General features: G+C 71.2%; 52 protein-coding genes. 29 read left to right on the forward strand and 23 right to left on the reverse strand.

All coding sequences use genetic code 11. From position 1 onward, the window contains the following. Positions 1-157: 157 nt before the first annotated feature. Both AB0M08_RS39160 and AB0M08_RS39165 read right to left on the reverse strand, forming a co-directional pair. Positions 158-1,108, reverse strand: coding sequence for a pirin family protein (locus AB0M08_RS39160; RefSeq protein ID WP_364505033.1), 951 nt, complete (start codon positions 1,106-1,108; stop codon positions 158-160). Between the two features lie 601 nt (positions 1,109-1,709). Continuing rightward, entirely contained in the window at positions 1,710-2,147 is a 438-nt protein-coding gene (locus AB0M08_RS39165; RefSeq protein WP_364505035.1) for a MarR family transcriptional regulator, read from the reverse strand. A gap of 84 nt (positions 2,148-2,231) precedes the next feature. Here AB0M08_RS39165 and AB0M08_RS39170 point away from each other — a divergent pair, with 84 nt between their 5' ends. Continuing rightward, on the forward strand, positions 2,232-2,699 hold the full coding sequence (locus AB0M08_RS39170) for a GNAT family N-acetyltransferase (RefSeq protein WP_364505037.1): 468 nt from the start codon (positions 2,232-2,234) through the stop codon (positions 2,697-2,699). Positions 2,700-2,951: 252 nt separating this feature from the next. Here AB0M08_RS39170 and AB0M08_RS39175 read toward each other — a convergent pair whose 3' ends face one another. After that, positions 2,952-3,728: a VOC family protein gene (locus AB0M08_RS39175; RefSeq protein ID WP_364505124.1), complete on the reverse strand. Its 777-nt coding sequence runs from the start codon at positions 3,726-3,728 to the stop codon at positions 2,952-2,954. Between the two features lie 341 nt (positions 3,729-4,069). Beyond that, the gene (locus AB0M08_RS39180) at positions 4,070-6,202 is read right to left on the reverse strand and encodes a SpoIIE family protein phosphatase (RefSeq protein ID WP_364505039.1); all 2,133 of its coding nucleotides are present in this window, start codon (positions 6,200-6,202) and stop codon (positions 4,070-4,072) included. A gap of 166 nt (positions 6,203-6,368) precedes the next feature. Between AB0M08_RS39180 and AB0M08_RS39185 the strand changes: the two genes are divergently transcribed. Both AB0M08_RS39185 and AB0M08_RS39190 read left to right on the forward strand, forming a co-directional pair. Then, positions 6,369-7,448 carry a cellulose binding domain-containing protein gene (locus tag AB0M08_RS39185; protein WP_364505041.1) on the forward strand — a complete coding sequence of 360 codons (1,080 nt, stop codon included), beginning with the start codon at positions 6,369-6,371 and terminating at the stop codon, positions 7,446-7,448. 1,439 nt (positions 7,449-8,887) lie between these two features. Continuing rightward, positions 8,888-10,708 (forward strand): hypothetical protein, encoded by a 1,821-nt coding sequence (locus tag AB0M08_RS39190; protein ID WP_364505043.1) that lies wholly within the window; start codon positions 8,888-8,890, stop codon positions 10,706-10,708. A gap of 135 nt (positions 10,709-10,843) precedes the next feature. Here AB0M08_RS39190 and AB0M08_RS39195 read toward each other — a convergent pair whose 3' ends face one another. After that, positions 10,844-11,197 carry a DUF6401 family natural product biosynthesis protein gene (locus AB0M08_RS39195; protein WP_364505045.1) on the reverse strand — a complete coding sequence of 118 codons (354 nt, stop codon included), beginning with the start codon at positions 11,195-11,197 and terminating at the stop codon, positions 10,844-10,846. Positions 11,198-11,303: 106 nt separating this feature from the next. Between AB0M08_RS39195 and AB0M08_RS39200 the strand changes: the two genes are divergently transcribed. Beyond that, positions 11,304-11,729, forward strand: coding sequence for a hypothetical protein (locus tag AB0M08_RS39200; protein ID WP_364505047.1), 426 nt, complete (start codon positions 11,304-11,306; stop codon positions 11,727-11,729). On the opposite strand, the gene AB0M08_RS39205 is transcribed toward AB0M08_RS39200, so the two are convergent. Then, positions 11,717-11,926, reverse strand: coding sequence for a hypothetical protein (locus AB0M08_RS39205; RefSeq protein ID WP_364505049.1), 210 nt, complete (start codon positions 11,924-11,926; stop codon positions 11,717-11,719). The genes AB0M08_RS39200 and AB0M08_RS39205 overlap by 13 nt on opposite strands. Before the next feature lie 64 nt (positions 11,927-11,990). Here AB0M08_RS39205 and AB0M08_RS39210 point away from each other — a divergent pair, with 64 nt between their 5' ends. Further along, positions 11,991-12,743 carry a hypothetical protein gene (locus AB0M08_RS39210; RefSeq protein ID WP_364505051.1) on the forward strand — a complete coding sequence of 251 codons (753 nt, stop codon included), beginning with the start codon at positions 11,991-11,993 and terminating at the stop codon, positions 12,741-12,743. Positions 12,744-12,869: 126 nt separating this feature from the next. On the opposite strand, the gene AB0M08_RS39215 is transcribed toward AB0M08_RS39210, so the two are convergent. Further along, a complete protein-coding gene (locus AB0M08_RS39215) occupies positions 12,870-13,334 on the reverse strand; it encodes an SRPBCC family protein (protein ID WP_364505053.1) in 465 nt (154 codons plus the stop codon). A 92-nt stretch (positions 13,335-13,426) separates the two neighbouring features. Here AB0M08_RS39215 and AB0M08_RS39220 point away from each other — a divergent pair, with 92 nt between their 5' ends. The 6 genes from AB0M08_RS39220 (at position 13,427) to AB0M08_RS39245 (ending at position 20,007) form a co-directional block, all read left to right on the forward strand. Then, on the forward strand, positions 13,427-15,016 hold the full coding sequence (locus AB0M08_RS39220; protein ID WP_364505055.1) for an NAD(P)/FAD-dependent oxidoreductase: 1,590 nt from the start codon (positions 13,427-13,429) through the stop codon (positions 15,014-15,016). A 139-nt stretch (positions 15,017-15,155) separates the two neighbouring features. Next, positions 15,156-16,334, forward strand: coding sequence for a glycosyltransferase (locus tag AB0M08_RS39225; RefSeq protein WP_364505057.1), 1,179 nt, complete (start codon positions 15,156-15,158; stop codon positions 16,332-16,334). A gap of 105 nt (positions 16,335-16,439) precedes the next feature. Next, entirely contained in the window at positions 16,440-17,345 is a 906-nt protein-coding gene (locus tag AB0M08_RS39230) for an ABC transporter ATP-binding protein (protein WP_364505059.1), read from the forward strand. Positions 17,346-17,347: 2 nt separating this feature from the next. Further along, positions 17,348-18,088 carry an ABC transporter permease gene (locus tag AB0M08_RS39235; RefSeq protein ID WP_364505061.1) on the forward strand — a complete coding sequence of 247 codons (741 nt, stop codon included), beginning with the start codon at positions 17,348-17,350 and terminating at the stop codon, positions 18,086-18,088. 33 nt (positions 18,089-18,121) lie between these two features. Next, positions 18,122-19,384, forward strand: a complete 1,263-nt coding sequence (locus AB0M08_RS39240) for a sensor histidine kinase (protein WP_364505063.1) — start codon at positions 18,122-18,124, stop codon at positions 19,382-19,384. Then, complete coding sequence (locus AB0M08_RS39245; protein ID WP_364505065.1) at positions 19,381-20,007, forward strand: response regulator transcription factor; 627 nt, start codon at positions 19,381-19,383, stop codon at positions 20,005-20,007. The genes AB0M08_RS39240 and AB0M08_RS39245 overlap by 4 nt, the downstream gene beginning before the upstream one ends. Here the strand turns inward: AB0M08_RS39245 and AB0M08_RS39250 are convergent. Continuing rightward, positions 20,004-20,408: a VOC family protein gene (locus tag AB0M08_RS39250; RefSeq protein ID WP_364505067.1), complete on the reverse strand. Its 405-nt coding sequence runs from the start codon at positions 20,406-20,408 to the stop codon at positions 20,004-20,006. The genes AB0M08_RS39245 and AB0M08_RS39250 overlap by 4 nt on opposite strands. 81 nt (positions 20,409-20,489) lie before the next feature. After that, positions 20,490-20,993 carry a hypothetical protein gene (locus AB0M08_RS39255; protein WP_364505069.1) on the reverse strand — a complete coding sequence of 168 codons (504 nt, stop codon included), beginning with the start codon at positions 20,991-20,993 and terminating at the stop codon, positions 20,490-20,492. Positions 20,994-21,152: 159 nt separating this feature from the next. Between AB0M08_RS39255 and AB0M08_RS39260 the strand changes: the two genes are divergently transcribed. Beyond that, entirely contained in the window at positions 21,153-21,917 is a 765-nt protein-coding gene (locus AB0M08_RS39260) for a hypothetical protein (protein WP_364505071.1), read from the forward strand. 20 nt (positions 21,918-21,937) lie between these two features. Here AB0M08_RS39260 and AB0M08_RS39265 read toward each other — a convergent pair whose 3' ends face one another. Together AB0M08_RS39265 and AB0M08_RS39270 are read right to left on the reverse strand one after the other, a co-directional pair. Continuing rightward, the gene (locus tag AB0M08_RS39265; RefSeq protein ID WP_364505073.1) at positions 21,938-22,213 is read right to left on the reverse strand and encodes a hypothetical protein; all 276 of its coding nucleotides are present in this window, start codon (positions 22,211-22,213) and stop codon (positions 21,938-21,940) included. 5 nt (positions 22,214-22,218) lie between these two features. Next, on the reverse strand, positions 22,219-23,346 hold the full coding sequence (locus AB0M08_RS39270; RefSeq protein ID WP_364505075.1) for a hypothetical protein: 1,128 nt from the start codon (positions 23,344-23,346) through the stop codon (positions 22,219-22,221). An 86-nt stretch (positions 23,347-23,432) separates the two neighbouring features. Here AB0M08_RS39270 and AB0M08_RS39275 point away from each other — a divergent pair, with 86 nt between their 5' ends. From AB0M08_RS39275 to AB0M08_RS39285, 3 genes are all read left to right on the forward strand, one after another. Then, on the forward strand, positions 23,433-23,909 hold the full coding sequence (locus tag AB0M08_RS39275) for a hypothetical protein (protein WP_364505077.1): 477 nt from the start codon (positions 23,433-23,435) through the stop codon (positions 23,907-23,909). Positions 23,910-24,466: 557 nt separating this feature from the next. Beyond that, entirely contained in the window at positions 24,467-24,727 is a 261-nt protein-coding gene (locus tag AB0M08_RS39280; RefSeq protein WP_364505079.1) for a hypothetical protein, read from the forward strand. Next, the gene (locus tag AB0M08_RS39285) at positions 24,703-24,927 is read left to right on the forward strand and encodes a hypothetical protein (RefSeq protein ID WP_364505081.1); all 225 of its coding nucleotides are present in this window, start codon (positions 24,703-24,705) and stop codon (positions 24,925-24,927) included. The genes AB0M08_RS39280 and AB0M08_RS39285 overlap by 25 nt, the downstream gene beginning before the upstream one ends. 2 nt (positions 24,928-24,929) lie before the next feature. On the opposite strand, the gene AB0M08_RS39290 is transcribed toward AB0M08_RS39285, so the two are convergent. After that, complete coding sequence (locus AB0M08_RS39290; RefSeq protein ID WP_364505083.1) at positions 24,930-25,517, reverse strand: hypothetical protein; 588 nt, start codon at positions 25,515-25,517, stop codon at positions 24,930-24,932. A 150-nt stretch (positions 25,518-25,667) separates the two neighbouring features. Then, the gene (locus AB0M08_RS39295; protein WP_364505085.1) at positions 25,668-26,837 is read right to left on the reverse strand and encodes a hypothetical protein; all 1,170 of its coding nucleotides are present in this window, start codon (positions 26,835-26,837) and stop codon (positions 25,668-25,670) included. 131 nt (positions 26,838-26,968) lie between these two features. Between AB0M08_RS39295 and hxlB the strand changes: the two genes are divergently transcribed. Further along, positions 26,969-27,565 (forward strand): 6-phospho-3-hexuloisomerase, encoded by a 597-nt coding sequence (gene hxlB, locus AB0M08_RS39300; RefSeq protein ID WP_364505087.1) that lies wholly within the window; start codon positions 26,969-26,971, stop codon positions 27,563-27,565. Positions 27,566-27,592: 27 nt separating this feature from the next. On the opposite strand, the gene AB0M08_RS39305 is transcribed toward hxlB, so the two are convergent. The 4 genes from AB0M08_RS39305 to AB0M08_RS39320 all read right to left on the reverse strand — a co-directional run bounded on the left by AB0M08_RS39305 (position 27,593) and on the right by AB0M08_RS39320 (position 30,686). Further along, entirely contained in the window at positions 27,593-28,030 is a 438-nt protein-coding gene (locus AB0M08_RS39305; RefSeq protein ID WP_364505088.1) for a hypothetical protein, read from the reverse strand. Positions 28,031-28,041: 11 nt separating this feature from the next. Further along, the gene (locus AB0M08_RS39310; protein ID WP_364505089.1) at positions 28,042-28,224 is read right to left on the reverse strand and encodes a hypothetical protein; all 183 of its coding nucleotides are present in this window, start codon (positions 28,222-28,224) and stop codon (positions 28,042-28,044) included. Positions 28,225-28,807: 583 nt separating this feature from the next. After that, complete coding sequence (locus AB0M08_RS39315) at positions 28,808-30,445, reverse strand: ATP-dependent DNA helicase RecQ (protein WP_364505090.1); 1,638 nt, start codon at positions 30,443-30,445, stop codon at positions 28,808-28,810. 49 nt (positions 30,446-30,494) lie between these two features. Continuing rightward, a complete protein-coding gene (locus AB0M08_RS39320; RefSeq protein ID WP_364505091.1) occupies positions 30,495-30,686 on the reverse strand; it encodes a hypothetical protein in 192 nt (63 codons plus the stop codon). Positions 30,687-30,803: 117 nt separating this feature from the next. On the opposite strand from AB0M08_RS39320, the gene AB0M08_RS39325 reads away from it, so the two are divergent. The 8 genes from AB0M08_RS39325 (at position 30,804) to AB0M08_RS39360 (ending at position 36,401) form a co-directional block, all read left to right on the forward strand. Next, positions 30,804-32,309 carry a glycoside hydrolase family 3 N-terminal domain-containing protein gene (locus tag AB0M08_RS39325; RefSeq protein ID WP_364505126.1) on the forward strand — a complete coding sequence of 502 codons (1,506 nt, stop codon included), beginning with the start codon at positions 30,804-30,806 and terminating at the stop codon, positions 32,307-32,309. Between the two features lie 30 nt (positions 32,310-32,339). Then, positions 32,340-32,660 (forward strand): hypothetical protein, encoded by a 321-nt coding sequence (locus AB0M08_RS39330; RefSeq protein ID WP_364505093.1) that lies wholly within the window; start codon positions 32,340-32,342, stop codon positions 32,658-32,660. A gap of 40 nt (positions 32,661-32,700) precedes the next feature. Beyond that, the gene (locus AB0M08_RS39335; RefSeq protein ID WP_364505095.1) at positions 32,701-33,507 is read left to right on the forward strand and encodes a DUF1206 domain-containing protein; all 807 of its coding nucleotides are present in this window, start codon (positions 32,701-32,703) and stop codon (positions 33,505-33,507) included. A 71-nt stretch (positions 33,508-33,578) separates the two neighbouring features. Further along, positions 33,579-34,736, forward strand: coding sequence for a mechanosensitive ion channel family protein (locus tag AB0M08_RS39340; protein ID WP_364505097.1), 1,158 nt, complete (start codon positions 33,579-33,581; stop codon positions 34,734-34,736). A 57-nt stretch (positions 34,737-34,793) separates the two neighbouring features. Next, positions 34,794-35,228 (forward strand): phage holin family protein, encoded by a 435-nt coding sequence (locus AB0M08_RS39345; RefSeq protein WP_364505099.1) that lies wholly within the window; start codon positions 34,794-34,796, stop codon positions 35,226-35,228. After that, positions 35,225-35,554: a DUF3618 domain-containing protein gene (locus tag AB0M08_RS39350; RefSeq protein ID WP_364505101.1), complete on the forward strand. Its 330-nt coding sequence runs from the start codon at positions 35,225-35,227 to the stop codon at positions 35,552-35,554. The genes AB0M08_RS39345 and AB0M08_RS39350 overlap by 4 nt, the downstream gene beginning before the upstream one ends. After that, positions 35,554-35,826: a DUF4235 domain-containing protein gene (locus tag AB0M08_RS39355; RefSeq protein WP_364505103.1), complete on the forward strand. Its 273-nt coding sequence runs from the start codon at positions 35,554-35,556 to the stop codon at positions 35,824-35,826. The genes AB0M08_RS39350 and AB0M08_RS39355 overlap by 1 nt, the downstream gene beginning before the upstream one ends. A 371-nt stretch (positions 35,827-36,197) precedes the next feature. Continuing rightward, positions 36,198-36,401 (forward strand): cold-shock protein, encoded by a 204-nt coding sequence (locus tag AB0M08_RS39360; protein WP_011905669.1) that lies wholly within the window; start codon positions 36,198-36,200, stop codon positions 36,399-36,401. 136 nt (positions 36,402-36,537) lie between these two features. Here AB0M08_RS39360 and AB0M08_RS39365 read toward each other — a convergent pair whose 3' ends face one another. Beyond that, positions 36,538-36,783: a hypothetical protein gene (locus AB0M08_RS39365; protein WP_364505105.1), complete on the reverse strand. Its 246-nt coding sequence runs from the start codon at positions 36,781-36,783 to the stop codon at positions 36,538-36,540. Then, entirely contained in the window at positions 36,777-37,754 is a 978-nt protein-coding gene (locus AB0M08_RS39370; protein WP_364505107.1) for an aldo/keto reductase, read from the reverse strand. Before AB0M08_RS39370 ends, AB0M08_RS39365 begins: the two co-directional genes overlap by 7 nt. A gap of 73 nt (positions 37,755-37,827) precedes the next feature. Between AB0M08_RS39370 and AB0M08_RS39375 the strand changes: the two genes are divergently transcribed. Both AB0M08_RS39375 and AB0M08_RS39380 read left to right on the forward strand, forming a co-directional pair. Continuing rightward, on the forward strand, positions 37,828-38,580 hold the full coding sequence (locus AB0M08_RS39375; RefSeq protein WP_364505109.1) for a methyltransferase domain-containing protein: 753 nt from the start codon (positions 37,828-37,830) through the stop codon (positions 38,578-38,580). An 18-nt stretch (positions 38,581-38,598) separates the two neighbouring features. Beyond that, the gene (locus tag AB0M08_RS39380) at positions 38,599-39,621 is read left to right on the forward strand and encodes an adenosine deaminase (protein WP_364505111.1); all 1,023 of its coding nucleotides are present in this window, start codon (positions 38,599-38,601) and stop codon (positions 39,619-39,621) included. A gap of 4 nt (positions 39,622-39,625) precedes the next feature. Here AB0M08_RS39380 and AB0M08_RS39385 read toward each other — a convergent pair whose 3' ends face one another. From AB0M08_RS39385 to AB0M08_RS39400, 4 genes are all read right to left on the reverse strand, one after another. Continuing rightward, positions 39,626-39,772, reverse strand: coding sequence for a hypothetical protein (locus AB0M08_RS39385; protein ID WP_364505113.1), 147 nt, complete (start codon positions 39,770-39,772; stop codon positions 39,626-39,628). A gap of 45 nt (positions 39,773-39,817) precedes the next feature. Beyond that, complete coding sequence (locus tag AB0M08_RS39390; protein WP_364505115.1) at positions 39,818-41,944, reverse strand: RICIN domain-containing protein; 2,127 nt, start codon at positions 41,942-41,944, stop codon at positions 39,818-39,820. Positions 41,945-42,305: 361 nt separating this feature from the next. Next, positions 42,306-43,727, reverse strand: coding sequence for a HAMP domain-containing sensor histidine kinase (locus AB0M08_RS39395; protein WP_364505116.1), 1,422 nt, complete (start codon positions 43,725-43,727; stop codon positions 42,306-42,308). Positions 43,728-43,729: 2 nt separating this feature from the next. Further along, positions 43,730-44,419: a response regulator transcription factor gene (locus AB0M08_RS39400; protein ID WP_364505118.1), complete on the reverse strand. Its 690-nt coding sequence runs from the start codon at positions 44,417-44,419 to the stop codon at positions 43,730-43,732. Positions 44,420-44,636: 217 nt separating this feature from the next. Here AB0M08_RS39400 and thrS point away from each other — a divergent pair, with 217 nt between their 5' ends. The 3 genes from thrS to AB0M08_RS39415 all read left to right on the forward strand — a co-directional run bounded on the left by thrS (position 44,637) and on the right by AB0M08_RS39415 (position 49,286). Next, positions 44,637-46,634 carry a threonine--tRNA ligase gene (thrS, locus tag AB0M08_RS39405; protein WP_364505120.1) on the forward strand — a complete coding sequence of 666 codons (1,998 nt, stop codon included), beginning with the start codon at positions 44,637-44,639 and terminating at the stop codon, positions 46,632-46,634. Between the two features lie 95 nt (positions 46,635-46,729). Then, entirely contained in the window at positions 46,730-48,742 is a 2,013-nt protein-coding gene (locus AB0M08_RS39410) for a sensor domain-containing diguanylate cyclase (protein WP_364505122.1), read from the forward strand. A gap of 94 nt (positions 48,743-48,836) precedes the next feature. After that, positions 48,837-49,286 (forward strand): HIT domain-containing protein, encoded by a 450-nt coding sequence (locus AB0M08_RS39415; RefSeq protein ID WP_364505128.1) that lies wholly within the window; start codon positions 48,837-48,839, stop codon positions 49,284-49,286. Positions 49,287-49,339: the final 53 nt, after the last annotated feature.

A 49,339-nucleotide genomic window follows, 5' to 3' on the forward strand; every position in this document is an offset into this window, starting at 1 on the left:
CCGGGGCGGGCCTTCGCCCGGCTGGGCCATGCCTCGCTGGTGCCGTTCCAGACCAGCAGGGTGGGCGGTCGCCGGATCGGCGCGGGCCAGGCCCCGGAGCACCAGCCACCCGCGCGGCAGCCCCGCGCGGCAGCCGGTATTCGTCAGTCGGTATTCGTCAGTCGGTGTGCGGCAGGCGCGTCGCCGGGATGACCCCGAGCCGACCCTTCTGGAAGTCCTCGAAGGCCTGCTTCAGCTCCGCCTTGGTGTTCATCACGAACGGCCCGTAGTGCGCGATCGGCTCCCGTATCGGCTGCCCGCCCATGATGAACAGGTCCAGCTCGCTCTTCGCCTCCACCCGGATCGCCTCGCCGGGCCCGTGCGCCGCCAGCTGCCCGAGGGTGATCGGCCGCATGTCGGTGCCGACCCAGCCGTCACCGGAGAGCGCGTACACCAGGGCGTTGAACTCCGGCTGCCACGGCAGGTCGAGGCGCGACCCGGGCTGCATCGTCACGTGCGCCAGGTTGATCGGCGTGAACGTCGACCCCGGCCCGGCGTGCCCGGCGATCTCCCCGGCGATGACCCGGATGAGCGCCCCGCCGTCCGGGGTGGTCAGCAGCGCGGCCTCCTTCCCCCGGATGTCCTGGTACTTCGGGTCGAGCATCTTGGCCGCCCGCGGCAGGTTCACCCAGAGCTGCAGCCCGTGGAACAGCCCACCCGACATCACCAGATGCTCCGGCGGCGCCTCGATGTGCAGAATCCCGGACCCCGCCGTCATCCACTGCGTATCGCTGTTCGTGATCGACCCGCCACCCCCGAGCGAGTCCTGGTGATCCATGATCCCGTCGATCATGTACGTGACGGTCTCGAACCCCCGATGCGGATGCCACGGCGTCCCCTTGGGCTCCCCGGGCGCGTAGTCGACCTCCCCCATCTGATCGAGATGGATGAACGGATCGAGATCGGCGAGCGAGACCCCCGCAAAGGCCCGCCGGACCGGGAACCCTTCACCCTCATACCCCTGGGGTGCGGTGGTGAGGCTGCGAACCGCCCGATACTCCGTCCCCACGGAATCCAGCTGCGGCAACCGAGGCAGCACCAGCACGTCATCAACAGTGATCGCAGGCATCTCAAGCCCTCCCGACTTCAGTGAGGAGAGCGTATCTCTTTCAAATCTGAAACACCACCCTCCTGTTCAAATCTGAAACAAAAGTGAGCCGCGCCATCCCCGCAGATCCACACCAATCCGCGATCTCCCATCAGCCCGCCCGCTGCCCGTTGCTGCCTGCTGCCTGCTGCCCGTTGCTGCCTGCTGCCTGCTGCCTGCTGCCTGTTGCCGCCCGCAGCCCGCAGCCCGCAGCCCGCAGCCCGCAGCCCGCGGAGGGTGGCATGCGGAGGGTGGCGTGCGGGTGGCGCCGCGGGCGGTCCGGGTTCACGATCATGGCCTGGCCGGGGCGGCGAGAGTCCACGATCGTTGATCGAGTCGTCCGGGCGCCCCTCTGGCGGCTGCGCAAGCACACGATCGCGGATCGCGCGCACCCGCCGCCCCTACTCGCGGCCGTTCATGTGCACCTGTCGCCCCGCTCGCGCCGTTCGTGCGTGCCTGCCGTCCCGCTCGCGCCGCGCCTCGTCCCGCTCGCGCCGCGCCTCGTCCCGCCCCGCTCGCGCCGCGCCTCGTCCCGGGTCGCGGTGCGGTCCGCGGTAGCGAGCCTGACCCGTCCGACCGGGCGTCAGTTCCTGATCTTGGCGAAGACCTTGCCGATGATGGCCAGTTCGTCGTCGTCGAGGTGGTCGATGAAGGCCGTACGGACGGTGTCCAGGTGGGCCGGGGCGGCCGCACGCAGCGTCTCCAGTCCGTCCTCGGTGAGCACCGCCTGCTGGCCCCGGCCGTCGTCGGCGCAGCTCTCCTTGCGGACCAGGCCGCGTTTGATCATCGAGTTGATCTGGTAGGTGATCCGGCTCGGCGAGAGCACCAGCCGGTTGGCCAGCTCGCCCATCCGGATCCGCCGGCCGGGCGCCTCGGCGAGGGCGACCAGGACGTGGTAGTCGTTCATGCTCAGCCCGGTGGCGGCGCGCAGCTCGTCCTCGAGTCGCGTGTGCAGTGCCCACGAGCTCTCGATGAACGTGCGCCAGTGCTGCAACTGGGTCTCGCTGAGCGGTTCGGCCATGCGTTCGACCGTACTCCTTCAAATCTGAACTTCAAAAGCGAAAACCGGGCGCGCCGGACCGATTCGTTGTCTAGTGTGCCCGATGTGTTGATTCGACAGGCTGTTCCCGGGGACGCCGCCGAGCTGGTCAGGCTGCGCGCCGTCCTGCTGCGGACCTCGCCGCGCACCGATTGGAACGACGACTGGCGCGAGCCCGCCCTCGCCTCGCTGACGTCCCGCCTCGCCGACCCCGGCGGTGACCTGGGCGCCTTCGTCGCCGACCGCCCGGACGGAACCGGCCTGGCCTCCTGCGCCGTCGGCGTCATCGAGCACCGCCTCGGCGACCCGCACAATCCCAGCGGCCGCTTCGGCTACGTCTTCAACGTCGCCACCGACCCGGACATGCGCCGCCAGGGCCTCTCCCGCGCCTGCGTCACGGCCCTGATCGCCTGGTTCCGCGACCGCGGCATCGGCGGCGTCGACCTGATGGCGTCCCCCGACGGCGAATCGCTCTACCTCTCCCTGGGCTTCGCCCGCAAGAAAGACCCCGCGATGCGCCTTCGCCTGCCCTGACTCCCGCTTCCGTTCCTTCGCACGTACGCCCACCGCGCCCCCACCGCGCTCAAAAGGCGAGCCGTCCACGGCCCCGCGAGGCCCGTGCCCACTCCTGGCCGTAGCGCGTCCCCCGCTCCCGGCTGGTCCTCCGGGGTGTGTCAGCCCCTCCGACACACCCCGGAGGACCAGCCGAGACGCGGCGCGGACGTGCGAAAGGCCGGCTCCGAAGAGCCGGCCTTTCCGCGACGTGCCGTTCGTGACGGCGGGGTGCTACTCGAAGGCGGGCAGGTTGCCCAGCGAGACCGTCAGCTCGACCGGGTGCAGAACCGGGGCGACGACCGTGAACCGGGCGCCGAACGGGTCGCGGAGCTCGGCGTACGCGCTCAGCCCGGCCTCGACCGGCTCGGTGATGAGGGCGCCGCCGAGGCGCTCGCAGTGGTCCGCCGCCGCGGTGATGTCCTCGACCTGGAAGGCGGCCCGCCACCAGGCACCCCGGTAGCCCGGCGCGAGACCCGCGATGGCGTCGTGGGCCTGGTTGAGCCACTCGCCGGTGCCGAACTCGTGGCGCAGCAGCCAGCCGAAGGCGGAACCGTAGAACCGGGCGGCCGCGATCGGGTCGTCCGTGATCAGTTCCGGCCAGGACATGGTGCCGGGCTCGCCGCCGGCCTGGGCGCCGCCGAAGTCGGTGGGCTCCCAGAGGCCGAGCACGGCGCCCGCCGGGTCGGCCACGATCGCCCGCCGCCCGCCGTGCGCGCCGGCCGGGTGGCTCAGGCAGGTTCCGCCGGCCAGTGCGACCTGCTCCAGCGTGTCGTCGAGGTCGGTGGTGCTCAGGTGCGTGAGCCAGCCGTCCGGCCGGTCCGGCTGACTGCGCGTCAGACCGGCGACCGCACGTCCGCCCAGCTTGAAACGATCACCGGCTGACTCCCAGCCGAACAACTCTCCGTAAAACTGCGCTGCTCGCGCAGGGTCCGCACTCGCGAGTTCCACCCAGCAAGGTGTCAAGGGTGCGTAGCCTCTGATCCGCATGTGCCGCTCCATGGTGGACATCCCCAGTTGCTTGAGCACTCTACGGCACTGTTAACGCTTCGTCACCACCGCACGGTTCATTGTCCGTTTTGGAGGGGTAAAAAACTACGTCGAGTAGTCAGTCGCAGTGATCCACGTGATGCTCTCGCGCCGTGCTCCGAGGGGGCGCCGCCGGTTCCGCCCGATGGGCGCGCTCCCGTGTCACTCAGCTTCATCTATGAACACTGTCCGTGACGGTAGGCGCGTCCTCCGGCGCACTCGGCAATGTCGTGGTGTGTCCTGAGCCACAGCCGCCCGGCGCCACGTGGTGCCACCTGGGGAATGTCCGGAGTGGGCCCTCGGGCCGCGGTCGTCTCCGGCCGTCATGCCCCCGGAACGCCCGGCAGGAGCATCTCGAACCACACCGTGGACCCGCGGACCGTCGGATCGGTGCCCCACGAGTCGCTGAGCTCCTCGATCAGGCCCAGTCCACGGCCCCGGCTGGAGAGCGCGTCGGCCCGGGCCCGGATCACGCTGCCCCGGGTGCCGGTGTCGGCGACCGAGACCAGCAGGCGCTCCGCGTTCAGGTCGATGTGCACCTGGGCCGGCGTGCCGGCGTGCAGCAGCGCGTTGGTGGTCAGCTCGCTGGTGCAGAGGATCGCGGCGCCGATCACCGGCTCCGGCACCGACCACTCGCGCAGCCGGGTGGTCATCCACTGCCGGACCCGGCTCGGCCCGGTCGGCTCGGCGGCCACCTCCATCGTGGCGGAGCGGCTCATCGCCAGCGCGTGCTCGACCGCGAGCACCGCCACGTCGTCGTCGGTGGTCCCGGCCACCGCGGCGGTCGCCAGCGAGCACATGTTGCGTGGATCGCCGCTGGCCGAGGCGGCCGCGGCGGCGACCAGCGCGTCCAGGCCGTCGCCGATCGGGTGGCCGCGGCGCTCCACCACGCCGTCGCTGAACATCAGGATGGTGTCGCCCGGCTCCAGCCGCAGCGCGCCGGTCTGCCAGCGTCCGCCCAGCCCGAGCGGGGCGCCCGGCGGGACCTTCACCAGCTCGGCCGTCGCGTGCTCACCGCCCAGCCCGGCCCGGCGCAGCACCGGCGGCGGGTGCCCGGCGCTGGCCAGGGTGATCGTGCCGTCGGCCGGGTCCAGTACGCCGTAGACCACGGTCACGAAGATCTCCTCGTTCCGGGACTCGGCGCCGAGCGAGCCGACCAGTCGGTCCAGCCCGGCGAGCACGCTGGGCGGGGCCGGATCGGTCAGCGCGAGCGCGCGCAGGGCGGCCCGGACCTGGCCCATCACCGCGGCGGCGCGCACGTCGTGCCCGGCCACGTCGCCGAGCACCATGGCGAGCCGGCCGTCGGTGAGCCGGAACGCGTCGTAGAAGTCGCCGCCCGCCGCGTTGCCGTCGACGCCGACGTCGTACCGGGCGGCGATCCGGAACGTGTCCAGCTCGGGCAGGTGCTCGGGGAGCATGCTGCGCTGCAGGAGCTGGGCGGTGCCGTGCTGCGCCTCGAACCGGCGTGCGCGCTCGGCGGCCTGCGCGACCAGCTCGGCGGCCGCCTTCAGCAGGGCGCGCTCGGCGGGGAGCCAGGTATGCGCGTGCCGGAACCCGACGGTCAGCGCGCCGCGGACCGACGGTGTGCGCAGCGGCAGCACGGCCAGCGAGCGGATCCGCTGCTCGTGCCGGTCCTGCGCGACCGCGTGCAGCGGTTCCCCGTCGGCGACGAAGCTGGCCCGCCCGGTCTCGGCGGCGGTCACCAGCGGCGCGGTGGGGTCGGCGCTCGCGCGTCGCCACACCGGCGGGAGCCGCTCGTCGGCCTCGTCCAGCATCTCGCCGCGGATCCGGCGGACATAGCGGTACGCCCCGCCGTCGTCGACGCCCAGCACGCAATGATCGAGGTCAAAGGACTTCATCGCGTACGCCAGGACGACGCGGGTCACGTCGTCGATGGTGAGCGCGCCGGCGAGGCGGGCCGTCAGGTCCCCGAGGCTGTGCAGGCGATGGATGACCTGGGTGGTCTCGGCGGCCACCGTCAGCACGCCGGCCCGCTCGCCGTGCGAGTCGCGGACCACGGAGTGCCCGCGGGTGTAGAAGGCCGGCTCCTGCGTGCCGGGCCGCAGCTGGAGCTGGCTCTCCGGCTCCAGCACGGGATGACCGGTGCGCAGCACCCGCTCGATCACGTCGCCCATGCCCGGCTCGGCCCAGGCGGCACCGAAGGCCTCGGCGGCGGGCCGTCCCAGCGCGGCGGGGTGCAGCCCACCGATCACGTCGGCGTACGCGTCGTTGTAGAGGACGAGAGCGGTCGGACCGTACGTGAGAAGCATCGGAACCGGCGACTCGAGCAGGAGATCGACGGTCACGCGGACGGCGGGATCCCAGGCGCCGAGGACCCCGAGCGGGGTGCCGGACCAGTCGCGGGCGCGCACCAGCGCCGCGCATCCTTTGGCTCCCGCGGACTGCACGGGCAGCGTGGAGATCGCTGACGGGCGTGCCGCTCCCGAGCCGGTCATGCAGAAAGCCTATCCCGTGTCCGCCGTTTGGACGATGTCCCACCGGCCGTACGTCCGATTCTTGACGAACTGACGCGGTTGGTTCCCGCATTTCGTCACGGTCCGTGATCGCATCGCTATCATGCCGGCTTAGCCGGGTGCTTCCTTGATCATTTATAGTCGCGCGGTGAGTGAACGGCCGCACGGTGTGATCCGCTACATCGCGGAGCAGGAGCAGGGTTCGACGGGCGCGCTGCCCGTCCGGGTCCCGGGTGACGCGCCCACCGCGCCGCGGCCGGACACCCTGGCCGACCAGCGTTACGCGGCCCTGGACGACTGGTCCCAGTCCGCCGCCACGATGACCATGTCCGCGGTCACGGACCACCCACCCGCGTACCCGGCCCGCCACTCCGCTCCCGCGGAGCCCACCCCGGCGCCGTCCCCGTACGCGCCCGCCCTCGGCCACCCGCCGGCTTACCCACCGTCCGGACCCCGGCTGTCGGTGTCATCCGGAGCTCCGGACCTCCCCGGCTCTCCCGAACTTCCCGGCGCTTCTGTTCTCTCCGCGGGGCAGGGCCACCCCGGTGGGCCGGAGCGCCCCGCGGCGCGGAGCTGGCGGCGCCCCGGGGCCCTGGCCGCCGCGGCCGCCGCCGTACTGGTCGCCGGTGGGGTGGCGTTCGCCCTGATCGGCGGCTCCGGCGACGATGCCGCCACGGTCCCACCGGCGGTCGTGGCCGCGGGCCTCGACAGCGCCGCCCCCACCGCCGGCGACGAGCACCCGGAGACCCTGGTCGACCCGGCCGCGACACCGACGGCCGCAGCCTCGGCCACCACCTCGCCGACCGCCGGGGCCTCGCCGACCGCGGCCACGACGCGGATCGCCCCCGCCGTGGCCGGCGCCGCGACCCACGACCTGACGGCCACGACGACGTCCACCCCGGGCGAGACCTCGCCGGCGGGTTCGGCGGAGCTCAGCGCGTTCTACCGCGGTGGTGTCGCCGACACCGGCTACGAGGGAACGATCCAGGTGGTGAACAGCGGCGACGCCACCGCCACCGGCTGGACGGTCACCCTCACCGTGCCCGGCGGCGAGGAGGTCTCCGTCACCAGCGGCCCGGCCACGGCGTCCCAGTCCGGCACCACGGTCACGTTCCGCTCGACCGGAACCCTGGCCGCCGCCGACGCGATCACGATCGCCTTCTCCCTCGACGGCGTCCCCACCACGCTCCCGAGCGGCTGCACCATCAACGACACCCCCTGCGCCTAGCCCGTCGGGATCGTCACCGGCGGGGTCGCGGGGTGGGCGTTCTCGGTCATGGTCCGGGTTGGGGGTTATCCACAGCCGGGGTTTGTCCACAGGGCCCCGGGCCAAGATCACTGTTATGTGCCACTGTTCCGTTAGGGATGGGGGTTTCCCCCGGTCGGGGTGGGCCCCGACCGGCCGTACTTGATCAACATTCCATGATCGACTACGGGTTGATCTTGGTGGCTGGTGGTCAGGGGTGTGTCGGCGGGCTTGAGTGACCCGTGAGTGCCAGCTTTCCCGGCGCGGCTGGTGTTCAGGGGTCACTCGGGCGCCTGAGACACCCCTGGCCACCAGCCGACCGGCCCGAGGCACCCCGGATCGCCAGCCGGACCGGCCTGAGACACTCCGGATCGCCAGCCGGACCGGCCGAGGCGCCCTGGACGGCCAGCTCACCGCCTGCGGGCGCGCCGCCCGGCGGGCCCGGGACCGAAACGTGGCCGACGGAATCGACGATCCGTGGGCGGCGAGTGTTTCGGATGGGCACTCGCCGCGGGATCCGGCGTCCCACCCGGGCGGTCCAGAATCGACCAGCAGGGTCACGGGTGTGTCGGGCGCCCCGATGCACCAAGGCCACGAGGTCAAGGAATCGGCGCGGACGGCAGGTGATTTTTCGCTCCTCATTGCCCGCTTGCTGCTTTCCGCGGCCTCGCCAGGCAGGCCCGTTCCGCCTCCTGGCTGGTCGTGGGGGGCCTCGCACGACCAGCCGAACCGGACGAGCTGGCGCTCAGGAGTCCCTCAGCGCGGCTGAGACATCCATGAACGCCAGCCGGAGAGATCCACCGCGCTCCGAACGGAACACCCCGCCGACGCGAAGCCCTCCATGAGCGGATATCGACTACCGGAACGAGGGTTGCCGATACCCGAAAACCCTTAACCGCGCGGCCTTGCCCGATGCACCCTTGATCGTCGGCCGGGGGCTCGCCGCGGTCTCTGAACGCGCCCACCCGCGGTGCCGCCGAGCTGTGGACGGTCCGGCCTGATGCCGGACGGCCGGGCCCCACCTTTGGGATCTTCCGTGTGTCGATGGAAGGTCCGCGGTGACGTGATCCGTGGGCAAGCCGGGGACGTAATGATCGGCGGCGGCTTCGTTGCCGCCGGGGTGCGGCCTGGCCGCCACCCGCATGCGTGCGGGGTGGACGGTTTCGCCGGCGTCCCATGGCGCATCTGCCCCGCGTGATACATCTGCAGTGATGCATCTCGGGTGATGCATCCAAAGCGATGCATCCAGAATGATGCATCCAGAATGATGCATCCAGAATGATGCATCTGGAGTGATGCATCTGGAGTGATGCGGGCTTGTGTTGGGGGCTTCTACCCTGGGCGCTGCGCGCAGCGTGCTGGGTGTGGCCGAGTGGGGTGGGCGAGCGGGACAGCGGAGCAACGGAACAGAGGAGCGTGATGTGACCGGCGACGGGCTGAGCCGTGGGCTGAGCGACATGTGGCGAGAGGTCGTGCTTTTCCTGCCCAAGGCGCTGGCGTTCGTGGCCGTGCTGGTGCTGGGCTGGCTCCTGGCGCGGCTGGCCAGGACCCTGGTGGCCAAGGCGTTACGGCGTGCCGGGTTCGATCGGGTCGTGGATCGGGGACCGGTCGGGCGGGTGCTGCGGGGGACGCTGCCGTCGGACCTCTGTGCTCGGCTGGTGTTCTGGGCGGTGATCCTCGCGGCGCTGCAGATCGCCTTCGGGCTCTGGGGGCCGAACGGGGTGAGCGACCTGCTCAATGCGCTGATCGCGTGGCTGCCGCAGGCGTTCGTGGCGATCGTGATCGTGGTGGTCGCGGTTGCTGTGGCGGGTGCGGCGCACGATCTCGTGGTCGACGTGCTCGGCGATCTGGGCTATGCGCGGGTGCTCGGCCGGGCGGTCGCCTCGGTGGTCGTCGCGCTCGGTGTGATCGCCGGGCTCGACCAGGTCGGGATCGCCACCTCGGTCACACAGCCGCTGCTGCTCACGGTTCTGATCACCGTGGCCGGCGTGATCATCGTGGGTGTCGGTGGCGGGCTGATCCGGCCGATGCAGCACCGGTGGGAGGGCTGGCTGGACCGGGCGGCCTTCGAGTCCGTGGCCATTCGCGGGCAGGCACGGGCGTACGCGGAAAGGCGCGAGGAGGAGGAGAGCCGCCGGGCGGAGGAAGCACGGAAGGCCGAGGAGGCCCGCAGGGCCGAGGAGGCACGACGGGCGGAAGAGGCACGCCGGGCGGAGGAGAGCAGGAAGGCCGAGGAGGCGCGCCGCGTGGAGGAGGCCCGCAAGGCGGAGCAGGCCCGCCGGGCGGAGGAGGCGCGGAAAGCCGAGGAGTACCGCCGGGCGGAGGAAGCTCGCCGTGCCGAGGAGGCCCGGCAGGCGGAGGAGCGCCGCCTGGCCGAGGAGGCCCGGCGGGTCGAGGAGGCGCGCCAAGCCGAGGAGCGGCGGCAGGCGGAGCAGGAGCGCCGGGTCGAGGAGGCGCGGCAGGCCGAGGAGCACCGCGCGGCAGTGGCGGAGCAGCAGGAACGTGAGCGGCACGCCGCCGAGGAGCGGGACGCCGAGGCGGAGCGGTGGGCGCAGGAAGCGCGCTGGGCCGCGGAACGCCGGGCGTCCGGGCCGCCGGAGCCGGCCGGGGACGAGACGCAGGTCATCGCGGTGCCGGGGTATGACAACCGGCTCGACTTCATACCGGGGTTCGGGGGCTTCGGCGAACCGGCGGCGCGGTCGGAGACGGCGGTGTTCACGCCGGGGCAGCGGCCGCCGCACGCCGGGCATGACGATGACGAGGAACCGACGACCGTTCTGGATTTCACCCCGCCGGTGGCCCGGACTCCCGAGGGGGAGACGGCGGCCCCCGCGGCCGAGGAGACCGCCGCGGGTTTTGGTGAGTCGAAACCGGGGCAAATTGCCCGAGTCGGCGATGACGCGGGGAAGGCCGCGCGGCCCGGCGACGCCGCGGGCGAGGGTGACGCGGGCGAGGGTGACGCGGGTGAGACGGACCGGGAAGGCGGGTCGGAGATGGCCGATGACGGCAAGGGCGCGAGCGGCGGTACCTCGGTGATCCGGCACGACGTGGCCGACGGCGGCGGGACCACGGTGATCAGCGACCGGCCGGTCGGCGACGAGCCGACCTCGGTGATCACGACGGGCTCCGGGTCGGGAGACACGACGGTGGTCAGCTCGGCACCGGCCGGCACCGGGGATGGAGAGGAGCGCACCGAAGCGGTGCCCCTGTCCGATACCGATCGGAAAGACGGGCGGGAATGACGGAGGGGCCGGCACCCGGGTGGGTGCCGGCCCCTGGTGGCCGGGGCGTGTTCTGCCGATCGGCGGAGCAGGTCCTGACCGGGGCGTCGCCGGCTGCAGGCTCTGAATGGTCTGGTGACGCGGGGCGGGCCGGGGCTACTTGCCGTCGAGGGAGCGGGCCAGGACGCAGACGGCCAGGAGACGGCGCAGCACCCAGTCGTTCTCCGACCAGTCGATGCCACCCTCGGGAGCGGCCCAGCCGTGCTGGTACGCCGCGTCGCGCACCCCTTCGGCGTACGCGGCCAGCAGGATCGGGGTGAGCGGCCGGGTGTCCGCGGAGAGGCTGTCCCGGACCCCGGCGGCGTGCTGGTCGACGACCGAGGTCAGACCCGGGGAGGCGGACATCGCCGCGATGCCGCTCACGCCGACGGCGGCGGTGAGTTCGGCGAGCGAGGCGTGCGCGGAGCGGAGGGCGGCACGGGCGGCGGCGTTGCTGAACAGACCATTCATGAGGAGAAAGTTACGGAGCCACGGGTGTCCGACGGTTCTCCCGACCGGTGCAGGACGGTTGAACCCGGACCGGTTTCCGGCGCCCCACGTGGGGAAGTAGGACGGCGTGATCCAAGAGCATGTCGACGACGTGACCGTCCAGGCGCTCGGGAAGCTCAGCGAGGCGCTGGAGACGGTCGAGCGGGCCCGCGGCCACCTCTACGAGATGCATCAGCTCACCGGGATGGCCGACTTCGCGCTGGACGACGCCGTCTCGCTCTTCATGCAGGCCGGCCGTCCCGAGGTGGCCGAGCGCATCCAGCGGGAGCTGATCGGCCGCAACGTACTGCCGGGGAGGTGGACCTTCCAACTCGTCGAGGAGTACGACGACGGGTACTACGCCGAGTTCCGGCAGGTGGAACGGGAGACCCGGGAGGCGCTGGCGATGGGGCGGCGGCACCTGGCCGAGGCCGCTCTCAAGGAGCGCCGCCGCACCCGGGGCAGAGCCGGGCACGAGGCGTCACCCGGCGAGCCCCAGGGTCACTCCGTGTAGTCGGCTGGCTCGGGACGACGACGCTGGGCGTCGTCGGCGAGGATGACCGTCGCGACCACGAGGGCGACGACGACGGCGAAGAACCAGGACGCGTCATCGATGAGTCTCGCGGCCAGGGGGGCCTGGAAGGCGGCCAGGAAGAAACCCAGCCAGGCGAGACGACGCTGACGCTCAGACAGGAAACCGACAGATCGCACCCGGAAAGTCTGGCGCGATAAGTCCGGAACGCCGTCACCCGTTCGGCCGATTATCCGTTGTCCGATGGTGCCCCTCACCTTGCGTCATCGCCGCTCCACTCTCGCCGTGTGCTGCGCGTTCGCACTGGTCGGCGGGTTGACGGCGGGATCCTGCGCGGAGTCCGCCCCCGCGCCGCGGCCGGCGGCGCCGCCTCGGGAGCGGGTGCGGGCCGGGCCGTTGCTCGACCGGACCGCGGGCCGTCTCACGGTGGGTGACGCCGCTTCTCGCGTACGCGTCCAACTGGCCACCCTCCCCGGTCTGATGTACCGGATCAGCACGGCGGCCGAGTCGGGTGTGGAGCCGGTGGTGAGTGCTCGCGCCGGCCGGGTGACCGTCCGGCTGCGGGCTACCGGCAGTGACGGACTCGACGAGCTGCGCATCGTGCTGAACCGCGAGGTCCGCTGGGACATCCGGTTGCCCGCCGGTGCCGGGGAGCAGCAGCTGAACCTCCGCGGCGGCCGGGTGAGCCGGGTCGAACTGGGCGGCTCCGGGCTGGTCGAGATGTGGCTGCCGGACCCGGCCGGCACGGTGCCGGTGACCTTCGCCGGCGGGGCGGGCAGCGTGCTGCTGGCGGCCGAGGGGCGGGCGCCGTTCCGGATCCGGCTGGACAGGGGAGCGGGCTCGGTGGAGACCCCGTGGACGGTGAACAACGGCACGGCGGCCGGCCGGATCCTGCGCGAGCCGGGCTGGGCGCGCGCCGCCGACCGGTACGCGGTCCGGGCCCGCGGTGGCCTCGGCACGCTGCTGCTCCGCCGCCTCCACCCCGCCGCTCGCTGAACTGAAGGGGGAACGGAGCGAGACACTCTCGGAGCGGCGCGATCCGGGTGCGGCGAACGGAGCGGCGTGATCCGGGTGCGGCGAACGGCCGCCCGTGGGCGGCCGCTCGGTGAGATGCGCCCGGGGTCAGGCGCCGGGGCGGTCGACCTGGCCGCGCCACTCGCCGGTGGGGATGCCGCCGCGGGACTCGATGAACTCCTTGAAGCGGCGCATGTCGCCCTTGATCCGGCGGTCCACGATGCCGAGCCTGTCGCCCGCGGTCTCGACGAAGCCCTGCGGGTCGAAGTCCAGCTGGACGGTGACCCGGGTGTGGGTGTCGTCGAGCCGGTGGAAGGTGACCACACCGGCCTGCTTCTCGCCGTCGGTGGTGTGCCAGGCCACCCGCTCGTCCGGGAGCTGCTCGGTGATCTCGGCGTCGAACTCGCGACGTACCCCGGCGATCTCGGTCTTCCAGTGGGTGTGCACGTCGTCGAGCTGCTTGATCTCCTGTACCCCGTCCATGAATCGGGGGAACTCCTCGAACTGCGTCCACTGGTTGTAGGCCGTCCGGACCGGGACGTTGACGTCGACCGACTCGGTGACGGTGCTCACGTGGTTCTCCTTCGCCTCGTTGCGGGATCTCCCCGCTCCATGATTGACGGGTGCCCTCGCGCCCCGGGGCTAAACGTCGCTAACCTGCGGCGGTGGATGCGGTGGACGCGATCGTCGTCGGAGCGGGTCACAACGGGCTGGTGGCGGCGAACATGCTCGCCGACGCGGGCTGGTCGGTACGCGTCCTGGAGGCCTCCCCGCAGCCCGGCGGCGCGGTGCGCTCCGGCGAGCTGACCGCACCGGGCTACCTCTCTGATCTGTTCAGCGCCTTCTATCCGCTCGGCTACGCCTCCCCGGCGCTGCGCGCTCTGGGCTTGGCGGAGCACGGCCTCGCCTGGACCCACGCGCCCTCGGTCTTCAGCCACGTGCTGCCGGACGGCCGGGCCGCCACGGTGCACCGGGACCTGACCCGGACGATGGCGTCGATGGAGGCGTTCGCGCCCGGGGACGGGGAGCGGTGGGAGCGGGCGTACCGGCAGTGGGAGTCCGTTTCCGATCGGATTCTGCAGTCGGTGCTGACGCCGTTCCCGCCGGTGCGCGGCGGCCTCGGGCTGGCCCGGCGTCTCGGTGCCGGCGGGCTGCTCCGGCTCTCCCGGCAGCTGATGCTCTCCGCGCGGGACCTGGGCGCGGAGCTCTTCGAGGGGGAGGGCGCGCGCCTGGCGCTGACCGGCTGCACGCTGCACACCGATCTCTCCCCGGACGACGTGGGCGGCGGGGTCTTCGGCTGGCTCCTCGCCATGGTCGGTCAGGAGACGGGCTGGCCGGTGCCGGTGGGCGGGGCGGCCCGGCTGGTCGACGCGCTGCTGGCCCGGCTGGCGGAGCGGGGCGGCGAGGTGCTCTGCGGCACTCCGGTGCGCCGGGTGCTGGTGGCCGGGGGACGGGCGATGGGGGTACGGACCGTGGACGGGCGGGACTGGCGGGCCCGACGCGCGGTGATCGCCGACGTACCCGCGCCCGCGCTCTACCGGGATCTCGTCGGGGCCCGGAACCTGCCGTCGCGGTTGATCGAGGACCTGGAGCACTTCCGCTGGGACGGGGCGACCGTCAAGGTGGACTGGGCGCTGAGCGCGCCGATTCCCTGGAAGAATACGGATATCTCTGGTTCCGGGACGGTCCACCTCAAAGGAGACATGCAGCGGTTGACCGAATTTTCTGGACAAATCGCCCAAGGTCGCATCCCGGATGACCCGTTCCTGCTGCTCGGGCAGATGACGACGGCAGACCGGACCCGGTCACCCGAGGGGACCGAGTCGGCCTGGGCGTACACCCACGTGCCGCACCGGCAGGACTGGCACCCCGACGAGATCGCCGCGCACGTCGACCGGATCGAGGCGGTGGTCGAGGCGCAGGCGCCCGGCTTCCGGAGCACGATCCGGGCCCGGCACGTCTTCGCCCCCGGCGACCTGGAGCGGGAGAACCCGTCGCTCATCGGCGGCGCGGTCGGCGGCGGCACCTCGGCGCTCCTGCAGCAGCTGGTCTTCCGCCCGGTACCGGGGCTCGGCCGCGCCGACACCCCGGTCGACCGGCTCTTCCTCGGCAGCTCCTCGGCCCACCCGGGCGGCGGCGTGCACGGCGCCCCGGGCGCCAACGCGGCCCGTGCGGCGCTCGCCCGCGACCACGGCCTGACCGGTTCGGCCTACCGGGCCGCGATCGCCGGCGCGCACCGCACGATCTACCGCTGACCTGGGCGTGATTGCGGTGTGTACCGGCACCGTGATCACCGCCGGATGTTTACGCTGAGGGCTGCCGGGCAACGAAACCTGCCGTTGTCACCTGCGGTTGTCGAAGCCGGCAGGATCCAGCAGAGCCGGAGGAGACCAAGTGCGGATTGCGATGATCTCCGAACACGCCAGCCCGTTCGGGACCGGCGACCAGAACGTACACGTCGCCGATCTCTCCGCCGCGCTCGCGGAGCAGGGGCACGAGGTACGCGTCTACACCCGGCGCACCGACCCGGGCGCCGCCGAGACGGTGGACGTCGCCGCGGGGGTCCGGGTGATCACGGTGACCGCGGGACCGGAGCGGCCGGTCGAGGACGAGCTGCCGTACGTCGGTGAGTTCGCCCGCGTCCTCGGCGACCAGTGGCGCGACGGCTGGGCACCGGACGTGGCACACGCCCACTTCTGGACCAGCGGGCTGGCCGCGGTCACCGCCGCCCGGCAGATCGACATCCCGGTCGTGCAGTCGTTCCACGAGCTCGGCGAGATCGGGCCGGGGCAGAACGGGCCGTCCCGTGCGGGCTACGAGCGCGCCCTCGGCCGCGCGGTGGACCGGGTGGTCGCGCAGACCCAGGACGAGGTGCGCGGCCTGGTCCGGATCGGGGTGCCGCGGGCCCGGATGACCATGGTCCCGGCCGGTGTCGACACCGAGCGGTTCAGCCCGGACGGCCCGGCCGTCCCGCGCGACCCGGAGCGTCCCCGGATCCTCTCGGTCGGCAGGCTGGTCGAGCGCAAGGGTTTCGGCGACGTCATCCAGGCCATGCGGTACGTGCCCGGTGCCGAGGTGGTGGTGGTCGGCGGGCCGTCCCCCGACCAGCTCCCCGCCGACCCGGCCGCGACGTCGCTGCGGGCGCTCGCCGAGCAGTGCCGGGTCGCCGACCGGTTCCGCCTGGTCGGCGCGGTGCCGCACCGGGACATGCCGAGCTGGTACCGCTCCGCCGACCTGCTGGTCGCGGCGCCCTGGAACGAGCAGTTCGAACGCTCGGCGCTGGAGGCGATGGCCTGTGGCGTGCCGATCGTGGGCACCGCGGTGGGCGGCCTCACCGAGGCCGTGGTGGACGGGCTGACCGGGGACCTGGTCCCGGCCCGTGACCCGCGGGAGCTCGGTGGTGCGCTGCGCCGGCTGGTCAACGACAAGGTGCGCCGGTTCACGTACGCCACCGCGGCCCTGGACCGGGCCCGTCAGGCGTACTCCTGGAAGCGGGTCGCCGCGCAGGTCGGCTCGGTCTACTCGGCCGTGATGCGCCGCGGCGCCGGTTCCGAGGCGGAGGCGGTGGCCTAGGCCCGGCCTAGATCCGGGTGGACCCCGGCATCCACCGACCGGTTGATGCCGGGAGGAGCGGGCTGATCGATTCGGGCACCCGGGCCGGTACGTGACGCTGAGTGCATGACAGTCATCGAGGTCAGCAACCTCAGCAAGCGCTACGGGGACACGGTCGCGGTGCGGGACGTGTCGCTTGCCGTCGAGGCCGGCGAGATCTTCGGGATCCTGGGGCCGAACGGGGCCGGGAAGACCACCACGGTCGAGTGCATCGCCGGGCTGCGGACGGCGGACGGCGGCGGCATCAGCGTCCTCGGCCGCGCTCCGCGCGATCCGTGGCTCCGCTCCCAGGTGGGCATTCAGCTGCAGGAGAGCCAGCTTCAGGACAAATTGACGGTACGGGAGGCTCTCCAGCTCTACCACTCGTTCTACCCGCATCCCGCCGACTGGCGAGAACTGGCCGCCGATCTGGGACTCGAGTCGAAGCTGGGTACGGCGTACGCGAAGCTCTCGGGGGGTCAGAAACAACGTCTCTCGATCGCGCTGGCCCTGATCGGGAACCCGCGGATCGCCATCCTGGACGAGTTGACCACCGGCCTGGACCCGCAGGCCCGCCGGGACACCTGGGACCTGATCGAGTCGGTCCGCGACCGCGGCGTCACCGTCGTGCTGGTCACCCACTTCATGGAGGAGGCCGAGCGCCTCTGCGACCGGATCGCCGTGATCGACAAGGGCGAGGTGGTCGCGCTGGACACCCCGGCAGGGCTGGTGGAGCGGGCCACCGCCGACCAGACCATCCGCTTCCGCCCGTCGAAGGACTTCGACGACGCGCTGCTCACCGGCCTCCCGGAGGTCACCCGGCTCACCCGCCGCGGCGACCGGATCGAGATCCTCGGCACCGGCAACCTGCTCTTCGCGGTCGCCTCGGCGCTCGCCGTCCACCAGATCGTCGCGGGTGAGCTGCGCCTGGAACAGGCCACCCTCGACGACGCCTTCGTCCACCTGACCGGCAACGCCACCACCGGGGAGTGACCGTGACCGTCTTCGCCAAGCTGACCCTGACCGAGATCAAGCTGCTGCTCCGCGAGCCGGTCGCCGCGTTCTTCTCGCTCTTCTTCCCGACGATCCTGGTCGGCATCCTCGGCGGCATCAAGGACTTCCGGGTGCCGAACCCGGACCTCGGCGGCCTGCGGACCATCGACGTCTACGTCGGCATCTCGATGGCCCTGGTGCTCGCGATGCTCGGCCTGCAGTTCATGCCCGCGGCGCTGGCGACCTACCGGGAGCGGGGCGTGCTGCGCCGCATCGCCACCACCCCGGTCCGCCCGATCACCCTGCTCGCCGCGCAGATGGCGTCGACGCTGCTGGTCGCGGTCCTCTCCGCCGCCCTCTGCATCACCCTCGGGCGGGTCGTCTACGACGTACCGCTCGCCGGGAACCTCCCCGGGTTCGTCCTGGCCTTCCTGCTCTGCGCGGCCGGCGTCTTCGCGGTCGGGCTGCTCATCGCGGCCCTGGTGCCCACCGGCAAGACCGGCAACGCGGTCGGCACCCTGCTCTTCTTCCCGTCGATGTTCTTCGCCGGCCTGTGGACGCCGCGCGAACTGATGCCGAGGCTGGTCCAGCGGATCGGCGACTTCACCCCGCTCGGCGCCGGCGAGCGCGCCCTGCACGACGCGATGACCGGCAGCTGGCCGAACGCCCTCTCCACCACGGTCCTCCTCGGCTATCTGGTCGTCGTCGGCCTCACGGCCGCGCGCTTCTTCCGCTGGAACTGACACACTGGACCGCGGGCGAAGGGGGACGTCGATATGGGCAGGGACGACTGGGAGACCGAGTTCCCGGAGTTGAACGAGCGCCGGCTGCTCCTGGTCTCCCTCGGCCTGCTGACCGGCTCGACCGTGCTGGCGATCGCCACCCAGGGCACCGAGGTCCCGCAGCAGCCACTCCGGATCACCCTGGCCATCGTCGCGGCCACGGCGTCGTGGGTGCTCGCCGGCCTCGTCGCGCTGCGGCGGTTCCCCGGACCCCGCCCGCTCTCGATCGTCTTCTTCACCGGGTACGTCGTCCTCTCCGGCCTGCTGATCTGGTGCAACCCGTTCTTCGGCTTCTTCGCCTGGAGCGGGTACCTCCTCACCGTCGGCACGCTGCCCGGCCGGGGTGCCGCCGCCGGGGTCTGGGCCGTCGCGTTCGTCACCGCGCTCTCCCAGAGCGGCGGCATCCACCGCCCGGACGACGTCGGCGACGTCGTGTTCTTCCTGGTGCTCTTCCTGGCCAACGCGGCGCTCGCGCAGGTGATGACCCGGTTCGAGGCGGGCCGCAAACGCAACGCCGAGCGGCGCATCGTGGTCATCGACGAGCTGGCCGAGGCGAACGCGAAGCTGGCGGCGGCCATTCAGGAGAACGCCGGGCTGCACGCCCAGCTGCTCGCCCAGGCCCGGGAGGCCGGCATCCTGGACGAGCGGCAGCGGATGGCCGGCGAGATCCACGACGTGCTGGCCCAGGGCCTGACCGGCATCGTCACCCAGCTGGAGGCGGCCGAGGCGCACCCCGGCGAACGGGAACGGCACCTCGCCGCCGCGAAACGGCTGGCCCGGGAGAGCCTCACCGAGGCGCGCCGATCGGTGCAGGCGCTGCGCCCGCAGCCACTCGACGCGGCACGCCTGCCCGAGGCCCTCGACGAGGTGGTGCGCGGCTGGGCCGGGCTGCACGGCGTGCGGGCCGACCTGATCACCACCGGGGAGGCCCGGCCCCTGCTTCCCGAGATCGAGACGACCCTGTTGCGTACGGCCCAGGAGGCTCTCGCCAACGTGGCCCGGCACGCCAACGCCGCACGGGTCGGGCTGACCCTGTCGTACATGGAGGACATGGTGACCCTGGACGTCCGCGACGACGGCGACGGCTTCGAGCCGGACCGCCCCCGCGAGCTGACCGAGACCGGCGGCTTCGGCCTCGCCGGGATGCGGGAGCGACTCGCCCGGATCGCGGGCACCCTCGCGGTGGAGTCCGAGCCCGGCGGCGGCACCGCGATCTCGGCCTGCGTGCCCGCCCTCGTGGTGGGTGCCGCCGCATGATCCGGCTGCTCATCGTCGACGATCACCCGGTGGTGCGGGACGGCCTGCGCGGCATGTTCACCGGGGACGACCGGTTCACCGTGCTCGGCGAGGCGGGCGACGGCAGGGAGGCGCTGGCCGTGGCCGCCGCGGTCAGCCCCGACGTGGTGCTGATGGACCTGCGGATGCCGGTGATGGACGGCGTCACCACGATCCGCGAGCTCAAGGCCGCCGGATCGGCCGCCCGCGTCCTGGTCCTGACCACGTACGACACGGACAGCGACGTGCTCCCCGCGATCAAGGCGGGCGCGACCGGCTACCTGCTCAAGGACACGCCGCGCGAGGAGCTGTTCCGCGCCGTGCTGGCCGCGCACCGGGGCGAGTCGGTGCTGGCCCCGTCGGTCGCCGGCCGCCTGATGGGCCGGCTCCGCAACCCGGAGAAGGAGCCGCTGAGCCAGCGCGAGCTCGAGGTGCTCACGCTGATCGCCCGGGGCTGCAGCAACCGCGAGACGGCGGGCCGCCTCTTCATCAGCGAGGCCACGGTCAAGACCCACCTCCTGCACGCGTACGCCAAACTGGGCGTCCGCGACCGGGCCGCCGCCGTCGCCACGGCCTTCGAGCGGGGTCTGCTCGGCCGCGACTAACGCGGTGCGCCGCGGTAGGTGCCGAACGCCCAGAGGTTGCCCTCGGGGTCGCGGACGGCGAAGTCGCGGGAGCCGTAGTCGGTGTCGAACGGCTCGCGGACCACCTCCGCCCCCGCCCGCCGCGCCCGCGCGAAGAGCTCGTCGGGCTCATCGGTGACGACGTACGCCCCGAACGTCCCGGGCGTCAGCGCGAACGGATCGCCGGCCGCCTCCCGGGCCGAGCCGAGCATGATCCCGCCGCCGGCCGGCCAGTCCAGCTGGGCGTGGTCGACCCGGTCCCCATCGCCGTAGACGACGGTCTCCTCGAAGCCGAACGCCTCGACGAGGAAGCGGATCAGCGCGCGGGCATCGGTGGCCCGCAGCGACGGCCACACCTGCGGCGCCGGTGTCCTATCGGTCATATCCCCATCGTCGCCGCCCGGGCGCACGACGGGGGACCTCGGAAGCGGAGCACGCGGCCGAGATCCCCCGATGGAGTGGTGTCAGGCGGCGAGCGCCTTGGCCAGGTCGTCGCGGAAGGTGCGCTCGTTCTCGGTCACCGTCTCGCCGCCGATGCCGAGCAGGCCGCCCGTCGAGGCGGCACCGACCACGGCGTCGGTGATCTCGGTCAGCCAGTGCTTGTAGGTCTCGGCGTCGGCCAGGCTGGCCTTGGCGCCGAGCAGGGTGGAGACCTCCCTGGCCCGGGCGAGCACGTCGCCCGCGTAGGCGGCGGGATCGGCCGGCTCGATCACCGGCGGCTCCTCGCCGAGCTCGGGGTCGCCCGCCTCGGCGACGGCTGCGCCGGCCACCGCCGACACCAGCGTGCTGGCCGAGGCCCGGGCGTCGGAGATGCGGTTGATCCCGGCCGCACTCTCGGCGCGGGTCTTGCGGGCGCTGTCGTGGGTGGCGGCACTCGCCGCGGTGAGCACCGCGTGCGGCAGGCCGACCAGCAGCCCCCACTCGGCGTCGGTGAAGCCCAGCTTGGCGTAGAGCGGTTCGTCCGTCACTCGGAGTTCCTTTCGCTTTCGTCGGCAGCCGACAGCGCATTCTTGCGCACCACCGAGCCGGCGCCGTAAAGGCTCCCTGTACCCGGCCCCGCTCCGCTTCACCCCGATCGGTTTCGGACCGCCCGGATAGCATGGCCAGCGATCCACGGGGGAGAACGCATGACGGACGAGGCACGGCTGGCGGAGCGGGACCACGACCACCGCTGGGCAGGTGAGGTGATCCGTGCGGCACTGCGGCCGGGCGAGCGGCTGCTGGAGCACAGCCTGCTGCTGCGTTCGCCGGGCGTGGAGGAACCCCCGCCGACCGCCGGCGAGGTGCTGAACGCCTTCAACCCGTTCGCCGGCTTCACCGAGACGGCCCGCAGTGACGGTGTCGGCCTGGCGCTGCTGCAGACCGCGTTCGGTCTCACCCCGTCGCGCTACGACATGGCGAGCATCATGGCCAACGACAAGATCGCCGCCAGGTACGGCTACGTCTTCTGCGGCGTCGCGGAGAGCGAGGCCGGCCGGCTGCGTGCCGCGATCGTCCGCCACGCGACGATGGACCACGGCCATCGTGCGGCGTATCTCGCCCGTACCGACCAGCGGGTGGTCCTGTTCGCCGATCCGGTGCCGGCACCCGGCGACCACCCCGACCCGGACCGGCCGCTGCTGGAGATGCTGCTCCTGCCGCTCCGGCTCGCCATCGGCCTGTGGGACGCGGCGACGAACCAGCCCGAGCCGACCGCCCGCGCCCGCTTCTCCGGCTCCCTGCGCCCGGTCTTCGAGTGCCCGCCCACCGCGATCGCGGCCGCCCCGGCTCCGCCGCTGGAGCACATGCCCCGGGCCACACTGTGGTTCGCGGACCGCTCCTGGATGGTCGTCTCCCTCGGCACCGGCGATCCCGCCGCCCGGATGTACGCCGCCCTCCAGCCCCACCGATGACCGGGGCATCGCGGCCAGGCTCAGTCGCGCTCCCTCCTCGCTTGTTCCTCAGCCTCATCCCGAAGCTGGCATAGGTGCTCGGTCAGTTCGTTGGCCATGGCCGCGAAACGCTCACGGTAGACGCCCAGCCCGAGCAGATCACGACCGCGGACACCGGCCTCGATGTTCTGCTGCAGCTCTCGGAGGAGCGGATCGGCGGGCGGCGGGGCCGCCCGGATACGCTCGCGTAGCTCTTCGCGCAGGCGCCGGACGGCCTCGAGGTCGATGGGCGGGCGCGGTACCTGATTGTTCGGCATAGTCGTCATTTCGTCGTCGGGACCGTGATGCAGTTGCGCCCGGCCGGATCGGGGTCGGCCAGCAGCAGCTCGGCGATGTCCAGCGGCGGCTCCTCGGGCATGTCGGCGACCGCGGCGATCCCGTTGCTCGCAAAGTACAGCTGACGGAAGAAGTCCAGGATGAACATGATGGCGTCGCAGAGGGCAATGACCGCCGCGACGATCGTGCTGAGACCATCGGTCACCAGGCCCATGAGCGCGGTGAACGCCTCGGCGAGCAGGTCCAGCAGTTCGCCGACGAGATAGTTTAGGTTCTCGTACGCGTAGTAGGCGACCTGAACGTACGTCTTGCACACGCCAGCCAAGTAGGTGTCGTAGAAGCCGGTCTCGGTCGTCATCGCACTGTGCATCTTCTGCAGCCACATCAGGGCGTTGTCGGCCGAATTGCCCTGCCACTGGGAAGCCAGTGCGTCATCGGTGTACGCGATGTTGTCGGCCATGGCGGCGACAGAGAACCCGACGTGCTGCCACGCGACCGAGTAGCGGGCGAAGACAGTCCAGTCGCCGGCGAGCAGATCGAGGGCTTCCTTGATCGGATCCCGTCCGAAGATCTCTCGGATGGCGAAGCGGACCCAGGCGTTGAGGCTGACGAAGTCGTTGATTCTGCCCACCCACTGGGCGACTTCCGCGGCCTGGGGTTCTAGGCTGCCGATGTCGTCGCCGGGCGGTACGGAGATCGCCCGAGTGGGATCGGCTACGTCCTTGAACGATGCGGCGGGCCGGTTGCCGTATTCCCAGTGCGACGGGTCGGTATCGACGGTGGGTAACGCCTGCCCCAAGCGCCGGGCCTGTGCGTCCAGGCCCGCGGCGGTCACTGCTTCGACGTTGCGGTACTGCGCGGCCGAAACCGTGAGATTCACCGCGCCGCTCTGCCAGACTCCATTGACCCACTGCAGGCGGTGATCGGCCCGGGCGATCTGCTCGTCGTGGTCGTAGGCGCACCAGAGGATCAGGCCCTGGCCTCCGAGCTGATCAGCTGTTCTTTTGGCCAGGTACTTCGCGATATACGCCTGCATTTCAGGCACTACCGCCCGGTTCCGCTCCAGGAGCGCGGCTGTCTGGTCCAGAGCCTCCGGTTCGACCTTGAAAGTCACGCAACGTCCCCATATCGTGATCCGGCGGTCGGGCGCCGATCCTGGCATGGTGACTGTCGTTGTCGTCAACCTGCATAATCTGCCGGATGAGTCGCCCCCGTGTTCTGCGGTCCCCTCTCGGCAGGGCCCTCAACCTTTTCGCCGGGACTCTCCTGGTCGTTCTGCCGCTGTTCGGCGTGCTGGTTCTGGTCGCCTCGGGTGAGCCGATTCCGGCCGGGCTGGCTGCGGGGCTCGCGGCACTGCTGCTGATCGGCGTGGTGCTGCTCCGGCTGGCCGTGGTCCGGGTCGTGCTGCACGACGACCATGTGGAGCTGGTCAATCCGTTGCGTCGACTCCGGTTCTATTGGAGTGACGTGGAGGAGATCGATCTCATCTCCGGTGGTGGCTGGATCGTCAGGGTCTGGGCCGGCGGCGTGCCGCGGTGGGCCTGGGGGACGTCACAGTTCGGCCAGTTCGGGGCCGTTCCGTTCGCGAGTGTTCACGACGACCCCGGCAAGGACGCCCCACGGCGAGTGCGTGAGGGGTATCAGGCGCTTCGTGCCGCCTGGAGGAAGCACCGCTGACGGGGGTGTCCATATAGTTATTGTCAAGCAGCGAGAGCGAGCTTTTCTGCCGGTTTGTGCTGGTAAGTCATACCGGACCGAGCGACCGAGCAGTCCCCCTCGGGGACGATCAAAAGCACTGAGCCTCCGGCGCAAGCACATCATCATCGACGCCGGCGGAGGTATCTGGATCAAGGTCGAACGGTCCGTCTACGACGCATACCTGCCAGGAACGGACAACTACGGGGCCGAGCTTCTCGTGGCTCGCGAGGCGGGAAGGCCCGCCCCGCAGATGCCGGAGGTGGAGTCCCTGCCCGCGCGTGCTGCTGCCCGGGCGGACGACGACGGGACAGAGACTCCCGACGGGCCTGATCTTCCTGTCCTGTTCAGGCGCACCTGAGCAACTCGCCGCCTTCCCTGCCGATTATTCAGTTGGTCTTGCCGGCACCGGGCTGGTCGGTGCGCACCCGCCGGTCATGTTCCTCGTCGAAGGAGACGGTGGTCGTGATCGACGACGGCTCCAAGGAGATTGTCGACCTGATGCTCGTGCAACACGACGTAGCGGCGGTGCTCGGACAGTGAGCATCGACCTGATCCAGCTAATCGTCCGCCTCGGCTCGGACAGTCGGGGTGGGCGTCACCACGTCGACGACGTTGCCGTCGCGATCTGCGAGGTCTCGCCGCACATCGACGGTGCCGACATCCTGGACCTGGTTCGCGACACCATCGAGGCAGGTGAGCAGCAGCGACTGTGGGGCGCAGCCCGCACCACGGTGCTGCCGCGCCGACCTTGGACCGGGGCTACGACTCCGGCATGGGCAGCTACTACGCTCAACTGACCCGTAACGGCAGATCCGACGCCGATGGACCCGAGGTGTGGATCACCCCGCCCACCTGGCCGGTCATGGTCAACTCGCTGCTGCTGGCCCACGTCATCGCCCGTGTCACCGAAACCGATTTCGCCATCGTGAAGGCCGCGATGAACGACAGCGTGAACGACAACAGCCACATTCACCACATCTTCGACGGCGTCTACTGATTTCAACTGGCCTGTCCGAACCACCCGACAGGTGGATGCGAAAGCAGTCCCCTCATCGTCCGGGTTCGGCGCGCCGTCCTGTGCGTTTGGCGGCCCGCCTGGCCACGCTGCCGGAGCCGCCGCCTTGGGCGTGGGCCAGGACGCCCGTTGTCGGCGCACCACTGTTTCTTGCGTTCCCATTTGGTGGCGCAGTCCGGCAGGTCGAGCATGCCGACGTGCTCTCGGAAGATGACGCGCCCGTCATCGGCAGCGATGGTGAAATCGGGAAGTACCGTGTGGCCGTCCGCGCCGGTGAACGACTGTTCGTATTGCCAGCGGCCGGGGACGAGTTGGTCGAGCAGCCCCGCGATGATGACCTCGTTCTTGGACGCCATCGGAATCCCGCCGGACCACACGTGCAGCAACGCGCGATCGAAACGGCGGGACTGCCCTTGAACCTGAAGGGTTACCGGATCGGGTGTACGAAACAGGTCGGTCAGCCGCCGTGCGGTTTCCGAACGTAACGGGCCCGCCAGGTCTCGCAGATCGGCGAGGGTACCTTCGTGCAGGATGACCACCTTCGTCTTCTGCCGGGTCAGAGCGGTATACATCAGTTCCAGCGAGACGGCGGCGCGGGCGGGGAGGACGAGGAAGGTGATGCCGAACTCGGAGCCCTACTTCGCAACCGGGGGCCACGGCTGGTGCGTGATTCCCAGCAACGTCGCCGACGACCTCGATCTGCATGCCCGGGGTGTGGTCCTCTACTTGGTGCCGGGTGCGAAATGGCCGGTCACGCGGCCAGGTGTCTCCGCGAGTTGCCGCAGTCGACGGTTGTTGTCGAGAGCCTGCTTGGCGACGCTGGTGCCGAGCTTCTCTCGGTGGGAACCGGCGTACGCGGCAAGGGTGGCGATCATGTCGGGCCATCCGTTGACCACGAAACTGGTGAGCACTCCGAACCCGGCTGCCACGAGTAGATCGATACCGTCGTCGATCAGTCGGGCGTGCGTTCGTACCCCGACATTGCGTGCCGCGTCCACCGCGGTGTCGAGGGCGCGGGTCTCGCTCGTCCGGTGCGGTAGGTCGATCGTCTCGGTCAGGACGCCGACTCGCACCAGGCGGACGTTGTCCGCCCAGAGCCGGATTCGGCGGTCCACATTACGTTCGGTGAAACCGCTGGCCCAGAGAAGTTGGGCCATGAAGCGCTCGGAGTTGGTCAACTCGTACGGCACCGGTGGGTTGTTCGTCTCCGGCAGGTCGGGAAGCATGGGCGCCCGGACGGGGTGGTGCATGACCTGGATGCCAGCGCTGCGGGCGACGAGGTCGTGGTAGCGGCCCCGGAGCAGGATGCACAGCAGGTGTGCCCTGCTGACCAGTGCATACAGGTCACTGTCCGGGCCGAGGACGGCAGCCTCCGTCGAGTGCTGCCAGGCCTGCTCCAACTCCTGGTCGCTGACCTGAAGGACCGCGCAAAGCGGTGCGCGCATCCCGAGGTCGAACAGCCCTCCGACACGGAGTGCGGTTGCCTCCCGGTTCGCGCCGAGCGCCGTGGCCAGCCATTGATCGAAGCCGCTTCCCGGCCCGTACACCTTGTCGGGGTCGGTCATGCAGGAGTCGATGATTCCGCGGAGCCGGGCCGTGTCGTCCAAGGCCCAGCGGCTGATCTCGGCCGCAGTCCGATCCACGGTGCCAGCGGGTAGGTGGGTGCTGTCGACGAGGTTGGTCACCGCTGTCCGGAGTATGTCGTGCGGGCCCTTGGTGCTCGGGCGCCGACTCCCCGGACTGGGCAGGACCCGGAACTGCTGACCGTGGACGATGCCGCAGGTGGCCTGGATTCCGGAGACCGCTGACCAGCGGTAAGCCTCTCGCATCGGGCCGGCGTAGCTGTTCGCGACTTCGGTGAGGCTCGCCCAGTCGATGAAACCCTGTGCCACCCGGCCCTCCGATTGGCTGCGCCCGCCGTCGGCTCCGACGTGCTGTCCGGTAGGTGGTGATCTTCGTCCTCTTGTTTCCACTTTATCCCCGACTCGGCACTGTTGGGTGAAACCATTGCGGCGACGACACCGTGCCCGGCGAACAGGAGGACATCGACATGCCTGAGAGTCACAGCGTCCGTGAGGGCTGCGATCAGGCGGTGAGTGAGATTCAGCAGGTGACCGGCGGCATGGACTGGCAGCCATGGGAGGAGTTGCCCACGTTGCTGCGGAATGCTCGTGCCGTGTTCGTTGTCGGCAATGGCCGGAGCGGGTTCGTGATGAGGATGGCGGCGATGAGGCTGATGCACGTGGGCCTCACCGTGTACGTCGTTGGTGAGACGACCACACCGGCGATCGCCGCCGACGATCTGCTGATCGCCGCGTCCGGTTCGGGATCGACCAACGGCGTTGTGTACGCCGCCCGTCAAGCCGCCGGCAGCGGGGCCGCCGTCGTCGCGGTCACCGCGAACAGCGGCTCGGAACTGGCCAAGCTCGCCAAGGTCGTCCTGGCGGTTCCCGCCCCGGAGAAGACTAACCACGACGAGGCCCGCGGATCTCGTCAGTACGCTGGCACGCTTTTCGAGCAGGTGACGCTGTTCGCCTTCGAGGGAGTCTTCAACACGCTGTGGCAGCAGAGCCATATCGACGCTGCGGCGATGTATCGTCGCCACGCCAACCTGGGCTGACTGGCGGCGCTGAACCGGGTGCGCCGGCTACGCCAGTCGTACCATCACTGACGTGGCCGCCGCGAAGCCTTCGACCGCCTCGCCTAGCCCGCGCGTGGCGATCCGGAGAAACTCCGCGTCGCGGCTCGTCATCGCCAGAAGCACCTGCTGACGTGCCCGCTCCACCTCGGCCAGCGTAACGGTCACCGGCGAGGACAGGGAGCCCGAGGCGAGCCGGCGAGCCGCAGACCGAAAGCGTTCGTCGTCCTCGAGCAGAGGAATCCACGAAGGTTTCCCACCTGGTGGTTGTGCCGAAGCAGCCTGAAGGAGCTGTTCAGAGGAGCGGATCACGTCGACGGCCAGCTGCGTCGTGTGTAGCTGGTCAGCGATCTCTTGCCGTTCCGCCTTGTGGCGACGGACCATGGCGAACACCGCGGCTGCGACCACCCCAGCCAGCACGGACAGCAAACCTGCCTGGTCAGGCACCCGTCGCCTCCCTAGAAGATCAGCCCCGTGCTCCACCCACCGTCAGATTCGGGATCCAGTCGGTCGCTGCGGATCAGCTTTACGGCCACCGGTGATCCCGCCGAGGAATAGGCGAGGAACACCTCACCCATGCCACCCTTGCCGAGCCTCCGGCTGACCGCGTACCGGCCGATGTGCGACGGCAGCTCACTCATGCGACGTTCTGCGCCCTTCCGCCCACCATATGCCCGGATCTACTCCGGTCACAGTGTGCCGAAACGTCACACCGACTGCGAGTAACGGCGCGCTACGTGGCCGAACGGTGACACCATGGTGACCGAATGGCCGAATCTGTCCATCGTCCTTTGTGGCCTGTGGCGACTGAGTGGAGCCTACACATCGTCTGGGTGCTCCCGCTCGAACCGGGCGATCAAGACCGCGAGCGCGTTCACGGCGGATGGCCTGGTGGATTCAGTCCGGACTCGGCCCTTCCACTGCTTCGCTCTGATCGAGAAGCCGGAGGAGCGGCCAGACCGCGACGCCGACGTTTCCGGCGTTGTAAAGGTCCTGCAACGGCTGGGGGAGTTGGGCGACCAAGCTGGCCAGCGGCTCCGGACCGAGGGCGTGTAGGCGACCAACGGCAGCACGCATCCGCACCTGTGCGGCCAGTTGAGCGGCGCCGGCCGCTGAGGCTTGATCGGGCTAGGGCTGGCCCAGGCTGTCGATGCGACTGGCGAAGTCGCGATATGACCACCGGAAAATTCCGTACATGTCGGTATGTCATAAAATCGGCGCGCGCTACGCTCGGTCGAGAAGGTTCTGCTGGACCACGACGGGGACGGAGAGGGTCTTGTAGCCGACCGTGTCGAAGAGGACGGTCATCTTCTCCTCCTCGTAGCCCATCACCATGCCGGTGCCCCAGCCGCCGTGGCGGACGCGGCTGTGGACCGGGAAGGGGCCCTCGGCCTCGGCGGCGTTGACCGCCTCGGCGCTGCCGCTGGCGCAGTTGTCGCAGTGGCCGCACTCGTGGCGGATCTCCTCGCCGAAGTACGCCAGCAGGGTCTCGGTGCGGCACTGACGGGACTCGGCGAAGCCGCGCATCATGTCGGTGCGGGACTTGATCACGGTCTGCTGGCGTTCGAACTCGGCGCAGGCGGCGGTTGCCGCGGCGGCCGGGAGCGGGGCGCCGGCCGGGACGGTCAGCCGGTGCTTCGCGTCGGTGCGGACCGCGCCCGCCTGTTCCAGCAGGGCGAGGTACTGGGCGATCTTGCGGGGGCCGAGACCGGTCTCCTTCTGCAGGGCGGTCTTCGTGGTGGGTCCCCTGTGCAGGGCGCCGGCCAGCTCGCGGAGCTCCGCCTCGTCGGGGCCGCCGCCGTTGAAGAAGCGCTGGATGGCCTCGTCCTCGGAGCGCCAGAGCAGCAGGGCGCGGCCCGGGGCGCCGTCGCGTCCGGCCCGGCCGATCTCCTGGAAGTAGCTGTCCGGGGAGTCGGGGAGGGCGACGTGCGCGACCCAGCGGATGTTCGGCTTGTCGATGCCCATGCCGAAGGCCGAGGTGGCCACCATGATCTCGATCTTGTCGTCGATGAACGCCTCGTGGCGCTCCTCGCGCAGGCCGGCCGCCATCCCGCCGTGGTAGTAGTCGGCGGAGTATCCGGCGGTGCTGAGGCGCTCGGCGAGATCCTCGGCGGCGCGGCGGGTGGCGACGTAGATGATGCCGGGGCGCTCCGCCTCGTCCAGCAGTGCGGTGAGCTTGCGCCAGCGGTAGTCCTCGTCCGGGCAGTAGGCCACCTCGAGGAAGAGGTTGGCGCGGTCCAGCCCGGACACGTGGATCTCCGGCTTGGCGAGCCGCAGCCGGGCGATGATGTCCTCGCGGACCGGGGGTGACGCGGTCGCGGTGAGCGCCAGGATCGGCGGGCGGCCGATCGCCTTGATCATGTCGCCGAGGGCGAGGTAGTCGGGGCGGAAGTCGTGTCCCCAGGCCGAGATGCAGTGCGCCTCGTCGACCGCGACCAGGCCCGGTTTGAGGGCGCGCACCTCGGCCTGCCGTTCCGGGTCGCTGAGCTGCTCGGGCGTGATGAAGAGGAACTCGGCCCGGCCCTCGCGGATGGCCTGGATCGCCTCGCGCTGCTCCTTCGGCGTCTCCGCGGAGCTGACCCGGACCGCGCGGGTCAACGGATCGTTCCGTTCGTTGAGCGCGGCGATCTGGTCCTGCTGGAGGGCGAGCAGCGGGGAGATCACCACGGTCGGGCCGGGCAGCAGCACCGCCGGGATCTGGTAGATCGCCGACTTGCCGGCGCCGGTGGGCAGCACGACGAGGGCGTCCTTGCGGCGCAGTACGGCGCGCATCGGCTTGAACTGGCCGGGCCGCAGCGAGGGCCACCCGAAGTGGGTACGGGCGACCTTGCGCAGGCGAGGGCCGTAGATAGGGAGCTTCATCGACGTCCAGATCACTCGGGGGAGTCCGTGAGGTTGCCGCCAGGTACCCCTATTTGCCGCCGAACATGCGGCGAATCGCCCAGAGCAGGAACAGCACCGCGAGGGCGACGCCCAGAAGACGGACGGCATGCACCTCGGACCAGTCGACGGTGGCTTCCGCGAGGGGGGCAAGGGTTTCCGTGAGGGGGGCGGGGGCTTCCGTGAGGGGGGCGAGGGCTTCCGTGAGGGGGGTGGGGGGCACGCGCCGATCGTACCGACTCGATGCGCATAGCTAATAGAAAGGTTTGTTGACTAAACCCGCGACCGGGTGTGACCATAGGTCCCCGGGGCGCTACGAGAACGTTCACACAACGGGGGACTGATGTCTGATCAGGGCGAATTGCCGATGCTGGCCGCTGCCGTTCTCCAGCCCGGCTTCACCGGAACCTCGGCGCCTGACTGGGTACGCCGCTGGCTCGGCGCCGGCCTCGGTGGGGTCGCTCTCTTCGCCCGGAACATCGAGTCGCCCGCCCAGGTGGCGGCGCTCACCGCGCGGCTGCGGGCCGAGCAGCCGGACGTGATCGTGGCGATCGACGAGGAGGCCGGCGACGTCACCCGCCTCGAGTGCCGGCTGGGCAGCTCGCGCCCCGGCAACCTGGCGCTCGGCGCGATCGACGACCCGGAGCTGACCGAGGCGGTCGCCCGGGACCTGGGCCGGGAGCTCGCCGGCGCGGGCATCACCCTCGACTACGCACCCGACGCGGACGTCAACAACAACCCCGACAACCCCGTCATCGGCGTACGCGCATTCGGCGCCGAACCCCATCTGGTCGCCCGGCACACCGCGGCGTTCGTCCGGGGACTGCAGGAGTCCGGGGTGGCCGGGTGCGCCAAGCACTTCCCGGGGCACGGCGACACCAGCGTGGACTCGCATCACGACGTGCCGCTGATCGACCGCAGCGCCGCCGAGCTGGCCGCCCGCGAGCTGATCCCTTTCGGCGCCGCGATCGCCGCCGGGGTGAAGGCGGTGATGACCGGGCACCTGATGGTCCCGGCGCTCGACCCCGAACTGCCGGCCACGCTGAGCCCGCGGATCCTGACCGGGCTGCTCCGCGAGGAGTTCGGCTTCGGCGGGCTGATCGTCACCGACGCCATCGAGATGCAGGGCGTCCGGCGGCGCTTCGGGCTGGCCGGTGCCGCGGTCCGGGCGCTGGCGGCGGGGGTGGACGCGATCTGTGTGGGCGGGGAGCACGCGGACGAGCAGACCGCGATCCGGCTCCGGGACGCGATCGTGGCGGCGGTCCGCTCCGGGGAGTTGCCCGAAGGGCGGCTGCGTGACGCCGCGGCCCGGGTCCGCGAGCTCGGCGCCTGGACCACGCGTACCCGGGAGATGCGGAAGGGGATCGCCCCGGGTGAGGCCGTCGGTTTCGCGGCCGCCCGGCGTGCGGTGCGGGTGACCGTGGCGGACGGGGGACGCGGACTGCCGGTCAGCGGTGTGCCGCACGTGGTGGAGTTCGCGCCGGCCCGGAACATCGCGATCGGCAGCGAGACGCCGTGGGGGATCGGCGCGCCGCTGGCCGACCTGTTGCCGGGCACCACGTCGGTCCGGGTGACCGAGAACGATCTCGCCGGAGCGGACCCGCGCGGGCTGCTGCCGGTGGGGCGCCCGATCGTGCTGGTGGTCCGGGACGCGCACCGGCACCGCTGGATCGCCGGGGCCCTGGAGCGGATGCTGGCCGTCCGGCCGGACGCGATCGTGGTGGAGATGGGCATCCCGATGACGGTCGTGGGTGGCGTGCACATCGCGACATTCGGCGCGACCCGGGCGTGCGGGCTGGCGGCGGCGGAGCTGATCGCGGGGGCCGTCGTCCCGGTCGCCGCCTGACGGGTTGCCCCGGCCACGTACCGTAGACATGTGTTGATCTCCAAGCGCCTCGCCGCCGTGCTCGCCACCGCCGTCCTCGGCGCCACCCTCCTGACCGGCTGCGGTGACGACGTGAGCTGCGGCGTCGACCAGTGCACGGTGACCATCCAGCGGGAGACGAACGCCAGCGTGAGCGTGCTCGGGGTGGACGCCGAGTTCGTCAAGGCGGACGACAGCACGGTCACCGTGGAGATCGCCGGCGAACAGGTCACGCTCACCAAGGGCGAGCAGGCGACCGAGGTGGCCGGTCTCGAGGTGTCGCTCGCGAGCGTGACCCAGGACGCGATCCAGCTCCAGGTGTCCCGGCAGTAGCCGACGTTTGACGGACGTCGCTCCCGGTCACATTGGGGGCATGTCCTCCACGACCTCCCACGTCAAGTACCACGCGTCGCGGGCCGCCGACAGCAAGCCGCTGGAGCTGCTGGCCCGCGCCGGCTTCATCGGCTACGGCGTCATCCACCTGCTCTTCGCCTGGATCGCGCTGCAGGTCGCCTTCGGCGGGTCCGGCAAGGAGAGCGACCAGTCCGGCGCGCTCCAGGAGATGGCCGCGCACTCGTACGGCGAGGTCCTGCTCGTGGCGATCGCGGTCGGCCTCTTCGCGATGGCCCTCTGGCAGGCCTTCGAGGCGGCGATCGGGGAGAGCGGCGACCAGGACCGGACGGCGATCGCCGAACGGGTGGTCTCCGGCGTCCGGGCGGTGCTCTACGGATACCTCGGATTCATGGCGATCAAGGTGGTCCAGGGCGCCAAGGCCTCGATGGGGGACAACTCGGAAAGCAAGTCCGCCGGGCTGATGGACGCGACCGGTGGCCGCTGGCTGGTCGGGCTGGCCGGCCTGGTGGTGCTCGGCGTCGGGATCGGCATGGCGGTCTACGGCCTCCGGAAGAAGTTCACCCGCCACCTGACCGGCGCGCCGCAGACGGTGATCCGGCTCGGTCAGGCGGGATACAGCGCCAAGGGCCTCGCGTACGCGATCTCCGGGGTGCTCTTCGTCAGCGCCGCCGTCACCTACGACCCGGACAAGGCCCGTGGCCTGGACGCCGCCCTGAAGACCCTCGCCGGTCACCCGTGGGGCGTCTGGGTGCTGGCCCTGATCGCGATCGGTATCGCCGCGTTCGGTGTGTACTGCCTCGCACAATCGCGTTATCGCAAGATCTGACGATTGTCCCTCCCCTCCACGGGGCATGGTGAGGCGCTGAGACCGCACCCGATCGTGGAGGGGAATTCTTCGTGTCCAGCACTCTGACCGCCGTACTCGCGGTCGCCGTGGCCGTCGCCGTGGCCGTCGTGCTCGTCGAGGCGTCGCACAAGGTGATGATCCGGGTCGGTCGCCGGTCCGCGCTCGCCGCCGACCTCGGCAAGACCATGCACCGGCCGTTCCTGGCCACCGTCACCCTGATCACCGCGCAGCAGACGATCCGGGTCTACGCCGGGGAGTTCCCCGGCCGGGCCGGTGCCCTGCACGCGCTGGTGCTCCTCTGCATCGGCGCGTTCGCCTGGCTGGTCGGCGCGCTGCTACTGGTGCTGGAGGACATGGCACTGGCCCGGTGGCGCACCGACGTGCCGGACAACCTGCGCCGCCGCCGGATCAAGACCCAGGTGGTGATGCTGCGGCGGGTCACCGTCGCGAGCATCGTGGTGCTCACCGCCGGTGTCATGCTGATGACCTTCCCGGGCATCCGGGCGCTCGGCGCCAGCGTGCTGGCCTCGGCCGGCCTGGTCTCGGTGATCGCGGCGCTGGCCGCGCAGAGCACGCTCGGCAACGTCTTCGCCGGGCTGCAGCTCGCGTTCAGCGACGCGATCCGGGTCGACGACGTGGTCGTGGTCGAGCAGGAGTGGGGCCGGATCGAGGAGATCACCCTGACCTACGTGGCCGTGCAGATCTGGGACGACCGGCGGCTGATCATGCCGACCTCGTACTTCACCACCAAGCCGTTCCAGAACTGGACCAAGAGCACCTCGGCGGTGCTCGGCACGGCCGAGGTGGACGTGGACTGGTCCACACCGATCGAGCCGCTCCGCGCCGAGTTGCGCCGGGTCTGCGAGGCCTCGGACCTCTGGGACCAGCGGGTCTGCGTGCTGCAGGTGACCGACGCGGTCGGCGGGATGGTCCGGCTGCGCGCCCTGGTCAGCGCCGCCGACGCGCCCGCGCTCTGGGATCTGCGCTGCCTGGTCCGGGAGGCGCTGGTCGGCTTCATGTGGGAGCACCAGCGCGGCACGCTGCCCCGGACCCGCGCCGAGATGGGGCACGCGCCGTCTGCCCCGGCCCGCCGGACGATCTTCGGCGGCGACTCGGAGGACGCCCGGGTGTTCAGCGGCGGCGACGACGGCGAGGCGCGCGGCCAGGCGTTCGGCGGGCCGGGTGAACCCGCTCTCACGACACGCTGAGGATTGACTCGGGGCTGATCAGGGCATACACCCGACACCAGGGAAAGGGGGGACACGATGGCCGATGTCCTGAACGGCACATCCACGCGACCACTGTCGGAACAGTCCACCGCCGAGCTGGTGCAGCGCGCGAGCGAGCAGCTCACCAAGCTGGTGCGGGACGAGTTGACCCTGGCCAAGGCGGAGCTCGCGGAGAAGGGTAAGCACGCCGGGATCGGCGCCGGCCTCTTCGGTGGCGCGGGCGTGCTGGCCGGCTACGGGGTCGGCGCGGTCATCGCCACCGCGGTCATCGCGCTGAACCTGGTGTGGCCGCTCTGGCTCGCCGCCCTGGTGGTCACCGTGGCGATCTTCCTGGTCGCCGGGGTGCTCGCGCTGCTCGGCAAGCGCCAGATCAGCCGCGCGGTCCCGCCCGAGCCCCGGGCCGCGATCACCGGCCTGAAAGCCGATGTCGACGAGGTCAAGCACGCGGTCAAGGAGCGTAGCCGGGCATGACGGACACGAACGGATCGAAGGCGAAGCCCGACCTGGTGGCGCTGCGGGCCGAGATCCAGCGGACGCGAGCCGATCTGGGGGAGACGGTGCAGGCCCTGGCGGCCCGCGCCGACGTCAAGGCACGAGCCCGTGAACAGGTGGAGCACGCCCGGCAGCGGGTGCTCACCCGGGCTGCCGCGGTCACCGGCCGGATCACCCCGAATCACCCTTCCCCGGTACGCGGTACCGCCACCCGGGCCCTGCCGGGTGCGGCGCCCGTCGTGCTGCTGGCGGTCGGGCTGGCCGCCGTCGCCGGAGTGATCCTGATCGTCCGAGGGCGGCGCTGATGGCCGGAAGAATGGGAAGGATCGCCCTGAAACCGGTCAACATCGCGCTCGGTGTCGCCGCCGGTGCGGTCGCCGGTGCCCTCTTCAAGCAGGTGTGGAAGGTGGCGTCCGGGGACGTCGACGCACCGGACGCCGGCGACGAGGAGCGTGGCTGGGGGGAGGTCCTCGCGGCCGCCGCGCTGCAGGGCGCGATCTTCGCCGTGGTGAAGGCCGCCGTCCATCGTGGCAGCGCAGTGAGCACGCGGCGGCTGACGGGCCATTGGCCGGGCTAGTACCGGGACGAGAACTCTTCTAGATCAACTACTGTATAGACAGGAGTCTTGACGGCCCCCCACTTCGGTAACCACGAAGTGGGGGGCCTTTTCCATATCTGCCACGCTTTATTGGATTCCTTCGAGGGGCAGCTTTGCGGCCCGTTTTTCGGGTACAGTGTGGCCAGTTTTTGCGTACGTGGTTCGCTGCTTCCGCCCGACGGCGGGACACCGGCCCCATCCCGGGTGGGCCGTCAGGTGTTCCGCAGCCGAGTGGATGGGACGTCCTCTGAAAGGGCCGCCTCGCGGTGCCGCTGCTCGAAAACGGTCATCGGTCCCGCGCTCCGCTGCCGCGGTCCGGCGGGCCGGCATTTTCAGAAGGAGAGTTCAGCATGGCGCAAGGAACCGTGAAGTGGTTCAACGCAGACAAGGGCTTCGGCTTCATCACCGTCGACGGCGGGGGTGCTGACGTGTTCGTCCACTTCTCGGCCATCCAGACGAGCGGCTACCGCACTCTGGAGGAGAACCAGCGGGTCGAATTCGAGATCGCCCAGGGTCAGAAGGGCCCGCAGGCGGAGCAGGTTCGCCCGCTCTGAGACCAATCCGCCGGTCACGAGGCCGGCATGACGCCGGCCGCCTGGCGGAGGCCGGCCCGACCGTGGCCCCGCAACCTCACCTCGAGGGTGCGGGGCCTCTTCGTGCAGCCGCTTCCCGTTCCCGGGAAGCGGCTGGTCAGACGACCGTTTTGGCGGCGGAGCGCCGGCGCATGCCGACCACCACGAGCACCAGTCCCACACCGGCGAGACCACCGCCGGCCCCGGCCCAGACGACCTGGTCGCTCATCAGGCTGTCCTTCAGGAAGCCGAGGCCTTGGAGGGTCCACACCGCACCCAGCACGATGAGGAACAGTCCGACAGACATCGTGAGCCAGCCTCGCAACCGTGGCCGGTCGGCTGACTCCGTTTCATTGTTCACCATTTGTCGTGCACCCGGGGGCGAATCAGCTCATCGTAGACCGCGGCGATCTTTTCCTGTGTTTCCCGGGAAAGCGGGGGCAGATCGGCGGCGTGCGCGTTCGCGCGTGCCTGCTCGGGATTTCGAGCACCGGGGATCACGACGGTGACGGCCGGCTGATCGATGATCCAGCGCAGTGCGAATTGCGCCATCGTGACGTCGGCCGGTACGAGCGGACGGAGCCGGTTCACGGCTTCCAGACCGGTTTCGTACTCCACTCCGGAAAAAGTCTCACCGACGTCGAACGACTCGCCGTGCCGGTTGTAGTTCCGGTGATCGTCCGCGGCGAAGGCGGTGTCCGCGGTGTACCGCCCGGAGAGCAGGCCGCTGGCGAGCGGGACCCGGGCGATGATGCCCACCCCGGCCTCGGCGGCGGCGGGCAGCACCCGCTCCAGGGGCTTGTGGCGGAACGCGTTCAGGATGATCTGGACGCTGGCGACGCCGGGGCGGGCGATCGCGGCGAGCGCCTCGTCGACCTTCTCCACGCTCACGCCGTACGCCGCGATCCGCTTCTCCTGGACCAGGGTGTCCAGCGCGTCGTAGACCGCGTCGCTGCTGAACACCGGGGTCGGCGGGCAGTGCAGCTGGACCAGGTCGAGGGTGTCCACGCCGAGGTTGGCGCGGGAACGGTCGGTCCACGCCCGGAAGTTGTCGAGGTGGTAGTTCTCCGGCGTCTGGGGGAGACGGCGGCCCATCTTGGTGGCGACGGTCAGGCCGGGCCGGTCCTTCACGAACGAGCCGACGATCTGCTCGCTGCGGCCGTCGCCGTAGACGTCGGCGGTGTCGATGAAGGTGACGCCCGCGTCCACCGCCGCCTGCAGGGTGGCGTGCGCGTCGGCCTCGGTCACCTGACCCCAGTCGGCACCGAGCTGCCAGGCGCCCAGGCCGACCACCGAGGCGGTCCGTCCCATCCGGCGAAAACTTCGATTTTCCACGCTGTGACCCTACCGCCTGGCTGTTAGGGTCAAACAAAACGTACGTACGGTTTTATGGTTCTCAGGAGGCGTCATGTGGGATCCCGCCGTCTACCGCCGCTACGGCACCGAGCGGTCGCGCCCCTTCTTCGACCTGGTCGGCCGGATCACCACGGAGACGCCGCGCGCCGTGGTCGACCTGGGCTGCGGGCCCGGTGAGCTGACCCGGACCCTGGCCGGGCGCTGGCCCGGCGCACGGATCACCGGGATCGACTCGTCGCCCGAGATGATCGAGAAGGCGTCGGCGGAGCCCGGCCCGGTCGCGTTCCGGCTCGGCGACGTCAACGACTGGCGGCCGGAGCCGGAGACCGACGTGGTGGTCACCAACGCGGTGCTCCAGTGGGTGCCGGACCACCCCGCGCTGCTGGTCCGCTGGATCTCCTCGCTCCCGGCCGGGGCCACGCTCGCGATGCAGGTGCCGGGCAACTTCCGCAACCCGGGACACCGCGCGGTCTGGGACCTGGCCGAGGGCCCGCTGCGCGAGGAGCTCCGCGAGGACCCGGTCGACGACGCGGCGGGCTACGCCGACCTGCTGCTCGGTGCCGGGGCCACGGTGGACGCCTGGGAGACCGAGTACGTCCACCTGCTGCCGGTGGAGGGCCCGGACCACCCGGTGCTGCGCTGGATGGAGGGTACGGCGCTGCGCCCGGTCCGTGCGGCGCTGGGCGACGAGGAGTGGACCGCGTTCCGTGCCGAGCTCGCGGTCCGGCTCACCGATGCCTATCCGGAGCGACACGGTCTCGTGGCGTTCCCGTTCCGCCGTATCTTCGTGGTGGCTTCTGTCTAGCGTCGTATAGGGGAGATCGTGTCTGATCTGACGTCGTTCATCGCCGGCCTGCCCAAGGCCGAACTGCACGTGCACCACGTGGGCTCGGCCTCACCGCGGATCGTGGCCGAGCTGGCCGCCCGGCACGAGGGCAGCTCGCCGGTGCCGGCCGATCCGTCGCTGCTCGCCGAGTACTTCGCGTTCCGCGACTTCGCGCACTTCATCGAGGTCTACCTGAGCGTGGTGGACCTGATCCGGGACGCCGCCGACGTGCGCCTGCTGACCTACGAGATCGGCCGGGAACTGGCCCGCCAGCAGGTCCGGTACGCCGAGCTGACCATCACGCCGTACTCCAGTGTCAAGCGGGGCATCCCGGCGGTGGCGTTCTGCGAGGCGATCGAGGACGCCCGGGTGGGCGCCGCCCGGGACTTCGGGGTGGACCTGCGCTGGTGCTTCGACATCCCGGGGGAGGCGGGACTGCCCGCGGCCGAGGAGACGCTGCGGATCGCGCTGGAGGAGCGGCCCGAGGGCCTGATCAGTTTCGGACTGGGCGGGCCGGAGATCGGGGTGCCGCGGCCGCAGTTCAAGCCGTACTTCGACAAGGCCCGGGCGGCCGGGCTGCGCAGCGTGCCGCATGCCGGGGAGACCACCGGGCCGGAGACGATCTGGGACGCGATCCGGGAACTCGGCGCCGAGCGGATCGGGCACGGCATCGCGGCGGCCCAGGACGAGCGGCTGATGGCGTACCTGGCCGAGCATGCGATCCCGCTGGAGGTGTGCCCCACCTCGAACCTGCGGACGCGCGCGGTCGCCGACCTGGCCGAGCATCCGCTCGCCCGGCTGGTGGCGGCCGGGGTGCCGGTCAGCGTCAACTCCGACGACCCGCCGATGTTCGGCACCACCCTGGAGCGGGAGTACGCGGTCGCCGCCGAGCTGCTGGATCTGGACGCGGGCGGGGTCGCCGACCTGGCGCGCGCGGCCGTCCGGCACAGCTTCATGCCGGAGGACGGGAAGGCCGCGCTGATCGCCGAGATCGACGCCTACTCGACGTCTCACAGGTAGGGCGTCACATGTAGAGCGGCTCCTGCAGGAACGCCAGGATGACCAGCGTTCCCACGGTCAGGATCGCCGCCCAGCGCACCAGTCGCGCCCGGTTGAACCGGGCCGGATCCTCGTCCGGCTCGGTCTCCGGCCGCCTCAGCAGATCAGGCATCGTCGTACCTCCTCCCGTCGTCTCGTCGTCGTTCGGCTCGGCGTCTCAGCTCGGGACCGCCGTCCAGCTCTGGTGGCGCTGCCCGGTGTCGGCCTGGAGCACCAGCACCCGGTGCGTGCCGAAGCGCTGCGCGCCGACCCCGACCACCAGGTCGCCGGCGACGGTGCGCAGCGTGAAGCCGTACGCCGAGGCCTGAAGCGTCCAGCGGGCGGCCGTGTCGGTCGTGCAGTCGCCCTGCACCAGCGGCGTGCCGGCCTGGAGGGTGCCGCCGAGCGGCAGCACGCACTTGTTGCTCGCCTTGGAGACCAGCTGGTACGTGTCGTTCTCCGCCGGTACCAGCTGCCACTGCTGCTGCGTCCCGCCGTCCGCGCTGCCCAGCGTGATCGGCGCGCCGTTCGCGGTGTTCGCCGCGTAGAGGTCGGCCGCGTCGCCGGCGAGCGAGTTGGTCAGCACGAAGTACGAGTTCTGCACCGGCCGGGCCACCGGAGAGGTGGTCGCCGTGCCGGTCGCGTCGTACCCGAACTGTTTGCTGGTCACCCGTACCTGGTACGTGGCGTCCGGCTTCAGGCCGATCAGGCGGGCCCGGGTGGCGAGCGTGGTGGCGACCGGCTGGCCGTCCACCCAGACCTGGTACTTCGCGTCCTTGGCCGCCGCGCTCCAGGTGAGCCGGACCGACATGCTGGTCGCGTCGCGGATCTCCAGCACCGCCTGCACGCCGTCGCCCGAGGACGACCCGGTCTCCGGGGCGCCGCTGTCCTGGTCGCCCGAGCCGTTCGCCCCGGCCTCGTACGCGGCCGGCACCGTGGTCGTCGGCAGCCCCGACGGGTCGGCGGCGGTGGCGCCGGGGTCGGCCTGTGCGGGCTCGCTGGTGGCCGGCGTGGTGGCGGGCACGGTGGGCTCGGTGCTCGCGGCGGCGGCGTCGCTCGGCACCGAGCCGGTGTCGGTGGACGGGCTCGCGTCCGGGGCGGCGGTGGCGCTCGCGTCCGGCTGCACCGCGCCCGGCGCGTCCGGGATGTCGTCGCCGCCGTCGCTGCGCAGCAGGAAGTCGCTGAGCGCCACGTTCCAGTGGGTGTCCAGGTAGCTGCCCGGCGCCGGGTTGGTGTTGAAGTAGTCGTCGTGCCCGCAGTCCAGCCGGATCTCGTGGTTCTTCGGGCAGCTCTGCTTGACCGTCTTCCCCGAACGGTCCTCGCCGCAGAGGATGTCGTAGTCGTCGAGGCAGCCGCCCGCGCCGCTGGCGTGCGGGGCGCCGGTGAGCACCGCGCCGAGCGAGTGGGTCAGCTCGTGCGCCGCCATCACCGAGCTCCAGCAGCCGGAGTCGACCCGGGAGTACGACGGGCCGCCGTTGTTCCGGTTGGTCCGGCCCGGGCGGTTGTCGTCCACGTAGGTGCTGATCCCGCAGTACACGTTGCTGTCGGCGAACATCAGGTACTTGCGGTCGGTCCGGTTGTAGCCGAGGGTCCGCAGCGCGTCCACGGTCGCGGCGAACGAGTCCAGCGAGCCGGCCGGCAGCTGCACCTCGACCACGTCCACCCGGCACTCCGGGGTGGTCACGTACGCGACGTGCCGGGAGCCGCCGGTCTCGCCCGCGCTCGCGTCGTAGATCGCGTCCACGCCCGCGGCCCAGGTCCGGAACGAGTTGAGGAACTCGCCGTACCGGCTGGCGTCGCCGGCGGTGTGCAGGTAGAGCATCTGTACCCGCTTGCCGCTGCGGCCGTCGCCGTCGCAGGCCACCCCGTCGTTGCCCATGATGAAGTCGGCCTGGCCGGGCGCGGCGTCCGGGACCAGGGCCGGTGCGTCCGCGGTGAGCGCGCTGCCGCCGAGGTCACGGGCGATCTCCGCGTCGGCGGGCACGGTGGCTGCCTCCTCGGCGACCGTGGTGGGCAGGTCGGAGGCGGCGGTCACCGCGGCCATGTCGCGGCGGACCGAGAGCCCGGTGGGCGCCGGGTCCGGCCCGTGCGTGCAGGTCTCGTCGTAGAGCAGGTACGACCCGGCGCAGAGCGCGTTGGACGCGGCCGGCTTCAGTCCCTCGTAGACCAGGCCCTGGTCCGGCAGGTCGGCCGGGAGGGCGGTGAGGGTGTAGTCGGACGAGTCGTCCTGGGACGCCGCGATGACGCTGGGGCCGACCACGCTGCCGACGCCGAGGAGGCCGACACCGAGCACCACGGGAAGCATCCGGAAGCTCACTCTGCGTGATCTCCGCCGTCCCCGCTCGGCCCCGGCGCGGCGCCGCCCGGTGGGCGGTGTGCCGCTGGGCTCCGGGCTGCGGTGCGCGGGCACAGCGTCTCCTCGTCCTGCAGGGGCGCGGTGAGAGGGGGCCATGGGGTGCCCGCCTCCCACCGCGTCGGGGCCTCGCCGGTCGCGGCGTTGGGGACGCGCGATGCGCGAACCGGGAAGCCGGATGGGATCAGAGGGAAGATTGCCAGCCCGGGCGATCCAAAGGAACGCTCTTAAAGTAGTTCTAAGCAACTCTTGTTCCGTTGGGGGGAAGCGGCGGTCAAGGGCTTGCCTATTCGTTCGGGAACGTCACGGAGCGTCATTCCCCGTCTGGTCGTTCACGGAGGCGACGGCGCGTCTCGCGTTCCCGCGTCGGGCGGCCCCGTCCGACCAGACCGAAGCGGCTGGGAGTCTTCGGAGTGGCCTCGGCGTCGGCGATCAGCATCACCACGCTCGCGCCACCCATCGCGGCCCGGTCGAGGCTGACCGACCCGCCGGTGGATTGTGTCATCCTCCGGGCGATATCCAAACCGAGGCCGGTCGATCCCTGCTGACTCTGCCCGCGCCGCAGCGCGTTCTCCGGATCGGGGATGCCCGGCCCGGCGTCGTCCACCCGCAGCGCGACCCAGCCGTCCCGCCGGGAGAGCGCCACCTCGAACGCGGTGCCCTGCGGGGTGTACCGGAACACGTTGCCCAGCACCGCGTCGAGCACCGCCGCCAGTTCGGCCCGGGCCACCGGCACCGGGATCCGCACGTGGGCGCCGAGCACGCGGTACTGCCGCTCCTGGTCGCTGGCGAGCGCCGACCAGAACGTCATCCGCTCCCGGACCACCTCGCTGGCGTCGCAGAGACCCTCCTCGGCGGTCGCGGCCACCTGCGCGGCGACCGCCTGCCGGGTGGTGTTGATCAGCTGGTTGACCTCGTCGTCCAGCGAGGCGATCGCCTGCCGGATGCGGCGGATCCCGCGGCGGCGGTCCACCTCCTCGGCGGAGAGGTCGAGGATCTGGGTGTCGTCCGGGTCGAGGGCCTCGGCGTCCAGGCGCAGCGCGGTCAGCGGGGTGCGCAGCCGGTGCGACAGGTCCGCGACCAGTTCCCGCTCGTCGGTGCGCGAGGTGACCAGCCGGTCGGCCATCCGGTTGAACGCGTACCCGGCCTCGGCCAGCTCGCGCGGGCCGGACGGGGTGATCCGTACGCCGAGGTCGCCGCCGCCGACCGCGAGCGCCGCGTCGACCAGGTTGCGGGCGGACGCCACCGAGCTGCGGGCCAGCCGGTCGACCACGATCACCGAGCCGCCGATCAGCACCACGGCGAGGCCGAGCAGCAGCCACCAGTCCCGGGCGGTGTTCTCGCCCAGCGCGGCGTTCGGCACGAACGCCTCGACCACCGAGGTCTTGCCGTCCACCACCACCGGCTGCAGGCGGACCACGCCGCCGGCGACGTTCTCGACGCTGGCCCCGGTGCGGGTCGCCGCGCTGTCGATCTGCGCGGCGCTGGCCCGGCCGCCCTCGGTGGGCGCCAGGCCCGGGGTGTGCACCACCGGGTCGCCGGCCGCCGCGATCGCGGCGGCCACACCCTTGTCGTTCGCGCCGGAGAGGATCGCGCCGGCGACCGTGGCGGTCTCCTGCGCGGCCTCGGCGAGCGCCTCGTCCCGGTGGTCGGAGCGCAGGCCCCAGCCCAGCGGCACCAGGAAGACCAGGGCGGCGATGGCGGTGGTGGCGGCGGTGGTGTACGCCAGCCGCAACCTCAGTCCGGCGCCACCAACCGGAATCCGACCCCCCGCACGGTGCGCAGGTAGCGGGGCTTCGCCGCGGACTCGCCCAGTTTCCGGCGGAGCCAGTACAAATGCACGTCGATGGTCTGGTCCTCGCCGACCGACGGCTGTCGCCATACCTCCTCCAACAGCTCACGACGGGAAACCACCCGGCCCGGGCGGGCGGCGAGGTACGCCAGAAGATCGAATTCCTTGCGGGTCAGCGCCAGCGGCTGCTCGGCCAGGGTGGCACTGCGCTCGCCGACGTCCACCCGGAGCTCGCCGACCTCGTGCACGGCGGGCTGCGCGGTGCGGCTGGCCCGGCCCACCCGGCGCAGCACGGTGGCTATTCGCGCGTCCAGGTGCGCGCCGGTGAACGGCTTGACCATGTAGTCGTCGGCGCCGGCCCGCAGCAGGCGGACGACGGTCTGCTCGTCGTCCCGGGCGGTGGCGATGATGATCGGCACGTCGGTGATGCCGCGCAGCATGCGCAGCGCGTCCGAGCCGTCCAGGTCGGGCAGGCCGAGATCGAGCACGACGAGGTCGGGTGTCTCGGCGGCGACCCGCCGGAGTGCCTCCAGCGCGGTGCCGACGGCGTGCACGGCGTGCCCGCGGTCGGCGAGGGAACGGAGCATGGCGCCACGCACGACATGGTCGTCCTCGACGAGCAGTACGGTGGCCATGCGATGACCGTACCGACTCCGGCGGGCAATGCCTAAAGCGTCATCCAGTGAGATGCCTTGATGACACTCAGTGATGAAATGCGATCCGAACCGCCGATGCCGCCGCCCCTCGCCCGGGTTATGTCGCGTGCCGTGCGCGCATGGTGAAAAAGGCCGGCGGATAGCATCGGGGACGGCCCGGAAAGCCGAGGCTGAAGCTGTCTGAATGGAGAAGACCGTGTCTGCACCCCGTACACCCGCCGTGGCCGACCCACTAGTCGTCCCGGCCGGGACTACGGCGGCCGACGCGGTGGCCGCCGCCGGGCTCCCGGCGCACGGGCCGAAGGCGATCGTCGTGGTCCGTGACGCGGACGGGCGGCTGCGCGACCTGACCTGGGCGCCGGCCGCCGACGCCGTGGTCACCCCGGTCGCGATCGACGAGCCGGACGGTCTCGACGTGCTGCGCCACTCGACCGCGCACGTGCTCGCCCAGGCCGTGCAGGACGTCTTCCCGGAGGCGAAGCTCGGCATCGGCCCGCCGATCCGGGACGGCTTCTACTACGACTTCGACGTGGAGAAGCCGTTCCAGCCGGAGGACCTCGGCCGGCTCGAGAAGCGCATGCAGGAGATCGTCAAGGCTGGCCAGACCTTCCGCCGCCGGGAGTACGCGTCGCTCGACGAGGCCAAGGCCGAGCTCAAGGCGGAGCCGTTCAAGCTCGAACTGGTCGACATCAAGGGTGACGTGGACGAGGAGGCCGCGGCGGTCGGCGCCGGCGAGCTGACCCACTACGACAACCTGAACAAGGACGGCGAGCGGGTCTGGGGCGACCTCTGCCGCGGTCCGCACCTGCCGTCGACCCGCCTCATCCCGGCCTTCAAGCTGATGCGCTCGGCGGCCGCCTACTGGCGTGGCTCCGAGAAGAATCCTCAGCTCCAGCGGGTGTACGGGACGGCGTGGCCCTCCCGGGACGAGCTCAAGGCGTACCTGAACCGTCTCGCCGAAGCGGAACGCCGCGACCACCGCAAGCTCGGCACCGAGCTGGACCTCTTCTCCTTCCCGGACGAGATCGGCTCCGGTCTCGTGGTCTTCCACCCGAAGGGTGGGGTGATCAAGCGCGAGATGGAGGACTACGTCCGCGCCCGGCACATCGAGGAGGGCTTCCAGTACGTCGGCACCCCGCACATCAGCAAGGAGGGGCTGTTCCACACCTCGGGACACCTGCCCTACTACGCGGACACCATGTTCCCGCCGAGCGAGCTCGAGGGTGCCAAGTACTACCTCAAGGCGATGAACTGCCCGATGCACAACCTGATCTTCAGGTCGCGCGGGCGGTCCTACCGTGAGCTGCCGCTGCGCCTGTTCGAGTTCGGCTCGGTCTACCGGTACGAGAAGTCCGGCGTGGTGCACGGCCTGACCCGGGTGCGCGGCCTGACCCAGGACGACTCGCACTCCTACGTCACCGCCGAGCAGGCCCCCGGCGAGATCAAGCACCTGCTGAACTTCGTCCGCTCGCTGCTCGACGACTTCGGCCTGGACGACTACTACCTCGAGCTGTCCACCCGGGACCCGAAGAGCGACAAGTTCATCGGCTCGGACGAGCAGTGGGAGAAGGCCACCAAGGTCCTGGAGGACGTGGCCCAGGAATCCGGCCTCGAGCTGGTCCTCGACCCGGGCGGCGCGGCGTTCTACGGCCCGAAGATCAGCGTGCAGGCCAAGGACGCGATCGGCCGGACCTGGCAGATGTCGACCATCCAGTACGACTTCAACCAGCCCGCCCGGTTCGGGCTGGAGTACCAGGCCGCGGACGGCACCCGCCAGGAGCCGGTGATGATCCACTCGGCGAAGTTCGGCTCGATCGAGCGGTTCTTCGGCGTGCTGGTCGAGCACTACGCGGGCGCGTTCCCGGCGTGGCTCGCCCCGGTCCAGGTGGTCGGCATCCCGATCCGTGACGACCACGCTTCATACTTGGAGGAGTTCGTGGTTCGCCTCCGCAAGGAAGGCATCCGGGCCGAGGTCGACCACTCCACCGACCGGATGCAGAAGAAGATCCGGACCGCGCAGCAGCAGAAGATCCCGTTCATGGCGATCGCCGGTGACGACGACGTGAACGGCGGAACCGTCTCGTTCCGGTACCGCGACGGTTCGCAGCGCAACGGCGTCTCGATCGACGAGGCCGTGGCGCACGTCGTCGAGGTGGTCCGCTCCCGCACCAACGCCGGACCCTCCGCCGAGTAGGGCCGCACAGGGCCTAAAGTCCCGTCCCCGCCTTCCGACCTGATAGCGGATGGAAGCCGCCGCACCGGGCGACGGCGGGGACGGGAAGGGCCGAGATGCGGTTCCGGACACCACGGGTGGCGCTGGCAGGCTATGCCCTGGCCGCGATCTGGTTCGTGCTGTACGTGCTCGGCGTCGGCGACTGGGACTTCCAGATCGTCGCGTTCTCGATCTTCACCCCGCTGATCAGCGCGGTGCCGCTCTGGCTGGCCTGGAAGAGCTGCCGCGAGGCGCACCGCACCGGCCGGCGGGCGGCCCGCCGGCACCTGTTCCTGACCGGGCTGGCCTGGGTATCGCTGGTCTGCTCCGGCCTGACGCAACTGGCCGGCGTGGTGACCGGGGACCGCTCCTACCCGTCCGGGGCGCCCCTGGCGTTCCTCTTCGACGCGCTCGTCCCGGTGCTGCTCGTCGCGGCGCTGCTCACCACGCCGGTGCGGCACCGCTGGTCCTCCAGCAAGCTGCGGCTGGGCCTGGACACCGCCACCGTGATGACCGCCGGGGCCGCCGTGGCCTGGTACTTCGTGGCCCGCCCGGAGCTCGGCACCGGGGGCCCCTCGCCGCTGACCCTGCTCACCCTCGCCGCCCCGCTGGTAGTGATCTTCGCGATGGCGCGCCTGGTGCTGGGCGGCGTGGTCGAGGTCAGCCGCCGGGCGATTCAGCTCGCCGTGATCGGCGCCGGCATCCAGATGGTGATCAACGTGCTGCAGCACGCGGGCGTCGCGCTCGACCGGATGCACAACGTGCTGGCCCTGCGGGAGCTCTTCCTGATCGTGCTGATCGCCGGCATGGTCGCCCACCTCCGCAAGATCACCCACGGCGAGGTGTCGGTCGCGGTCACCGGGCAGCGTCCCTCCAGCGTCCTCCCGTACGCCGCGGTGGCCGTGGTCGACGCGCTGCTCGTCTACGTCGTGCACACCGGCGTCGACCGGGACGTCTGGGTGACGCTCGGCGCCGCGCTGCTCGCCACCGGACTGGTGGTGGCCCGGCAGCTCGTCGGGCTGCGGGACAACAACCGGCTGGTGCTGCGGGTGGACGCGAGCATGACCGCGCTGCGCGAGGCGATGGCCCGCGAGCAGATCCTCAGCGACCTGGGCACCGCGATGCTCGGGACCACCGAGGCGCGGGTCGTGCACGGGCTCGCCGCCGACGCGGCCGTGGCCCTGCTCGGCGATGCCCCGAACGCCCGCTCGTCGGTCATCGTGGCGAACGAGGAGCGCTCCGGCTGGACCGTGGCGCACGTCTCCGGCGCGCACGTGGCGGTGGTCGAGGAGATGACGGTGCCGGCCGACGGCGTACCGGCGGAGCTGCTCGCCCGGATCGCCGCCGGCGCGACGGTGACCGCGCCGGGCTGGGCGGCGCTCGGGCTGGCCGGGCTGGACGGCTTCGACAGCCGGCCGATCATGCTGCTCCCGCTGCTCAGCGGCGAGCGCTTCTTCGGCGTGCTGACCGTGGCGGCCGACGGCGAACTGCCCGCCGACACGGTGAAGTCGCTGGAGACGCTGCGTACCCAGGTGTCGCTGGCGCTGGAGAGCGCGGCGCTCACCGCCGAGCTGACCATGCGGGCGATGCACGACATGCTCACCGGGCTGGGCAACCGGGCGCTGCTGCGTGACCGGCTGACCGGCGCGCTCTCCCGGGCCCGGCGCACCGGCCGGTCGATCGGGGTGCTGCTGCTGGACCTGAACGGGTTCAAACCGGTCAACGACACGTACGGGCACGACGTCGGGGACATGCTGCTCAAGGTGGTCGCGGACCGGCTGCGGGAGTGCGTGCGGACCGAGGACACGGTGGCCCGGCTGGGCGGCGACGAGTTCGTGGTGGTGACCGAGGACCTGCGGCTGCCCGGCGACGCCCTGGTGGTCGCCGAGCGGATCGTGGCCGCGCTGAACGAGCCGGTCGAGATCGACGGGCACCTGCTGCGCACCCCGGCCAGCATCGGCATCGCGCTCTCCGAGCCGGCCCACGCCGGCCCGGACGACGTGCTGCGCGACGCCGACACCGCGATGTACGTCGCCAAGCGGCAGGGCGGTGGCCGCTACCACCTGCACGCCACGCATCTCTCGGTATAGGCGGATTCTGACCTAGGATCCAACTGTGGTGGATGGGGAGTTCGCGGGGACCGGTGAACCGGACGGCCTGGAGCGGCTCTGGACGCCGCACCGGATGACGTACATCACCCATGCGGACCGGCCCGAGGGCTGTCCGTTCTGCCAGGCGCCCGGCCTGCCGGAGGCGGAGAGCCTGGTGGTGGCCCGGGGCGAGCTGGTCTTCGCGGTGCTGAACCTCTATCCGTACAACCCCGGGCACCTGATGATCTGTCCGTACCGGCACGTGGCGGACTACACCGACCTCACCGAGGAGGAGACGGCCGAGCTGGCCGCCTACACCCGGACGGCGATGCGGGTGATCCGTACCGTCAGCAGCCCGCACGGCTTCAACATCGGGATGAACCAGGGTCCGCTCGCGGGCGCCGGGATCGCCGCCCACCTGCACCAGCACATCGTGCCGCGGTGGGGCGGCGACGCGAACTTCATGCCGGTGATCGCCCGTACCAAGGTGCTGCCCCAACTGCTCTTCGACACCCGCGACATGATCACCAAGGCCTGGCCGTAACGGTCGTGGCTGGTGCTCAGGGGTCTCTCGCTCCGCTTGAGAGACCCCTGAGC

The organism is Actinoplanes sp. NPDC051851 (assembly GCF_040681165.1).
GTDB lineage: Bacteria > Actinomycetota > Actinomycetes > Mycobacteriales > Micromonosporaceae > Actinoplanes.

Excerpts from the sequence above, each read along its gene's own strand:
- AB0M08_RS39160 (WP_364505033.1), bottom strand. The coding sequence starts at position 1,108 with ATGCCTGCGATCACTGTTGATGACGTGCTGGTGCTGCCTCGGTTGCCG.
- AB0M08_RS39165 (WP_364505035.1), bottom strand. The coding sequence starts at position 2,147 with ATGGCCGAACCGCTCAGCGAGACCCAGTTGCAGCACTGGCGCACGTTC.
- AB0M08_RS39175 (WP_364505124.1), bottom strand. The coding sequence starts at position 3,728 with ATGTCCACCATGGAGCGGCACATGCGGATCAGAGGCTACGCACCCTTG.
- AB0M08_RS39180 (WP_364505039.1), bottom strand. The coding sequence starts at position 6,202 with ATGACCGGCTCGGGAGCGGCACGCCCGTCAGCGATCTCCACGCTGCCC.
- AB0M08_RS39195 (WP_364505045.1), bottom strand. The coding sequence starts at position 11,197 with ATGAATGGTCTGTTCAGCAACGCCGCCGCCCGTGCCGCCCTCCGCTCC.
- AB0M08_RS39210 (WP_364505051.1), top strand. The coding sequence starts at position 11,991 with ATGGTGCCCCTCACCTTGCGTCATCGCCGCTCCACTCTCGCCGTGTGC.
- AB0M08_RS39230 (WP_364505059.1), top strand. The coding sequence starts at position 16,440 with ATGACAGTCATCGAGGTCAGCAACCTCAGCAAGCGCTACGGGGACACG.
- AB0M08_RS39240 (WP_364505063.1), top strand. The coding sequence starts at position 18,122 with ATGGGCAGGGACGACTGGGAGACCGAGTTCCCGGAGTTGAACGAGCGC.
- AB0M08_RS39245 (WP_364505065.1), top strand. The coding sequence starts at position 19,381 with ATGATCCGGCTGCTCATCGTCGACGATCACCCGGTGGTGCGGGACGGC.
- AB0M08_RS39250 (WP_364505067.1), bottom strand. The coding sequence starts at position 20,408 with ATGACCGATAGGACACCGGCGCCGCAGGTGTGGCCGTCGCTGCGGGCC.
- AB0M08_RS39260 (WP_364505071.1), top strand. The coding sequence starts at position 21,153 with ATGACGGACGAGGCACGGCTGGCGGAGCGGGACCACGACCACCGCTGG.
- AB0M08_RS39265 (WP_364505073.1), bottom strand. The coding sequence starts at position 22,213 with ATGCCGAACAATCAGGTACCGCGCCCGCCCATCGACCTCGAGGCCGTC.
- AB0M08_RS39275 (WP_364505077.1), top strand. The coding sequence starts at position 23,433 with ATGAGTCGCCCCCGTGTTCTGCGGTCCCCTCTCGGCAGGGCCCTCAAC.
- AB0M08_RS39285 (WP_364505081.1), top strand. The coding sequence starts at position 24,703 with ATGGGCAGCTACTACGCTCAACTGACCCGTAACGGCAGATCCGACGCC.
- AB0M08_RS39290 (WP_364505083.1), bottom strand. The coding sequence starts at position 25,517 with ATGTATACCGCTCTGACCCGGCAGAAGACGAAGGTGGTCATCCTGCAC.
- AB0M08_RS39310 (WP_364505089.1), bottom strand. The coding sequence starts at position 28,224 with ATGAGTGAGCTGCCGTCGCACATCGGCCGGTACGCGGTCAGCCGGAGG.
- AB0M08_RS39315 (WP_364505090.1), bottom strand. The coding sequence starts at position 30,445 with ATGAAGCTCCCTATCTACGGCCCTCGCCTGCGCAAGGTCGCCCGTACC.
- AB0M08_RS39335 (WP_364505095.1), top strand. The coding sequence starts at position 32,701 with ATGTCCTCCACGACCTCCCACGTCAAGTACCACGCGTCGCGGGCCGCC.
- AB0M08_RS39345 (WP_364505099.1), top strand. The coding sequence starts at position 34,794 with ATGGCCGATGTCCTGAACGGCACATCCACGCGACCACTGTCGGAACAG.
- AB0M08_RS39350 (WP_364505101.1), top strand. The coding sequence starts at position 35,225 with ATGACGGACACGAACGGATCGAAGGCGAAGCCCGACCTGGTGGCGCTG.
- AB0M08_RS39355 (WP_364505103.1), top strand. The coding sequence starts at position 35,554 with ATGGCCGGAAGAATGGGAAGGATCGCCCTGAAACCGGTCAACATCGCG.
- AB0M08_RS39360 (WP_011905669.1), top strand. The coding sequence starts at position 36,198 with ATGGCGCAAGGAACCGTGAAGTGGTTCAACGCAGACAAGGGCTTCGGC.
- AB0M08_RS39365 (WP_364505105.1), bottom strand. The coding sequence starts at position 36,783 with ATGGTGAACAATGAAACGGAGTCAGCCGACCGGCCACGGTTGCGAGGC.
- AB0M08_RS39375 (WP_364505109.1), top strand. The coding sequence starts at position 37,828 with ATGTGGGATCCCGCCGTCTACCGCCGCTACGGCACCGAGCGGTCGCGC.
- AB0M08_RS39385 (WP_364505113.1), bottom strand. The coding sequence starts at position 39,772 with ATGCCTGATCTGCTGAGGCGGCCGGAGACCGAGCCGGACGAGGATCCG.
- AB0M08_RS39390 (WP_364505115.1), bottom strand. The coding sequence starts at position 41,944 with ATGCTTCCCGTGGTGCTCGGTGTCGGCCTCCTCGGCGTCGGCAGCGTG.
- AB0M08_RS39400 (WP_364505118.1), bottom strand. The coding sequence starts at position 44,419 with ATGGCCACCGTACTGCTCGTCGAGGACGACCATGTCGTGCGTGGCGCC.
- AB0M08_RS39410 (WP_364505122.1), top strand. The coding sequence starts at position 46,730 with ATGCGGTTCCGGACACCACGGGTGGCGCTGGCAGGCTATGCCCTGGCC.
- AB0M08_RS39415 (WP_364505128.1), top strand. The coding sequence starts at position 48,837 with ATGACGTACATCACCCATGCGGACCGGCCCGAGGGCTGTCCGTTCTGC.